The 57671-nt window shown below is 33.7% G+C and carries 41 protein-coding genes and 1 tRNA gene (2 of these 42 running past the window's edge); 19 read left to right on the top strand and 23 right to left on the bottom strand.

Annotated elements, in window-relative coordinates; all coding sequences use genetic code 11:
* Both G5V56_RS05865 and G5V56_RS05860 read left to right on the top strand, forming a co-directional pair.
* Positions 1-1741 carry the 3' portion of a glycoside hydrolase family 65 protein gene (locus G5V56_RS05865; protein ID WP_166962815.1) on the top strand. 299 nt of this gene lie to the left of the window's left edge, so the window shows 1741 of its 2040 coding nt (coding positions 300-2040); its start codon lies beyond the left edge, outside the window; it ends in the stop codon at positions 1739-1741.
* Positions 1742-1829: 88 nt separating this feature from the next.
* Complete coding sequence (locus tag G5V56_RS05860) at positions 1830-2852, top strand: LacI family DNA-binding transcriptional regulator (protein WP_166962813.1); 1023 nt, start codon at positions 1830-1832, stop codon at positions 2850-2852.
* A 16-nt stretch (positions 2853-2868) separates the two neighbouring features.
* Here the strand turns inward: G5V56_RS05860 and queG are convergent, their stop codons facing one another.
* From queG to G5V56_RS05790, 14 genes are all read right to left on the bottom strand, one after another.
* Entirely contained in the window at positions 2869-3789 is a 921-nt protein-coding gene (gene queG / locus G5V56_RS05855; RefSeq protein ID WP_166962811.1) for a tRNA epoxyqueuosine(34) reductase QueG, read from the bottom strand.
* A 13-nt stretch (positions 3790-3802) separates the two neighbouring features.
* Positions 3803-5674: a M1 family metallopeptidase gene (locus G5V56_RS05850; protein WP_206285875.1), complete on the bottom strand. Its 1872-nt coding sequence runs from the start codon at positions 5672-5674 to the stop codon at positions 3803-3805.
* A 101-nt stretch (positions 5675-5775) separates the two neighbouring features.
* Positions 5776-6798, bottom strand: coding sequence for a Holliday junction branch migration DNA helicase RuvB (ruvB, locus tag G5V56_RS05845; protein WP_166962809.1), 1023 nt, complete (start codon positions 6796-6798; stop codon positions 5776-5778).
* A gap of 90 nt (positions 6799-6888) precedes the next feature.
* Entirely contained in the window at positions 6889-8775 is a 1887-nt protein-coding gene (locus tag G5V56_RS05840) for an OmpA family protein (protein ID WP_166962807.1), read from the bottom strand.
* Positions 8776-8793: 18 nt separating this feature from the next.
* Positions 8794-9750, bottom strand: a complete 957-nt coding sequence (locus G5V56_RS05835; RefSeq protein WP_166962805.1) for a PorP/SprF family type IX secretion system membrane protein — start codon at positions 9748-9750, stop codon at positions 8794-8796.
* 26 nt (positions 9751-9776) lie between these two features.
* A complete protein-coding gene (locus tag G5V56_RS05830; RefSeq protein ID WP_166962803.1) occupies positions 9777-14504 on the bottom strand; it encodes a gliding motility-associated C-terminal domain-containing protein in 4728 nt (1575 codons plus the stop codon).
* A gap of 269 nt (positions 14505-14773) precedes the next feature.
* Positions 14774-16564: a cytochrome c oxidase subunit I gene (locus G5V56_RS05825; protein ID WP_166962802.1), complete on the bottom strand. Its 1791-nt coding sequence runs from the start codon at positions 16562-16564 to the stop codon at positions 14774-14776.
* A 30-nt stretch (positions 16565-16594) separates the two neighbouring features.
* A complete protein-coding gene (locus G5V56_RS05820) occupies positions 16595-17662 on the bottom strand; it encodes a cytochrome c oxidase subunit II (RefSeq protein WP_166962800.1) in 1068 nt (355 codons plus the stop codon).
* 30 nt (positions 17663-17692) lie between these two features.
* Entirely contained in the window at positions 17693-19063 is a 1371-nt protein-coding gene (locus G5V56_RS05815; protein WP_166962798.1) for a quinol:cytochrome C oxidoreductase, read from the bottom strand.
* Positions 19064-19119: 56 nt separating this feature from the next.
* Positions 19120-19683 (bottom strand): c-type cytochrome, encoded by a 564-nt coding sequence (locus G5V56_RS05810; protein WP_166962795.1) that lies wholly within the window; start codon positions 19681-19683, stop codon positions 19120-19122.
* A gap of 8 nt (positions 19684-19691) precedes the next feature.
* Entirely contained in the window at positions 19692-20222 is a 531-nt protein-coding gene (locus G5V56_RS05805; protein ID WP_166962793.1) for a DUF3341 domain-containing protein, read from the bottom strand.
* A gap of 3 nt (positions 20223-20225) precedes the next feature.
* The gene (nrfD, locus tag G5V56_RS05800) at positions 20226-21704 is read right to left on the bottom strand and encodes an NrfD/PsrC family molybdoenzyme membrane anchor subunit (RefSeq protein WP_166962791.1); all 1479 of its coding nucleotides are present in this window, start codon (positions 21702-21704) and stop codon (positions 20226-20228) included.
* Positions 21705-21734: 30 nt separating this feature from the next.
* Positions 21735-24824 carry a TAT-variant-translocated molybdopterin oxidoreductase gene (locus G5V56_RS05795; protein ID WP_166962789.1) on the bottom strand — a complete coding sequence of 1030 codons (3090 nt, stop codon included), beginning with the start codon at positions 24822-24824 and terminating at the stop codon, positions 21735-21737.
* Positions 24825-24854: 30 nt separating this feature from the next.
* Positions 24855-26147 carry a cytochrome c3 family protein gene (locus G5V56_RS05790; RefSeq protein ID WP_166962787.1) on the bottom strand — a complete coding sequence of 431 codons (1293 nt, stop codon included), beginning with the start codon at positions 26145-26147 and terminating at the stop codon, positions 24855-24857.
* 209 nt (positions 26148-26356) lie between these two features.
* On the opposite strand from G5V56_RS05790, the gene G5V56_RS05785 reads away from it, so the two are divergent.
* Positions 26357-26755 carry an SPOR domain-containing protein gene (locus G5V56_RS05785; protein WP_166962786.1) on the top strand — a complete coding sequence of 133 codons (399 nt, stop codon included), beginning with the start codon at positions 26357-26359 and terminating at the stop codon, positions 26753-26755.
* Between the two features lie 67 nt (positions 26756-26822).
* Here G5V56_RS05785 and infB read toward each other — a convergent pair whose 3' ends face one another.
* The 3 genes from infB to rimP are packed head-to-tail and all read right to left on the bottom strand — an operon-like array spanning position 26823 to position 31376.
* Entirely contained in the window at positions 26823-29621 is a 2799-nt protein-coding gene (gene infB / locus G5V56_RS05780) for a translation initiation factor IF-2 (RefSeq protein WP_240911229.1), read from the bottom strand.
* Positions 29622-29669: 48 nt separating this feature from the next.
* Positions 29670-30902, bottom strand: coding sequence for a transcription termination factor NusA (gene nusA / locus G5V56_RS05775; protein WP_166962784.1), 1233 nt, complete (start codon positions 30900-30902; stop codon positions 29670-29672).
* A 12-nt stretch (positions 30903-30914) separates the two neighbouring features.
* Positions 30915-31376, bottom strand: coding sequence for a ribosome assembly cofactor RimP (gene rimP / locus G5V56_RS05770; protein ID WP_166962782.1), 462 nt, complete (start codon positions 31374-31376; stop codon positions 30915-30917).
* A 134-nt stretch (positions 31377-31510) separates the two neighbouring features.
* On the opposite strand from rimP, the gene G5V56_RS05765 reads away from it, so the two are divergent.
* Positions 31511-32338, top strand: coding sequence for a universal stress protein (locus tag G5V56_RS05765; protein WP_166962780.1), 828 nt, complete (start codon positions 31511-31513; stop codon positions 32336-32338).
* 182 nt (positions 32339-32520) lie between these two features.
* Here G5V56_RS05765 and G5V56_RS05760 read toward each other — a convergent pair.
* Positions 32521-32593 (bottom strand) — tRNA-Gln (locus tag G5V56_RS05760).
* A 239-nt stretch (positions 32594-32832) separates the two neighbouring features.
* On the opposite strand from G5V56_RS05760, the gene G5V56_RS05755 reads away from it, so the two are divergent.
* Both G5V56_RS05755 and G5V56_RS05750 read left to right on the top strand, forming a co-directional pair.
* The gene (locus G5V56_RS05755) at positions 32833-36150 is read left to right on the top strand and encodes a glycosyltransferase family 117 protein (protein ID WP_166962778.1); all 3318 of its coding nucleotides are present in this window, start codon (positions 32833-32835) and stop codon (positions 36148-36150) included.
* Between the two features lie 38 nt (positions 36151-36188).
* On the top strand, positions 36189-36845 hold the full coding sequence (locus tag G5V56_RS05750; RefSeq protein WP_166962776.1) for a polysaccharide deacetylase family protein: 657 nt from the start codon (positions 36189-36191) through the stop codon (positions 36843-36845).
* Here G5V56_RS05750 and G5V56_RS05745 read toward each other — a convergent pair.
* The 5 genes from G5V56_RS05745 to G5V56_RS05725 all read right to left on the bottom strand — a co-directional run bounded on the left by G5V56_RS05745 (position 36842) and on the right by G5V56_RS05725 (position 42083).
* Positions 36842-37138, bottom strand: coding sequence for a thioredoxin family protein (locus G5V56_RS05745; RefSeq protein ID WP_166962774.1), 297 nt, complete (start codon positions 37136-37138; stop codon positions 36842-36844). The genes G5V56_RS05750 and G5V56_RS05745 overlap by 4 nt on opposite strands.
* A gap of 147 nt (positions 37139-37285) precedes the next feature.
* Positions 37286-38521, bottom strand: coding sequence for a metallophosphoesterase (locus G5V56_RS05740; protein ID WP_166962772.1), 1236 nt, complete (start codon positions 38519-38521; stop codon positions 37286-37288).
* 274 nt (positions 38522-38795) lie between these two features.
* Positions 38796-39986 (bottom strand): hypothetical protein, encoded by a 1191-nt coding sequence (locus tag G5V56_RS05735; protein ID WP_166962770.1) that lies wholly within the window; start codon positions 39984-39986, stop codon positions 38796-38798.
* Positions 39987-39993: 7 nt separating this feature from the next.
* Positions 39994-41061: a hypothetical protein gene (locus tag G5V56_RS05730; protein ID WP_166962768.1), complete on the bottom strand. Its 1068-nt coding sequence runs from the start codon at positions 41059-41061 to the stop codon at positions 39994-39996.
* A 299-nt stretch (positions 41062-41360) separates the two neighbouring features.
* Positions 41361-42083: a copper homeostasis protein CutC gene (locus G5V56_RS05725; protein ID WP_166962766.1), complete on the bottom strand. Its 723-nt coding sequence runs from the start codon at positions 42081-42083 to the stop codon at positions 41361-41363.
* A gap of 156 nt (positions 42084-42239) precedes the next feature.
* Here G5V56_RS05725 and polA point away from each other — a divergent pair, with 156 nt between their 5' ends.
* From polA to asnS, 13 genes are all read left to right on the top strand, one after another.
* Positions 42240-45095, top strand: a complete 2856-nt coding sequence (polA, locus tag G5V56_RS05720; RefSeq protein WP_166962764.1) for a DNA polymerase I — start codon at positions 42240-42242, stop codon at positions 45093-45095.
* Positions 45096-45114: 19 nt separating this feature from the next.
* Positions 45115-45927, top strand: coding sequence for a patatin-like phospholipase family protein (locus G5V56_RS05715; RefSeq protein ID WP_166962762.1), 813 nt, complete (start codon positions 45115-45117; stop codon positions 45925-45927).
* Complete coding sequence (locus G5V56_RS05710) at positions 45920-47365, top strand: glycoside hydrolase family 125 protein (RefSeq protein ID WP_166962760.1); 1446 nt, start codon at positions 45920-45922, stop codon at positions 47363-47365. The genes G5V56_RS05715 and G5V56_RS05710 overlap by 8 nt, the downstream gene beginning before the upstream one ends.
* 42 nt (positions 47366-47407) lie before the next feature.
* Positions 47408-48043, top strand: coding sequence for a class I SAM-dependent methyltransferase (locus G5V56_RS05705; RefSeq protein WP_166962757.1), 636 nt, complete (start codon positions 47408-47410; stop codon positions 48041-48043).
* Between the two features lie 176 nt (positions 48044-48219).
* A complete protein-coding gene (rplM, locus tag G5V56_RS05700; RefSeq protein ID WP_166962755.1) occupies positions 48220-48675 on the top strand; it encodes a 50S ribosomal protein L13 in 456 nt (151 codons plus the stop codon).
* Entirely contained in the window at positions 48676-49062 is a 387-nt protein-coding gene (rpsI, locus tag G5V56_RS05695; RefSeq protein ID WP_166962753.1) for a 30S ribosomal protein S9, read from the top strand.
* 224 nt (positions 49063-49286) lie between these two features.
* On the top strand, positions 49287-50132 hold the full coding sequence (gene rpsB, locus G5V56_RS05690; protein WP_166962751.1) for a 30S ribosomal protein S2: 846 nt from the start codon (positions 49287-49289) through the stop codon (positions 50130-50132).
* 83 nt (positions 50133-50215) lie between these two features.
* Positions 50216-51190: a translation elongation factor Ts gene (gene tsf / locus G5V56_RS05685; RefSeq protein ID WP_166962749.1), complete on the top strand. Its 975-nt coding sequence runs from the start codon at positions 50216-50218 to the stop codon at positions 51188-51190.
* Between the two features lie 299 nt (positions 51191-51489).
* Entirely contained in the window at positions 51490-52197 is a 708-nt protein-coding gene (pyrH, locus tag G5V56_RS05680) for a UMP kinase (RefSeq protein WP_166962747.1), read from the top strand.
* Positions 52198-52240: 43 nt separating this feature from the next.
* A complete protein-coding gene (gene frr, locus G5V56_RS05675) occupies positions 52241-52798 on the top strand; it encodes a ribosome recycling factor (protein WP_166962745.1) in 558 nt (185 codons plus the stop codon).
* Positions 52799-52851: 53 nt separating this feature from the next.
* Positions 52852-54123, top strand: a complete 1272-nt coding sequence (locus G5V56_RS05670) for a hypothetical protein (protein WP_166962743.1) — start codon at positions 52852-52854, stop codon at positions 54121-54123.
* 59 nt (positions 54124-54182) lie between these two features.
* A complete protein-coding gene (locus G5V56_RS05665) occupies positions 54183-56579 on the top strand; it encodes an efflux RND transporter permease subunit (RefSeq protein ID WP_166962741.1) in 2397 nt (798 codons plus the stop codon).
* An 81-nt stretch (positions 56580-56660) separates the two neighbouring features.
* Positions 56661-57671, top strand: partial view of an asparagine--tRNA ligase gene (gene asnS, locus G5V56_RS05660; RefSeq protein ID WP_166962739.1) — the 5' portion only. Its footprint extends 423 nt past the window's final position; only the first 1011 of its 1434 coding nucleotides appear in the window; its start codon is at positions 56661-56663; the stop codon falls past the right edge of the window.

The following is a 57671-nucleotide window of genomic DNA, read 5'->3' as shown; positions in this document are numbered from 1 at the left end:
CAATTGGTCTCAAACGCTTAACATGAAAGAAGCCTATTTTAATACTTCTTTTACTTTTAAAGATAAAGCTAAAATATCCTATAAAATTTATGCCTTAAGAAATGTCCCATATTCTGGATATGTAGATATTAAAATTGAAGCTACAAAAGATATTTCATTAAAAGTAACTGGAATCATTGAAACTCCTAAAGAATACAAAAACCCAATAAGTTCTTATAGAATTTTAAGAGATAATGAAGTTACCATGCCCATTCTTCAAACGGTTGCAAAAAGCAGGCTTGAAAGACATACTGTTGCTACAACTGCTACATTTATATGGCATGGCATTAAAAATGGTGATGAGCATCTTCGACCAGAATTGACTAATCAAAAAGTCTCAGAATATAATAATCAACTTTCTTTTAAGAAAGAAATAAAAAAAGGCAAATTTCTTGATTTTGCATGGACTGCAGCTGAATGCTCTACACAAGATTTTAATGATCCTCAATCAGAATCTGAACGTTTTGTGATTTTTAATTTATTAACCCCAAAGGCTGATTTATTAAAACAGCATACCGATTTATGGAGCAAATTATGGCAAAGTGATATTATAATTGAAGGTGATTTACAATCACAACAAGATGTTAGACTTGCCTTATACCATTTATATAGTTTCGGACGGAGTGATTCAAATTTAAGTATCGCTCCGATGGGATTATCATCTCAAAACTATAATGGTCATATTTTTTGGGATACAGAACTTTGGATGTATCCTCCGTTGCTATTATTACATCAAGATATTGCAAGATCATTGGTTAATTATAGGTCAGACCGCATTGAAAAGGCAAAACAAAAAGCCATAAATTTTGGATACAAAGGGGCCATGTTTCCCTGGGAAAGCGACGATACTGGGGAAGAAGCTACACCTGCATGGGCTTTAACAGGAACTTTTGAACATCATATTACTGCTGATATAGCCATCGCCTTTTGGAATTATTATAGGGTAACTAAAGATGAAAAGTGGCTTAAAGAACGTGGATATCCCATGATTAAAGAAGTAGCAGATTATTGGGTTAGTCGGTCTGCTAAAAACACAGATGGTTCTTACTCCATAAAAAATGTGGTTGGTGCCAATGAGTTTGCACCTAATGTGGATGATAATGCTTTTACAAATGGCTCTGCCATAACCGCATTGCAATATGCAGTCTTGTCTGCAAATGAACTTGGATTAACACCTGACCCATTGTGGAATGACGTTGCTAAACATATTAAAATCTATAAATTCCCTGATGGCACCACCATGGAACATAGCAAATATAATGGCGCTATTATTAAACAAGCAGATGTTAATTTGCTAACTTTCCCATTAGATATTGTTAATGACAAAGCTAATATTTTAAAAGATTTGAAATATTATGAGCCAAAATTAGCAAAAGAAGGTCCTGCTATGGGGAAATCCGTTTTCGCTGTTATATATGCCCGATTAGGCGATTCAGAAAATGCATTTCGCTTATTTAAAGAAAGTTATATTCCTAACAAACGCCCTCCTTTTGGCGCGCTTTCTGAAACAGCTACAGGGCATGAACCCTATTTTGCTACTGGGGCTGGTGGTATGTTGCAAACTGTTTTATTTGGCTTTGGAGGTTTACACTTAACTGAAAATGGGATAGAACAAAAAAATCCTATTTTGCCTAAAGAATGGACATCGCTAACACTTAAAGGAATTGGTATTGACAAAAAAGAATATATTATTAAGAATTGATTTTTTTAGGCATATTTTCGTAAATTAACTTTAACTAAAATACATTGTCAACATAGTTTAATTATATTCTTCCCCAACAATAAAAGCAATGAAAACAACAACATTAAAAGAAATTGCAGAACAACTGGGGTTATCTGTTACCACGGTTTCTAAAGCTCTTAAAGATTATCCTGATGTAAGTAAAAAAACAAAAGAACTTGTAAAAAATTTAGCAGACAAATTAAATTATGTTCCTAATTCTTTTGCAGTAAGCCTGAGAATGAAAGAATCGAAAACTATCGGAATTATAATCCCTACAATGGTTCACTATTTTTTTTCTAAAGTTATTGAAGGTGTTTTAAAAGAAGCTGAGAAAAAAAATTATATGATTATTTTATTACAATCCAACGAAAGTTATGAGCTTGAAAAAAAACAAGTTGATTTACTTATAAACAAAGGTGTAGATGGTATTTTAATATCCTTATCAAATAAAACTAAGGACTTAGAACATTTAAAAAAAATTATAAAACGGGGTATTCCTCTAGTTTTGTTTGATAAAATTGCAAAAACCATTAACTGCTCAAAAGTCTTGATTGATGATAGAAAAGCGGCCTATGAAGCAGTTTCTTTTCTAATTCAAAAAGGGCATAAACGAATTGCTCATTTTAGAGGCGACCTGAATCCTCAAAATTCTATTGATCGTTTTTTAGGGTATAAAAAAGCATTAATTGATCATAATATTGAATTTGATTCATCATTAGTATATATCTGTAATAATAACGATGATTTCAATGATGGATTTAATAATGCTGAAAAATTGATAAAAGATCATGGAAAGAATGTTGACGCCATTTTTGCAGTAAACGACCTTTTAGCAATAGGGGCAATAAATTATTTTAATAAAAAGAAAATAAAAGTTCCCGAAAGAATTGCATTGTTTGGCTTTAGTAATTGGTTTATGTCTTCTGTTATTACTCCTTCATTATCCTCTATTGAACAACATGGTTTTAAAATGGGTGAAAAATCAGCTCAAATTTTATTAAATGAAATATATTGTAAACAAAAAGGAATTAAAATTGAACATCAAAAAATTATTATAGACACAGAATTAGTACTTAGGAATTCTTGTTAATTCTTTGAAAATAATTTTATTTCAAAAAATTAATATTCCTTTTTAAACCTGAAAGTTTAGTTCTTTTTACAGCTGAATTTTTAAAGATTTTCTTAAAAACATCTTCGGTAATGTCTTCCCAATCTTCTCTGGTCATAGACAATAATTCTGGATTTGGATTAAATAATGGTTCATTATGTGATTTCGAAAACCGGTTCCAAGGACATACATCCTGGCACACATCGCAACCAAACATCCAGTCATCAAACTGTCCTTTAAATTCTGTAGGTATATTTTCTTTTAATTCTATAGTAAAATACGAAATACATTTACTCCCATCAACCAAGTAAGGTTCAGTAATAGCCTGTGTAGGGCAAGCATCAATACAAGCCGTACAGGAGCCACAATGATTGGTTGTTGGTAAATCATACTCCAATTCTAAGTCTACAATCAGTTCTGCAATAAAATAAAATGAACCAATCTGTTGGGTTAAAAGGTTGCTATTTTTTCCAATCCAACCTAATCCGGATTTTGCGGCCCAGGCTTTATCTAAAACAGGTGCCGAATCTACAAATGCACGACCATGAACCTCTCCAATTTCTTCTTGAATAAAATTTAGTAACGATTTAAGTTTATCTTTTATCACAAAATGATAATCGGTTCCAAAAGCATATTTGGAGAGTTTATAGCTGTTTGCTGTTTGCTTTTCGCTAGGGTAATAATTAAGTAATAACGAGATGACACTTTTAGAATCTTCAACTAATTTCGTTGGATCTAAACGCTTATCAAAATGGTTTTCCATATACTGCATTTGCCCATGCATATTATTACGTAACCACTTTTCTAGATGAGGCGCTTCTTCTTCTAAAAATTGGGCTTTGCTAACACCACAAGACAAAAAACTGAGGCGTTTGGCTTCGGTTTTAATAAGTTGTGTATGTTTTTGAATGGTATTCAAAAAAAATAATCAATTAGTTGTTCCAAATATTATTCGATGTATCTGCATCCATAAAAATACCACCATCTATTTTAATTTGACTAATATCTTTATCACTTTTTAAAGTAACGGTTACTTCTGTTGCGTTATTTTTCCAAATTTCTGGCGTTTGATGAAACTCTTTTGTAGTTCCATCTTTAAAAGTAACCATAATATTAAATGGCGCAGGCATACCTCCTATATTTTCCAGTTTAAGGATGGTTTCATTTTTATTAGTAGTCACCTCATTTATAGCTATATCAATATAATTGTTGCTAAAGTACCAGTTATCCCAAAACCAATTTAAATTTTGTCCAGAAATATCATTCATAGAATAAAAGAAATCCCATGGTATAGGGTGTTTTCCATGCCAACGCTCCATATAGCCTTGCAATGCTTTTTTAAAGATATTATCGCCCAACATATCTTTTAATGCCAAATATCCCAAGGCAGCTTTGCCGTATTCATTATTCCCTAAAGCAACACCGCTCAAGATATTTGAAGGTGTTATAATAGGAATTTCTTCTTCCATAGATGTATCATTAATCCATTGATTAACTCTAAATAATTTAAAAAAATCTGTTGCTTTCTTTTCTCCTAAATCTGAAATTCCTATAAGATATTCTAATGTAGTTGCCCATCCTTCATCCATAAATCCAAAACGGGTTTCATTAATTCCCATATAAAATGGAAAATAGGTATGGGCAATTTCATGTTCTACCACAAAACGAGTGTATGTTGGATCTGACTGTGAGTTATCATTGACCATCATAGGGTATTCCATATCGGCAAAACCGCGAACAATGGTAGATTTTGAAAACGGATAAGGCACACCTGGATAGTTATTTGAGAACCAATCTAAAGAGTGTTTCCCATAATTCACCATCTCTTTAAAATCTGTTGATTTTTCATCATAAGCCGCTTGCACGCTTGCTCTCCTATTTGTCTTACTATCAACAATAACACTACCTGCATCCCAATTATAATGATCGCTTACAGCAATAGCTATATCTGTAATATTTGATGCTTTCCACTTCCATGTATTGGTGACATTTTGTTTAGTGATTTGTTTGTTTTCTAAATCGTCTTTCGTTGCTATGTTTATAACATCATCACTAGTCATTGATTTTTTTAAACGCTCTGCATATTTTTTTTGTAAAACATCTTCTGGATTCAACAAATCTCCCGTTGCCCAAACAATATAATTTTTAGGTACGGTAACTTCAAATGTGTAATTATTAAAATCGTTATAAAATTCTTGTGATCCTGTAAATGTCATCTTATCCCAACCTTGATAATCATCATATACGGCAACGCGCGGAAAAAAATAAGCTAAGAAAAATGTATTGGAATCAATAGCACCTTCTCTTCCGCTTTCTTCAGACATGTTATAATGCCAGTCTATAGCTAAATTTACTTGCTGCTTTGGTAATAGTGGGGTTGCTAATTGAATTATTTTATTAGTTCCATCATTGATGTCATTCCATGTTTTTTCCAAACCATTTTCTGTATACCTATCAATATGAATACCCGATGTTAAAAATTTATTTGAAGCAGAAGACAATCTTGCAGCTCCTGGTTTATGATTATTAAGTATTAATTTATAGTTTAAAACTTTTAGGGTGTCTGGGCTATTGTTTGTATAGGTAATCGTTTCGCTACCCGTAATCGTTTTATTAGGTGGTGCTATTTGAAGTTTAATTTGATAGTCTGCTGTATTCTGCCAATAATCTTCACCAGGCTTACCGTTTTTACTCCTCGTTTTATTTTTATAAGCTTGTTTTACATCTCTTGGAATATATAAATCTTGGGCAAGACTTATTGTTGTTATGAATAAACAACTTGCTACTAAAATTATCCTTTTCAATATACTATTAATTTAAAATGAAATATATTGTAAACGTACAATATTCTTATTTTTTCTAATAGTTATTAACTTAACTTTAAAAAAGAGCCTTAAATTTATGGCTAAAATAATCCACCCTGTGTACTGCCTTTTATTTTTCCTAGATGCTTATAAGCTAATTCAGTTACTTCTCTGCCACGAGGTGTGCGCATTATGAATCCTTGCTGAATTAAAAACGGTTCATACACTTCTTCAATGGTTTCAGAGCTTTCACTTACAGCGGTTGCGATGGTTGTGATTCCAACAGGTCCTCCTTTAAATTTATCAATAATGGTAGCTAGAATTTTATTATCCATTTCATCCAAACCATGAGCATCGACATTGAGTGCTTCTAAAGCGTATCTGGCAATTTTAATATCAATACTACCATTGCTTTTAATTTGTGCAAAATCCCGAACGCGACGCAACAAGGCATTAGCTATTCTTGGTGTTCCTCTACTACGTCCAGCAATTTCAATAGCTGCTTCCATAGACATAGGAACGTCTAAAATAGTAGCGCTTCGTTGTAAAATGGTCGTTAATAATTCTGTATTATAATATTGCAACCTACTTTGAATACCAAAACGAGCTCGCATGGGTGATGTTAGTAATCCTGAACGAGTCGTAGCTCCAATAAGGGTGAACGGATTTAAATTAATTTGAACAGTACGTGCGTTGGGACCAGATTCAATCATGATATCAATCTTATAATCTTCCATGGCAGAATACAAGTATTCTTCAACAATAGGGCTTAATCGATGAATCTCATCAATAAACAACACATCACGTTCGTCTAGATTGGTTAACAGTCCTGCTAAATCACCTGGTTTATCTAAAACGGGTCCAGAGGTTACCTTAATGCCTACATTTAACTCATTAGCAAGAATATGTGCTAAGGTTGTTTTACCTAATCCTGGAGGGCCGTGAAATAAAGTATGATCAAGCGCTTCACTTCTTTGATTTGCGGCTTGCACAAAAATTTGAAGATTCTCCAACACTTGGTCCTGACCTGTAAAATCATCAAATGATAAGGGTCTTAACTTTCTTTCTACATCATTTTCTTCTGGAGAAAAATGTTCGTTGGACGGATCTAGGTTTTCATTCATAACAAACAAATATAAAGAAAAAGCCTTTCTAAAAATAGAAAGGCTTTTTATAAATTTATTTATAAGATTCCTACCTTTGCAGGAATGTTGTTAATTTAAAATGGTGAACTCGCATCTTCTGTTAACATCATATTCTTCTTCGCTACAAATACCTTCTTTAACACACTTATTAAGTGGTTGCATTTCGCCATAACCAATACTTTTTAATCGGCTTCTATCAATACCCTGACTCACTAAATATTCTAACGTTGATGCTGCTCTTCGTTTAGATAAGTCTAAATTATATTGATCTGATCCACGAGCATCCGTATGTGCTGATACCTCAATTTCCATCGTTGGATATTTTTTCATTAAGTCAACTAAGACATTTAATGTTTTGGCCGCATCTTCACGAATATCAGATTTATCAAAGTCAAAGTAAATTTTATCTAATTCAACTTGTACAACTCCTTTGTCATTTTCTTTTACACGCTCTTCTGCATGTTCAAAAGACTCCAATGATAAATAAATGTTATGTTGAATCTTTCCTTCTTTATCTGTTGAAAACTCAACATCCTGCGGAATGTAAGCTTTACGCGTTCCTCTTACTTTATACTTTTTGTTAGGTGAAATTTTAAATAAGTAACTAGCAGTATCACCAACAAGTGAGTCTTGTATAACATTACCACCTTCATCAAATAAGGTAACTAACGATCCTGGTAGTAATTCTTTCGTGTTTTTATCTTGAACAATACCTTCTACAAGATATTTCGATAACATGTTTTCTTCTCTTCCAAAATAAAATATTTTATCATAACCAGATCTGTTTGAAGACACAAACCCTTTATTTTCTTTTTCTTTTATAACAAAAGCAAAATCATCTAGATTACTATTAATTGAACTTCCTAAGTTAACCGGTTTATCAAAAACACCATTCACCATATTACTTCTAAACACATCTAAACCACCAAAGCCTTCAAGGCCATTAGATGAAAAATATAATACACCATAATCACTTATAAACGGAAACTGTTCTCTGTGCTTCGTATTAATAGTTGGTCCTAAATTTTCTGGTTCTCCGTATGTTCCATCATCGTTAATAGCTACTTTATAAATATCAAAGCTTCCTAAAGTTCCTGGCATATCACTCGCAAAATACAATGTTTTTTCATCTTTGCTTAAAGCTGGATGCTCTGTACTAAATGCGTTTGATGTAAACGGTAATGCCGTAACATTAGTCCAATTACCATCAACCAATTCTGCTTTGTATATTTTAATTTGTGCAACGCGCTCATTATCTGTTTTTTTACGAGTTGTATTGGTTCTATTAAAATACATGGTTTTACCATCTTTTGAGAAAATGGCGTTACTCTCATGCGTCTCTGTATTTATAGCATCCGAAAATGGAGTAACATCCTTAACGCCTCCATCTTTAGTTAATGTAGCATAATACAAATCTAAATACGGTAATTCGTTCCAGGCATATGTTGGACTTTCAATGTTTCTTGTTGAAGCGAATGCTATTTTATCATCTCCATAAAAAGACGCCCCAAAATCACTCTTAGAGTTTGGATCATTTAATTGTTTAATATTAAATGTATGAGGTGTTGTTTGTTCGATGTTTTCAATAAATGCCATGGTATTGACGTCTTTATTGTAATAAATTCTTAAATACTTATCAGCATCTTTATAATTTTTCACCCCTTTTAAAGCTTGAGCATATCTAAAATAATACTCAAGATCCAGCGAATCTTTATAGGTAATGAATAATTCACGATAGTTTTTTATTGCCTTTTGAAGATTGGCATTATAATAATAACTATCTGCCAAATTTTGAAGCATTTCTTGTGTGTGCTCTTTGGTTTCGTAAATTTCAGCCGCTTCGTTATAAGCTCTCATTTCAAAAAGCTGATTGGCTCGTTTTAGGTTTCCTTTTTGAGCTAATGCAATTCCACTAACTAGTAAAAGGCTTGCAAATATGTACGTTTTTGTTTTCATAATTGTAATCATTAATAATTAGAAGAATCTTGGTGAACGATTATAACCACCTCTAAATCCGAATAAATCGATATCAAACAAAATAAATATTTCATGTGATCCTGAATTATAACTACTCAAATTAGTTGTTGTATAGTCATACGCATATCCAATTCTTAAATCTGGTGTCACTCTAAAATTAACCAAGGCACTTACAGCATCATCTAATCTATATCCCAAGCCAACTTCAAGTTTTTCATTAATTAACATATTGGCTGTCACATCAATTGCCAGTGGGGCTCCTTTTACAGCCTTTGCCATAAAAGCTGGTTTAAATTTTAGATTATCATTGACATCAAAAACATAACCTCCCGTTAAATAATAGTGAACACTTTGAACGCCTGTTGAAGCAATACCGTTTTCACTTTCAAGGTGTTTGGTTGACAACAAATTTGGTGCCGACAAACCTAGATAATAAGTATCTGTAAAATAGAAGGCTCCAATACCCAAATTAGGAAATGTTTTATTAATATTCTCGTTAAAAGCTATATCTGTACTCACATCACCAGACTGTAAAATAAAGCCATCAAAATTAGTGTTAAACATTGTGAATCCAGCTTTTAATCCTAATGACAAATGACTTTCTAAGCCTACTGGTAGTACATAAGCAAAATCGGCATAGATATTGTTTTCATCAACAACATCTCCAATATTGTCATTAGTAAATGATATCCCTAGCTCAATTTTATCATTAATTGGCTTATGAGCAAAAAAGGTTCCTGTTTTTGGAGCGCCTTCCATACCAACCCATTGCGTTCTGTAAAGTCCACCTAAATTTAATATGTCTTGCTCTGCCGTGGCATAAGCTGGGTTTATTACACTCATATTATACATATACTGCGTAAATTGAGGGTCTTGTTGTGCAAAGCCTTGAAAGGACAAGAGTGTCAAACTTAACAAAGCAGCTACTTTATGATATATATTTAAATTTTTCATGTTTCTTAAATTTTGATTTATATACATTATCTGCTTAAGTATAAGCGACCTTGTTCTGGTTTGTTTTCTCCATCATTAAATTTGAAAATATAGAAATAAACACCTACTGGAAGATCTCCTTTTACTAGAGTCCTTGCTTGATTTGATGTTCCATCAAATCTCGGGTTTGATGCCCTTCCTTTGTAAACAATATTTCCGTATCGGTTAAAGATTTCTATTTCAAAATTAGGATATAGAATATCTAAATTATTATAATCATAAGTGTCGTTAACACCATCTCCATTAGGTGAAAATCCGTCTGGCAATGCTATTTTACCACATGATGTTACATCTGGAGTAACTGCTAAACGCACACTACTTTCGCAGCCTGTTGAGGCATCGTATAATGCGGCATAATAGGTAACTCCATAACTTAATAATGAACTACTTGATAATGGTGAACCACCTGTTGCAACATCATACCAAATGACGTTATCTGTAGTAGAATTATATTCTGAAATATTTAATGTTAACTCCATGATTGTTGGATTATCATTAATACACAATTCAAGATTCGGATCTATAAGTGTTGGTGTTGGAGCATCATTTACCGTTACATTAACTTGAACGTTTTGTGATGACTCACAACCTGAACTATTTGTTTGAGTTGCAAAATAATCTTCACCATCAATCAAAGTATCTGTTGGATCTAATGGTGTTAATAGTGTTGCATCTGTATACCATTTGATTGTTCCTGTTGCAGATAAAGACGCATCCAAATCGGCAACCGTTGGGTTATTCTCTAAACAAAACTCTGGATTTGCAGTAACCACTGTAGGTGCAGAACTATCATCAACTGTTACTGTTATTTGTGCACTTGAATCTGTTGCGCAAGGTGAAATAGCAGAAACCGTGTAAGTATAGGTACCATTTGCATCTGTTAAAGGATCAAATACACCTGTTCCACTAGGTAGCGCTGGCGACCAAGTTCCTCCTGTTTGAGCATCAGTTCCTAAAAATGTAAATAAATCAGTAGGGCCATCAATCACACAAATTAAAACCGCATTATCAGTTCCTGCGTTTGGTGCTTGGGTTACAGTTACGTCTACTTTACTACTAAATGTTCCACACGCATTAGTTAATGAATACGTATAGGTTCCTTGAGCATCAACTAAAGGATCAAAAACTCCTGTTCCACTAGCCATAGCTGGTGACCAAGTTCCTCCTGTGTCAGCACTTCCTATAAGTGTAAACAAATCGGTAGTACCATTGTTGCTACAAACATCTAACGTATTATCTGTTCCTGCGCTAAGAGGTTCTTCTATAGTTACTGTTATTATGGTGCTGTCATCTACACATGGTGAAGAAGCAGATACATAATATGTAAATTGATATGTTCCTGCGCCGTTTACAGTAGCATCAAAAATGTTTCCTGCTAAAGCACCAGTTCCATCTGTATCTTGCCAAACACCTCCTGGATCTTGTGTTCCGTCTAATCCTGAATTTAAATCAATACTATTATTACCACTACACGCTACAATTGGCGTTGTATTTGCATTTCCCGCATTTGGTGATTGATAAATGGTTGCAGTTACTGCTGTTCTAGCTGAAGATTCACAACCTATAGTTTGTGTAGCGTAATATACTTGTCCATCAGCTAAAGCTGTGGTTCCTGATAAAGCAGTTCCTCCAGAAGGAACATCATACCATTGAACGGCTGTTCCTGTGGTGACTGCTAATTCTGATACAGTTGCTGCATCACAAAACTCTTGAGTTGGTGAAGCTGTTGGTGCTGGTGTATCGTTAATTATGATACTCACTGTTACATTTACATCATCACAACTTCCAATAGCAGCAACATCATACGTAAAGCTATATGTTCCAGCTGACAGACCATCAATAGTAACTGTATTGCCACTTAATGCTCCTGAACTATCATCATCTGCCCAAGTTCCTGTCTGGTCTTCCCCATCTAATAAATCAAATAAATTAACTGTTTGACCAGTTGTTACTTCTGCCTTACAAAATTCAGGGAATGTTGCTACAGGTGTTCCCGATTCTGGAGCATTATCTATTACAATAGTTACTGTAGTGTTATTTGAACATCCATTTGAATCGGTTATGCTGTATGAGAAATTATAGGTATTTACTACTAATTGACTCAAATCTAATGTGTTTCCACTTAAAGCTCCAGATATAGGTATCGTACTATCATCGCTCCAAGTTCCTCCTGAATCAACTGTTCCTGTTAAAAGTGTAAACAAATCAAAACTTGTATTTGTTAACGCTGAATCATTTTCACAAAATGGAGGTGGATTGTTCGCTATTCCTGTATTTGGTAGCGGATTAATAATGACTTGAACTGTAACTAATACATCATCACAACTTCCAATGGCATCAACATCATAAGTGAAATCATATGTTCCTGAAAGATATCCAGATAAATCAACAAGGTTAGAAGTTGTCGCTCCTAAATTATCTGTCCCTATATACCAAGTTCCTGTTAAGTCTGCTCCAGTTAACAAATCAAATAAATTATAACTTGATGGAGCCGAAGCTTCACAAAATTCAACTGGTGTGTTTGCTGTTCCTGATTCTGGTGCAGGATCTATTTGAATGGTAACTGTAGTGCTATTTGAACATCCGTTTGAATCGGTTATGCTGTATGAGAAATTATAAGTGTTTACTACTAATTGACTCAAATCTAATGTGTTTCCACTTAAAGCTCCAGATATAGGTGTCGTACTATCATCGCTCCAAGTTCCTCCTGAATCAACTGCTCCTGTTAAAAGGGTAAACAAATCAAAACTTGTATTTGTTAACGCTGAATCATTTTCACAAAATGGAGGTGGATTGTTCGCTGTTCCTGTATTTGGTAACGGATTAATAATGACTTGAACTGTAACTAATACATCATCACAACTTCCAATAGCATCAACGTCATAAGTAAAATTATATGTTCCTGAAAGATATCCTGATAAATCAACAAGGTTAGAAGTTGTTGCTCCTAAATTATCTGTCCCTATATACCAAGTCCCTGTTAAGTCCGCTCCAGTTAACAAATCAAATAAATTATAACTTGATGGAGCCGAAGCTTCACAAAATTCAACTGGTGTGTTTGCTGTTCCTGATTCTGGAGCTGGTAAAATTGTAATTGAAATCGTTTCATCATCTGTACAAGTCCCATTATCAACAGTATATGTAAAATTATATGGACTTCCTGTAACAGTAAAACCAGTAATATCCAAATTCAAAGGATCTGAAACGGTCGTGCTACTGGCGTCTGTCCAAATTCCTCCACTATCGTAAGGGGCTGTTAGAGCATCAAATAAATTAAAGGGAGAATTTGCTACTAGATCATTTTCACAAAATGTTTGGTTATTAGCTGTTCCTGCATTAGGGTCTGGCAAAACAATTACTTGAACAGTAGTTGATTCTTCTGCACAAATACTAGGTGATACATTTTGAGTATAAGTGAAGTTGTATGGACTTCCAGAAGCTGTTAAACTAGTTAAATCAATAGATGAGGTTATAACAGTACCTGTACTTAGTGTTCCTTCTGTCCATTGACCACCTGCATCTTCACTATCTAGTAAAGAAAACAAATCAAATGATGAAGGCAATCCTGATTCACAAAACGTTGCAGGATTTGCAGACGACGCCACTCCCGATGAAAATGTTTCATAGATTGTTATTGTAACTGACGAACTACTTTCTGGACAAGCTCCATTAGCTGGTACCGTATATGTAAAGGTATAAATACCAGGAGTAGTTAAAGTTGAAATGTCTACGGTTCCCTGAAAACCATTTGATGTTGGTCTAGGTCCTGACCATGTTCCTGTGGCATCAGCTCCCGAAAGTGAATCGAATAAATCAAAAACACTCGTTGGCACATTGTTTTGACAATAATCTAAACTACCTGAGGCACCTGGATTATTAGGCGTATTAATAGTAACTGTCACAGGGACTGCGTTACTGTCGCATAGAATCTCATCAATTTGAACATAATACGTATTACCGTCAACCAAAGGTGTTGATGTTGGTAATGCTGGCAGTATTGGGTCTCCATTCACATCAACACCTGCATACCAATTCACAGTAGAAACTGTTCCTGGATCTAAATCAGCAATTGTTGGGCTATTATCAATACAAAATTCTTGTGGACTTGCAGGAGTAGGATCTATAGGTGATAAAAATACACCGACTCTACCTTTCTCAATTTGACTTCTACAACCACCCGCATCATCAAACACAATATAATAATCTGCTACACCGAGAGGAATTAAATCTACACCATTAGCTTCATTAGTTAAACCTGAATCATAATAGACCTTTACACTGCCACCTGATGGAATACCTGGTTGCAATATTAAATCGATATAATCCTGAAAAATGGCATTTTCATTACTACAATAAAAACGGTCCCTATTTATAATTCCTGAATTACCTACAGAAAAGGCAATATCAATTTGAGATCTAGAACTACATGAACCAGAGCTATCCCCTGCATAATAAGTTCCTTCAGAAACTAATTGATTAGGATAAAAAATAGTTCCACCTGTGGCTGCACTATACCAAACAATACCTCCACCTGTGTCAGTAGCATAATCTGCACTTAAATCCGCAAACGTATAACCTGCTGCATCACAAATAGCTGGTGGTGTTGGATCTGCAATTGTAGGACATTGCGCATTGGCTGAAATTAATGTCCACATAAAGACAAAAATATAGGTCGTATATTTTAATACATGCCTAAAAAATAATTTTGTTTTCATATTCATCGTTAATTAGTTAGGTCGTTTTTACTTGAAGAATTATCATATTTGCTAACAGTAATTCTTACATATTTTTCTAACGACGTGCAATTTAACTATTTTTTTTGCATTTCATCGATTTTTTACATTTTTTTTACATTTTATCGTATAAATAAGCTTTTTACCGATAATTAAATATTATTTTTGTATTCTTTTTCTTTCTTTTTTGAATAAACCACAAAAAAAAGACTCATAGAAATGAGTCTTTTTTGTATATATGATACTATTTTTTAATGTTGTAGCTCTTCCTCACCTTCCATTAATGGAACATTTTGAGGAACAAAGTCTTCTTCGTGACCTGGCTTGCTATAATCATAAGACCAACGATATACATGTGGAATTTCTCCTGGCCAGTTACCATGAATATGAGCGACAGGTGTTGTCCATTCCAATGTAGTAGACCTCCATGGATTTTGAACTGCTTTCTTTCCATAGAACATACTACTAAAGAAATTATATAAGTAAATGATTTGCACTACACCTCCTATTAATGCAAAAACTGTAATAACAACATTAACATTAGCTAAATCATCAAATAATGGAAAGTTTGTATTTTCATAATAACGTCTCGGTAATCCAGCCATTCCTATAAAATGCATTGGAAAGAAAACACCATATGCACAAATAGCAGTTATCCAAAAGTGAATATAGCCTAAGTTTTTATTCAACATTCTACCAAACATTTTTGGATACCAATGATAGATTCCAGCAAACATACCATATAAAGCAGATATACCCATTACCAAGTGAAAGTGTGCTACTACAAAATAGGTATCATGAACATTAATGTCTAAAGCACTGTCACCAAGAATAATTCCCGTTAAACCTCCCGTTATGAACGTAGATACAAATCCGATAGCAAATAACATGGCAGGATTCATTTGTAAATTCCCTTTCCATAATGTTGTTATCCAGTTGAATGCTTTTACAGCAGATGGTATTGCTATTAATAAGGTAGTAAATGTAAAAACAGATCCTAGGAATGGATTCATTCCCGATACAAACATATGGTGACCCCATACTATAGTCGATAAAAATGCGATCGCTAATATAGACGCAATCATAGCTCTGTAACCAAAAATGGGTTTACGTGAACTTGAAGCCATAATTTCAGATACTAGCCCCATAGCTGGTAAAATAACAATGTAAACTTCGGGATGTCCTAAGAACCAAAATAAATGTTCAAACAAGACAGGAGATCCTCCATGGTAATGTAACACTTCGCCTTGAATAAATATATCTGATAAGAAGAATGACGTTCCAAAACTTCTATCCATAATCAATAGTAAAGCAGCAGATAATAATACTGGAAAAGAAATTACACCAATAACAGCAGTAATAAAAAATGTCCAAATAGTTAATGGTAATCTCGTCATAGACATGCCTTTGGTACGCAAGTTTAAAACAGTTACAATATAATTAAGAGAACCCATCAATGAGGAAGCTATAAATATTGCCATCGAGACTAACCATAGTGTCATACCCAACCCAGAGCCTCCTTGCGCCATAGGCAAAGCACTTAATGGTGGATAAATAGTCCACCCAGCAGCTGCTGGCCCTGCTTCCACAAACAAGGAGAAAACCATAATAACACTAGATAGAAAAAATAACCAGTAAGAAATCATGTTTAAAAACCCTGATGCCATATCTCGTGCACCAATTTGCAACGGAATTAATAAGTTACTAAAGGTACCACTAAGCCCTGCTGTTAGTACAAAGAAAACCATAATAGTTCCATGTATGGTAACTAAGGCTAAGTAAATATCAGAACTCATGACACCATCTGGTGCCCATTTGCCTAATACTGCTTCAAACAATACATTTGGTTGTTCTGGCCATGCTAATTGCATTCTAAACATCATGGACATAAATACACCAATAACTCCCATAATAGTACCTGTAATAAGGTACTGCTTAGCAATCATCTTATGATCCTGACTAAAAATATATTTAGTTACAAAGGTTTCTTTATGATGATGTCCATGGTCTTCGTGAGCGTGAGTATCTTCGTGTGCTGACATAATCTTATTTCGTATTTATCTTTTTTAAAATTACTTAATTAGAGAGTTTTTGAAAACTTTTTGTTCTTTCATCCAAGCATCAAAATCTTCTTGGCTTTCAACTATTATTTTCATCTGCATATTGTAGTGAGACTTACCACAAATTTTATTACATAATAATAAGTAGTCAAATTCATAACGATCCAAAGCTGTCTCACCCTTGGCAACCAAATCTTTACTTTTTTCTACTCTAATTTCATTAATGTGCGCCACTTTATCTTGTATTTCAGGTCTTTGACGCATTTCAGCTGTTGTAACAGTAGGTGTAAAACCAAACTGTGTTATCATACCTGGCACACAATTCATTTGGGCTCTAAAGTGAGGCATATATGCTGAGTGCAGTACATCTTGTGAACGCATTTTAAAAAGTACTGGTCTTCCTACCGGTAAATGTAATTCTTTAGTAATCACATCATCTTGACCATAAGGGTCTGCCTCATCAACACCTAATACATTTGCATGATCTATATCAATCAAACGCACATTTGCTTTACCTAAAGTATTATCTTCTCCTGCATAACGAGCCGTCCAATTAAACTGTTGCGCATATAATTCTATAACCATAGGATCATCATCTTGATTGATACCCATAATTGTAATCCATGTATTCAAACCATAGATAATAAGACCTGCCAATACAATAACAGGGATAATTGTCCAAATTGCCTCCAATTTGTTGTTGTCTGCAAAGAATAATGCTTTTTTACCCTTTTCACCTTTATATTTATAAGCAAAATAATACAGTAGAAATTGTGTAATAGTTTGTACAATAAAAATTAAGGTTAAAGAGATAATCATTAAATTATCAATTTTCGGACCATGTGCTGATGCTGAATTAGATAATAATGGTAAATCTCCCCATTTTATAAAAGAATAAATTGTAATACCATAAATGAAGGCTAAAAAGCCCATCATTAAATATCCATTCATTCTATTATCCTTATCGCTGGCAACTTCAGTATTTTCGTTTTTAGCTTGAGCTAAATCAAAAATTTTAACCATTTGCCAAATGGCTACTAAAATAAATACTAAAACTATTATTGTTAATAAAGCAGTCATTGTTATCGTTCGTCTTTATTTAAATCTTAATTAATAATGGTAATGTTCACTTTCCTCTATAAAAGGATTTCCTTCTGGATGTAATTTTACTTTTGATAACCCGGTACCAACAACTAATATAAACAAACCTAAGAAGAAACTAATACTAGCTATTTCAGTAATTCCAAATGACCAGTTAAGTCCAACTGTAGATGGCATTACTAACAAGAATATATCAATATAATGGCCAACTAAAATTGCTATTCCGGCAATAACAATAAACCATGGGACTCTTTTAAAATCACTATTCATCAATATTAGAATAGGAAATACAAAATTTAAAACTAACATACCAAAAAATAATAAGTTATATTCTTGAATACGTAACACAAAATAAACTACTTCTTCCGGCATATTAGCATACCATATAAGCATAAATTGGTCAAACCACAAATACGTCCAGAAAATACTAAACGCAAACATGAATTTTGCCAAATCATGTAAGTGGCTGTTGTTTATAAAATCCGCTAGTCCTTTACTTTTTAAATATATGGTTACTAATGCAATTACTGTAATCGCTGATACAAACATACTAGCAAACACATACCAAGCAAATAATGTACTGTACCAATGCGGTGTCATAGACATAAACCAATCCCAAGACATTAATGATTCAGTAACAATAAAAAACAATAAGAAAAATACTGATATTTTAAAATTCTTGCGATAAGGCTTTAAATCTGTTGCCGATTCTTGAGCTGAATTTTTACGAGAAAAATAACGATATAAATTCCATCCTAGTAAATAAATTATAGCTCTAATTACAAAAAATGGAAAATTGAGAAATCCTGATTTTCCTTGTAATATTTTATCACCTGCAACCAATTCTTCATTTTGCCAAGGATAAAAATGTGTTCCTGCTAAAAGTACAATTAACACAACAATAATAGAACCCGGTAATAAATATGAGGTAATACCTTCTATAACTCTAAACAATACTGGAGACCATCCTGCCTGAGCGACATATTGGATAGCATAAAAGACTAACGCTCCCAAAGCAATCATAAAAAAGAAAAATGCTGAGACCAAAGTTGCTGACCATGGTTTTGTTTGCAACTGGTGCAGAACATGTTCAAGGTGATTACCATGATGTTGTTCGTCCATTTGCTGTTCATGATGTTCCATGGTGGCATCTGCAAAACCTTCTTCACCACGAGCTTGATCTACAAAGCTTTCTTTATTTGTGTCTTCATGTTCAGACATGGCAGCTTCTCCTCCATGATGGCTTTCTTGTGCAGCCAATATTTCCTTTACATCTTCAACCGTTGATGGCGTATTTAAAAACCCATAAGTTAAGCCCACAAGTCCTAATACCATAAGAACGATAGAAAATAATTTTAATTTACCAGATAGCTTGTACATACTAAAAATATATAATGCAGGTTATTTTTTATTACTATTAATTTTGCTTTTAAAACTTATTTTGTTCCTTCAAGCTTTTGTTTTAAATCTAACACATAGGCCACAACTTCCCAGCGTTCTTTTTCACTTAGCTGATTTTTGTATGATCCCATAGCATTTTTACCATAATAAATTACATGATAGATACTACCTTCATCAATAGCTCTTGCTGGATCATCATATCTAGGAACTCCTAAGATTTTTTCACGTTTAACTAAATTTCCTTGTCCATCACCTTTTGTTCCATGGCAAATAGCACAATAAATATCAAACAGAACTTTAGCATTGTCTAAATCAACTTGTGTTGAATCCAACGGACTTTTTAAGGTTTCCTTTGCTAAATTATAGCCTTCTGTTGAGTTTTCATATTCAAAAAGGCTGTGTCCTCTGGCAATAGTCCCTTCAGGAGACACTTGTGCTTCAACTCCATTGGCGAAGGCTTTAGATTCGCTGTATGTTTCGTATCCTACGGACTGATACATATTAGGCATGTATTGATAATTGGGCACCGAATCTTTTTTACAAGATGTAAACGATACTAAAACGACTAATATTACTAATATTTTAATTAAGCTTTTCATAGTATTCATTAATGGGCTTTATCAACTAAATTTATTTCAACAGCACCTGTCTCTAAAAGTAACTTTTTTAGATCTTCTTCATTTCCATCCACAGGAATTTCCATTAAAAAGTGATCATCTGTTGTTCTTGGATCAGGATTCTCTGGTTTTTTAAATGGCCATATTTTACTTCTTAAATAAAAGGTAATCACCATTAAATGCGCAGCAAAAAATACAGTAAGTTCAAACATGATAGGGATAAAAGCTGGCATATTGTGAAAATATGTAAAACTTGGTTTACCACCAATATTTTGTGGCCAGTCCTCAATCATCATATAATTCATCATTACAATTGCAACAGTCAAACCTGTTAATCCGTATAAGAATGATGCAATAGCTATACGTGTTGGGGCTAACCCCATTGCTTTATCTAATCCATGTACAGGAAAAGGTGTAAATATTTCCTCAATATGATATCGTTCGGCCTTCACTTTTTTAACGGCTGCCATTAAAATATCATCATCGTTATAAATAGCGTGAATTACTTTTGAAGCTTCCATATGCTACTCGTTGTTTTTTGTTTGGTTAGCGTCTTCTCCTGAAACATATTTTCCAGATGTTCTTTCATCTATAGCTGCTCCAGCCAAACTCTCACCTGATTCTCTTATTCTTTTATATCGTTGTCCAGAAGATTTTAATATTGTTTTTACCTCTGCTTGTGCAATTACAGGAAATGTTCTTGCATACAGTAAAAATAATACAAAGAAAAAACCTATTGTTCCTATAAATATTCCTATATCGACAAATGTAGGTTGAAACATGGTCCATCCAGATGGAGTTCTTCCTTTACTTAAATCAACCACAATAATATTAAAACGCTCAAACCACATACCAATGTTTATGACTAATGCCACAACAAAAGTCCACATAATATTACGTCTTAATTTTTTAACCCATAAGGTTAAAGGCACAATAAAGTTACAGGTTATCAATGCCCAAAACGCCCACCAATATGGTCCAGTAGCGGCTCCATACGATAAGTATGTATAGTTTTCGTATGAACTTCCAGAGTACCATCCAATAAAATATTCAGTAATATAAGCGATACTAACAATACCGCCAGTTAACAGAATTACTTTATTCATATATTCAATATGCAACAATGTAATATAATCTTCAAGATTAGATACTTTACGCATCACAATTAATAATGTTTGCACCATTGCAAATCCAGAAAAAATAGCACCAGCCACAAAGTAAGGTGGAAAAATAGTACTATGCCAACCTGGAACCACCGATGTAGCAAAGTCAAATGATACAATAGTATGCACAGAAAGTACTAATGGTGTTGCTAAACCAGCCAATACCAAAGATACTTCTTCAAAACGTTGCCAGTCTTTAGTACGACCAGACCAACCAAAACTTAATAACGTATATATTTTCTTTTGAAATGGTTTCACTGAACGATCACGAATCATTGCGAAATCTGGAAGTAATCCTGTCCACCAAAACACTAATGATACTGATAAGTATGTTGAAATTGCAAACACATCCCAAAGCAACGGTGAGTTGAAGTTTACCCATAGGGATCCAAATTGGTTTGGTATAGGTAAAACCCAATAAGCTAACCAAGGGCGTCCCATATGTATGATTGGGAATAATCCAGCTTGAACAACTGCAAATATAGTCATGGCTTCAGCAGAACGGTTTACAGCCATTCTCCATTTTTGGCGGAATAATAATAGTACCGCAGAAATAAGTGTTCCTGCGTGACCGATACCTACCCACCATACAAAGTTGGTAATATCCCAAGCCCAACCGATAGTTTTATTTAATCCCCAAACTCCAATACCTGTAGAAACAGTATAAATAATACAACCTAATCCCCAAAGAAAGGCAACTAGTGCTATAGTAAATACTATCCACCAAGATTTATTTGCTTTTCCTAAAACAGGCGCTCCAACATCAACACTAATGTCATGATAGGATTTTTCCCCAATAACTAAAGGTTCTCTTATAGGTGCTTCGTAATGTGACGACATATTTTTAAATAATTATCTTAATTCAAATTTTTATGATTCTGTTGTATTTTTCACTTTAACCTGATACATGACATTAGGCTTGGTTCCAACGCTTTCCAGTAGGTGATACATTCTATCGTCTTGAACCTTTTCTACAATTTTAGAATCTTTATTATTAACATCTCCAAATACCATGGCTCCATTATTACATGCAGCAGAACAAGCCGTTTGGAATTCCCCATCTTTTACTTCACGTCCATCTCTTTTAGCGTCTAAAATAGTTTTTTGAGTTTTTTGAATACACATAGAACATTTTTCCATCACCCCTCTTGAACGTACAACAACATCTGGGTTTAAAACCATACGTCCTAAATCATCATTCATATAGTAATCAAACTCATCATTCTCGTTATATAAGAACCAATTGAAACGACGTACTTTGTACGGACAGTTATTTGCACAATAACGTGTACCAACACAACGGTTATATGCCATGTGGTTTTGACCTTGCCTACTATGAGACGTGGCTGCTACTGGGCATACCGTTTCACAAGGCGCATGGTTACAGTGTTGACACATTACTGGTTGAAACGCAACTTCTGGATTGTCGTAAGACTGGGTTTCAATTCTTGTATATGGTTCAAAAGCAGGTAGGTTTTCTAAATCTTCCTGTTCTTGCTTAAATGTATCATTTGATGAGTAGTAACGGTCTATACGCAACCAGTGCATATCTCTAAATTTACGCACTTCTTCTTTTCCTACAACAGGCACGTTATTTTCGGAGTGACAAGCTATCACGCAAGCACCACATCCTGTACAGGCATTTAAATCTATTGATAAGTTAAAATGGTGTCCAATAGAGGTATCATACCCTAACCAGATATCTGCATTCTTATCCGTTGTTGCAATTTCATTATGATCATAACTTACACCTTCCTTTTCATTCCAGTGTTCTTTATGTTCAGTATTAAAAATTTCTAGGGTTGTTTCTTTTATGATATCACCCCTACCAACCATTGTGTTTTGTAGTTGCACACAAGCAAACTCATGCTCACCAAAAGTTAACTCAACAGTTACGTCTTGTATATTATCAAAATTTTGGTATAATTTATATGCATTAACACCCGTTTTCATTTCATCCTTTAAACCAGATGTTCTTCCGTATCCCAAAGCTAAACCAACAGATCCTTTTGCTTGACCCGGTTGAATAATAACAGGCACTTTAAGCGTTACTCCATTTACAGTAACATTTGCGTAACTACCATTTAATGCTCCATTTGAAACATGCTTGTTTTCTAAATTTAAGGCATCGGCGTCAAATTTTGAAATTGTTAAGTAGTTATCCCAAGATGTTCTTGTAATAGGATCTGGAAACTCTTGTAACCAAGGATTATTGGCTTGTTGACCATCTCCCATTCCTATTTTAGTATACAAAGTCAACTCTAAAGGAGCAGATTTTGCTGATGCAGCTAACGCTCTTGCTGCATCTCCTGATGGTGTTTCAGCTTCGCCTTCGTTAGATGCTGTTGTTGTATCTTCTGTTTCGGTAGCAATTGCTCCAACAAAGACACCATCATGTAATGCTTGATTGAATGGATTTCCATTTAAAATACTGGTTCCCCAAGTATCCTTAATGTAGTCATGATAAGATATGTCTTTCCCTATCCATTTCAATAACGTTTCTTGAAACTGTCTTGTATTAAATAATGGACGAATAGTAGGCTGAGTTAAGCCGAAGTGTCCTTTTTTAATTTCAGCATCACCCCATGACTCTAAGTAGTGAGGAGTAGCTGCTATATATTGAGCTTCAGCAGACGTTTCATCTTCTTTCATTGAAAACGCAACTGATAATTCTGTATTTTTTAGTCCTTCAGCAAAATCTGAAGCATTAGGTAATGTATATAATGGATTAACCCCATTCATGATAATAGCTCCAACTTTTCCCGCTTTCATATCTGCAACTAAAGTCATCACAGCTTTATCACTACCTTGTCTAGATTTTATTGGTGTAGCTTTATCAAAAACTTTACTATTTAAGTACTCGTTAATTTCAAGCACAACAGTTTGTGCATTAAAGTCTTGAATTCCTGTAACTACAACCCCTTTACTGCCAGCTCTTTTTAATTGAGACGCTGCCTTTTTAACGGCTTCTTCAACAGCTTCTGGTAAGTTTCCTGTAACAGAGCCACCAACTACGTAACTATATAATTTAGCTAAAGCTATCTTTTGCTCACTAGGCGTTAAAGGCACACGCTTATCTGCATTAGCACCTGTTAAAGACATATTTGACTCAAACTGGATATGACGCGACATTTTACCGTTTTGTGGTATTCTGCTTTTAGAATATCCAGAATCAAATCCGCCTCCTTGCCAATCTCCTAAGAAATCAGCTCCAATAGATACAATAGTTTCTGCTTTAGAAAAATCGTAATTAGGTAAAGCACGTTCACCATACTTTGCTTGATAAGCATCTAAAGTAGATGATTCTGAAACAGCATCATAAACGACATGACGTACATTGCCATATTGCTCCTTGAATTCTGCAATTAATCTACTTGTTGATGGACTAGCAAACGTCTGAGTTAATAAAACAATCTCTTTACCTGACTCTTTTAAACTATTCAGTTTATTAATAACATCTGTGTCTAATTCATCCCAAGAAATAACACTTCCTTCTTTTTTAGGATTTTGAACTCTTAGGCTATCATACAACCCTAAAATTGACGCATTAACTCTTGCATTGGCTCCACCGTTTGCAAGAGCTAAGGTGTTTCTTTCAATTTTAATTGGACGACCCTCTCGAGTTTTTACTAAAACACTTGCGAAATCATAACCGTCTGCAATAGTAGTCGCATAATAATTTGCTACACCTGGAATAATTTCCTCTGGTTGCACTACATAAGGTATTGATTTAATAACAGGACCTTCACAAGCTGCCAATGAAACAGCAGCTGTACTGAAACCTACATATTTTAAGAAATCGCGACGTGTTGTTGAAGAAGCTCTTAAAGAATCTTTATTACCTAAAAATTCATCAGTAGGAATTTCTTCGACAAACTCGTTTTGTTTTAGCGCCTCAACAATAGAGCTGTTTTCGTTAAGCTCTTCAACACTTTTCCAGTATTTCTTGTTTGATGACATATTATATAATTGAATTACTTCTTAAATAAATTAATAATGACATTTTCCACACTCTAAACCACCCATTTGTGCTTCAGTTAACTCATCTACACCATATTTTTTAGACAACTCTTCATGTATCTTTTTGTAATACCCATTGTCTTTCATTTTAACATTAGTAGTTCTGTGACAATCAATACACCATCCCATAGTTAATGGCGCGAATTGTTGTACAATTTCCATTTCTTGAACTGGCCCATGACAGGTTTGACATTCCACTCCCGCAACTGTAACGTGTTGTGAATGATTAAAATAAACAAAATCAGGTAAATTATGAATTCGAACCCATTTTACTGGTGTAGACTCTCCCGTATATTGTTGATTGGCATCATCCCAACCTGCTGCGGCATATAGTTTTTTAATTTCTCCATCGTAAAATTCTTTACTATACTCTAAAGAAGTTTCTCCTTTATATTCATAAATTGATTTATGACAATTCATACATACATTCAACGAAGGAATTCCTGAAGTTTTACTAACTCTTGCTGAAGAGTGACAATATTTACAATCAATTGCATTGTCACCAGCATGAATTTTATGTGAGAAATGAATAGGTTGAACTGGCTGATAACCTTGATCTACCCCAATCTGCATCAAATAGCCATACACAAAATAAGCACTCGACAACAATAAGAAAATTACGGTAACTAATACCAAAAATTGATTTTGAGCAAAAGCCTTCCAAAGCGGAGTTCTTTGAGTTTCTGGTAAGTCGATTCCTTTAACGGCAGCAAAACGACGAAGTGTTTTGTTTACCATATACAGGCCTATAGCCAATAATAAAAATAGAATTCCTAAAGCACCTAAAATAAGATCATTTGAAATAGCAAAACCATCTTGATTTTGATTGCCTGTTGTAGCTGGTTGAGCTGCTGCTGGCGCAGGCTCTTCTTTTTTCTGAGCCGTATACGCTAAAATATCATCAATATCTTTGTTAGATAATTGAGGAAAGGCTGTCATTGCGGTTTGGCCATACTCATTATAGATCTTGTTTGCGTATGCATCTCCTGATTTAATAACTCCAGCACTGTTATGAATCCAAGCATAAATCCACTCTCTGTCCAATCCTGCGTCGTTAGCTATACGCTCTTCAATATTACGTAAAGCAGGTCCTGTCATCTTTTTATCAAGTTGATGGCATGCTGCACAATTGGCATTAAATAATGATTTCCCTTTTGCTGGATCTCCTTCCTGAGCTGAAAGTGAGGTTGAGAACGCTAATAAAATAATTAAACTTAAACGTAAAAAGCCCATGTTTAATCTACAGTGAGTCACCTGTCTCATATTATTGGTTGAATTAACTTCTAAACTTTGGTATGATTTTTTCTTGTTAAAGAGAAAAACCTAGTTATAAAACGTAGGCAAAAATAATATTTAAAGTCGATTACCGAAACGCAGTTAAGCGATATTTATTAATTTAGAAGGATTCTAAATAATAAAAGCTACTACAATTAAGTTATTAACTTATACATTTGCATAAAATATAATTAAAAATGAAAATATTGAATTTAAAACTTACACTAATAGCTATCTTTTGTTATGCATCACTAACATCCCACAGCTATGCACAACAAGGAACTGTGACAATAAATCAAGATAAAAATATAGACGTTTTATTGAATCTAAAGAAAGAAATTAACAAAACAGATACTGATTATTATAAAATTCAAATATATTCTGGTAGTCATAGATCTGAAGCTGAAGATACTCAATCTAAATTTAATTCAACATTTTCTCAGTGGGACTCTAAAATATTGTACGAATATCCTAATTTTAAAATTTGGACTGGTAGTTTTATCACACGTTTAGAGGCTGACAGGGCTTTTAGAGACATTAAAACAAAATTTCCAAACGCATTGATTCTTAAGCCTAAGAAATCAAATAAAAAATAGTTTTAGTAAAGTATAGCCATAAAAAAACCTTCAATATTGAAGGTTTTTTTATTTGTCTATTTAAATATTACTTAAGTTTCTTTTTAACTTCAACTTCGTGGAAAGCTTCAATAATATCGCCTTCTTTAATATCATTATAGTTTTTTATTTGCATACCACAATCATATCCTTTAGTAACCTCTTTAACATCGTCTTTAAAACGTTTTAAAGACGCTAATTCTCCAGTAAATACAACAACGCCATCTCTAATTAAACGAACACCAGAATTTCTCATTATTTTTCCATTGGTTACCATACATCCGGCAATACTTCCAATTTTTGTTACCTTAAATATTTCTCTAATTTCTGCTGTCCCTGTAATTTCTTCTTTAAGCTCCGGAGATAACATACCTTCCATCGCATCTTTAAGATCATTAATGGCATCATAAATAATAGAGTAGGTTCTAATATCAATTTCTTCCCTATCAGCAAGCATTCTTGCATTTCCAACTGGACGAACATTAAATCCTACAATAATGGCATCTGAAGCTGATGCTAGCAACACGTCACTTTCTGTAATAGCCCCAACACCTTTATGTAAAATATTTACCTGTATTTCTTCTGTTGATAATTTTTGGAAAGAATCTGTCAATGCCTCAACAGATCCGTCAACATCACCTTTAAGAATAATATTTAATTCTTGGAAATCTCCTAAAGCAATACGTCTACCAATTTCGTCAAGCGTAATATGTCGTTGTGTTCGAACCGATTGTTCTCGTTGTAATTGAGCTCTTTTCGTAGCAATTTGTTTTGCTTCACGTTCATCTTGGAACACATTAAATTTATCACCCGCTTGAGGCGCCCCGTCTAAACCTAAAATAGATACTGGTGTTGATGGACCAGCCTCTATAACATTATTACCACGTTCGTCATGCATTGCTTTTACCTTACCACTGTGCTGGCCAGCTAATACATAATCTCCAATTTTTAACGTTCCAGCTTGTACCAATATGGTTGATATATACCCTCTACCTTTATCTAAAAAGGCTTCTACAACGGTTCCATTGGCAGCTTTATCTGGGTTAGCCTTAAGCTCAAGTAATTCGGCTTCAAGCAATACTTTTTCTAATAACTCTTTAACACCTGTTCCTTGTTTTGCTGAAATATCGTGTGATTGAATTTTTCCGCCCCAATCTTCAACTAACAAATTCATATTAGCCAGTCCTTCTTTAATCTTTTCAGGATTTGCATCTGGTTTATCAATTTTATTGATGGCAAATACAATAGGAACTCCAGCAGCTTGGGCATGAGAAATAGCCTCTTTAGTTTGAGGCATAATATCATCATCTGCAGCTACAACAATAATTGCTAAATCTGTTACTTGAGCACCACGAGCACGCATCGCTGTAAAGGCTTCGTGACCAGGTGTATCTAAAAATGCAATTTTTTGACCGTTATCAAGTTCTACTCCATATGCGCCGATATGCTGAGTAATACCTCCCGATTCGCCGGCAATCACATTTTCTTTACGAATATAATCCAGAAGCGATGTTTTACCATGATCTACGTGTCCCATTACAGTTACAATAGGAGCTCGTGGTTTTAAATCTTCTTCTGCATCTTTAATTTCTTCTCTGGATTCTTCTATATCTGCGGTTACAAACTCTACTTGATATCCAAACTCATCAGCAACAATACTAAGTGTTTCAGCATCTAAACGCTGATTCATAGTAACCATCATTCCCAAAGACATACACGCAGAAATAATTTGTGTAACAGATACATCCATCATCGTTGCAACTTCACTTGCAGTAACAAATTCTGTTACTTTAAGGACTTTGCTCTCTGCTGCTTCTAACTGTTGATCAATTTCTGTTTGTTCTCTGTGATGATCTCTCTTATCTCTTCTATATTTCGCTCCTTTTCCTTTGCTAGATTTACCTTGAAGTTTTTCAAGTGTTTCTCTAACTTGTTTTTTAACATCTTCTTCGCTAGGTTCTTCTTTTACAATAGAACGTCTTCCTCCTGCACTATTTCCCTTAAATCTGTCATTACCTCTTCCTCCTGGTTTATTAGGAGTTCCTGGCTTGTTAGGGCCTCCAGGTCTGCTTTGATTATTACCTGATTGAGGCCCCCCCACTTTACTTATACGACGACGTTTCTTTTTATTGGTTCCGTCAGTAGTGGATTTAGCGTCTGTTTTTTTCTCTTCTTTCTTTTTCTTAGGTTTATTAAACTGAGACAGATCAATTTTATCACCAGAAATTTTTGGCCCTGAAAGTTTTTGATATTTAGTTTCTACACGCTCATCTGGAACAAGCTCTCCTTCACTATTTAAAATTTCTTTTTTAGGCTCTTCTGGCTTTTTACTTTCTACAACTTTTTCTTCTTTTGCAGGTTTTGGCTCTTCTTTCTTTTCCTTCTTAATTTCTTCTTTTGCCTCAACTATCTCTTCAACTTTTGCCTTAACCTCTTCTTTTGGTTTAGGCTCAACCTTTTCTTCTGGTATGGCAGTGCTTGCATGTTCTTTCTTCTTAGGCTCTAAATCAATCTTACCAACTTGTTTTGGTTTTGATATTGTTTTAGAAGCTCTTATGATTTCCTCTCTCCTGGCACTTTCCTTTTGCTTTTCCTCAAGTTCCTTCTCACGTTGTTCACGTAAAATTTCTTTCTCTTTTTGCTTTGCTTCCCCTACCTCTTTAGATGCTACTTTTTTGTTAGCATCTGTTTCAAATTCATTGGAAAGTATGTTGTATACTTCCTCAGAAATTTTTGTAGTAGGTCGCTTCTCTATTTCAACGCCTTTAGAATCTAAAAATTCTACGGCGCGATCTAAAGAGATATTTAATTCACGTAATACTTTATTTAATCTAACTGTTTCAGCCATAAATTGCCTTTAATATACCAAATATATGTGTTATTCCAAATATATATGTTATTCTTCAAATTCTTCTCTTAGAATTCTAATAACGTCTTTAATTGTTTCTTCTTCTAAATCTGTTCTTTTAACCAAATCTTCGACATCTTGCTCTAAAATACTTTTTGCCGTATCTAAACCTGCTTTACTAAACTCTTCAATAACCCAGCTTTCTATTTCATCTGTGAATTCTGAAAGCTCAACATCTTCTTCTGCACCTTCTCTAAACACATCAATTTCATAACCTGTAAGGTGACCTGCTAAACGAATATTATGTCCGCCTCTACCAATCGCTTTACTTACTTCTTCTGGTTTTAAAATAACCTCAGCACGTTTGGTTTCTTCATTGATTTTTATGGAAGTTACTCTTGCTGGACTCAATGCTCTTGTAATGTATAATTGTAAATTATTAGTGTAATTAATTACATCTATATTTTCATTACCTAATTCGCGAACAATTCCGTGAATTCTAGACCCTTTCATACCTACACAAGCGCCAACAGGATCAATTCTATCATCATAAGAATCTACCGCTACTTTAGCTTTTTCTCCAGGAATTCTTACTACATTTTTAATAGTAATTAAACCATCAAAAACTTCTGGGATTTCTTGTTCAAATAACTTTTCTAAAAATGCAGGGGAACTTCTTGACATAATAATAGTTGGTTTTGCTCCTTTAAGCTCAACACTATCAATAACACCTCTTACATTATCGCCTTTTCTAAAAAAGTCTGAAGGTATTTGTTTGTCTTTTGGTAAAATAATCTCATTACCTTCATCATCTAACAAAATAACAGCTCTATGACGAATGTGATGAACCTCTGCGGTGTAAATTTCTCCAACTAAATCTTTAAACTGTTTGTAGATGATTGTGTTGTCGTGCTCATGAATTTTAGAAATTAAATTTTGACGTAACGCTAAAATTGCTCTACGTCCTAAATCTACTAATTTCACTTCTTCAGACACATCTTCACCTACTTCAAAATCTGGTTCTATTTTACGCGCTTCTGATAACGAAATTTCCTGATTAGGCTCTTCAACTTCTCCATCTGCAACAACTACACGGTTTCTCCAGATTTCTAAATCTCCTTTATCTGGATTTACAATAATATCAAAATTATCATCATCGCCATATTTCTTTTTTAATGCACTTCTAAATACATCTTCTAAAATAGCCATTAATGTAACACGATCAATTAATTTATCGTCCTTAAACTCTGAAAACGACTCAATTAACGCAATATTCTCCATTCTTTTTTTGAATTAAAATTTAATCAACACTTTTGCCGCTACAATATCATCGTAAGCTATAGTAGCTTGTTTTTTTACAGTTACTTTGCCTTTTCCTACTGGTTTTGGCTCTCTAACTTTCCATTCTAATGAAACACCTTCTTCTGATATTTCTTTAAGCACGCCCTCTATAGTTTCTGAAACTGTTTTAACTTCAAGATTTCTCCCAATGTTCTTATTATACTGTCTTTTGTTAACTATAGGAGCTGTTGCTCCTGCCGAGGCTACTTCTAATGCAAAATCAACATCTTCTCTGTCAAGGTTATGTTCAATAGCTCTACTTACAAAGATACAATCATCGACATTAACGCCTTTATCTCCATCAATAATGATTTTAATTTTATTGTCTTCAGATATAGACATTTCGATAAGAAACAAATCTGTTCTCTCATCTAGAGCCTTATTAAGTAAATCTTTTACGGTAGTTTTAAACATTTTTATTATAAAAAGAGGGGACTTTCCGTCCCCTCATTTCCTTAGTTTTGCCTTACAACGGCGCAAATATATAATATTTTAATTGATTTCTAAAGTAAATTTCATAAATTTATGAATGAAATATAACATGAAATATGAAAAAAATACTAGTCCCAACAGATTTTTCCGAACAAGCTGAAAATGCATTAAAGGTAGCTGCCCAATTAGCTAAGAAACAAAAATGTGAGCTTTTTTTAATTCATACTTTAGAAATGCCTCTGAATAAAGTTGATCCCTTAAGCTCTCAACAAAACCTACCAGAAGCCATGTATTTTATGAAACTGGCTCACAAACATTTTGAAACATTACTTGCAAAAGAATATTTAAAAGGCATCAACGTTCATGAGGTTGTTGAATTTGACGAAACTTTCAAAGCTGTTTATCAACTTTGCAAAAAGGAAAATATTGATTTAATAATCATGGGGTCGCATGGCGTTAATGGGTTTAAAGAAATGCTTATAGGCTCTAATACTGAAAAAGTAGTACGCACCTCTGATGTACCTGTTTTAGTTATTAAAAAAGAACATCCTGTTTTTAATATTGACCAGTTTGTATTTGCTTCAGACTTTAAAGATGAGTGTAAACCACCTTTTGAACAAGCAATACGCTTTGCTAAGTTATTAGATGCTAAAATTCATCTTCTTATGGTTAATACTGCTAATAATTTTATAACAACTAATAACGCGACAACCCGTATGCAAGAGTTTGCAAAATCTTTAGGTTTTGAAAACTTTACCAGTAATATTTATAATGATATCTCTATTGAAAAAGGAATTATTAATTATTGTCATTCAACGTCAGCAGATTTAATTGGTATGTGTACTCATGGAAGACAAGGTTTATCACACTTTTTTAATGGTAGCATTAGTGAAGATTTAGTAAACCATGCAAAGCGCCCTGTAATCACCTTTAAAATTAAATAATACATATTCGTATTACTTTTTATAAAATAAAACCCCTAACCAATTATTGGCTAGGGGTTTTGTACCTATTGACTCACTAGGATTTCTTTTAACTGCCATCGGCATAAAATTATCAACCTAATTCTATTTTAATACAAAAGAAAAAATCCCAACCAAATTAATGATTAGGATTTGCAATTATGTTGGCCTACTAGGGCTCGAACCTAGACTCTTCTGGACCAAAACCAGACGTGTTGCCAGTTACACCATAGGCCAATGTGTAATTGAGGGTGCAAATTTAGCACAAAGTTTTATTTGCACAAGTATTTTTTTAAAAATAATATAAGATACTTTCCGTTTTCTTTTAATATTCTTAGGTTAATTGTTACTCAAAATGAGTTGTTTTTAGCCTATAAGCCATTATTATGAACCAATTATGTTAACACAAACTAAATACTAACAACTCATTTCATATTTATTATTAAATTCGCCATTGTAAATAAACCTGACAACAAATGACAAATTTCAACTTTAAAAAATGGAACACCTTAATTGGGTGGTTTACTTTTTTAATAGCTTTTATTGTATATGGTTCAACTGTTGAACCTACTGTAAGTTTCTGGGACTGCGGAGAATTTATTGCAACCTCTTCAAAACTTCAGGTTGGCCACCCTCCTGGAGCACCGTTATTTCAAATGTTCGGAGCTTTTTTCTCTATGTTTGCGTTTAAACCCTCAAATATAGCGTATATGATGAATTTGGGGAGTGCTCTGGCTAGTGCTTTTACAATCATGTTTATGTTTTGGACTATTACCTTACTATTAAAGAAACTCCTTCTTCATAAAAAAGATATCAATACACGAAAAGCCATCGCTATTCTTGGTAGTGGTTTGGTTGGTAGTTTAGCTTTTACGTTTACCGATTCCTTTTGGTTTAACGCTGCTGAAGCCGAAGTATATGCTATGGCCACCTTAATTATGGCTATACTCTTTTGGTCTGCTTTACGCTGGGAACAAGACATGGATAAGCCACGAGGAAACCGTTGGCTTATTTTAATTTCTTTTATCATTGGGTTATCCTTTGGGGTTCATTTTATGGGATTATTAACCATTCCATCCATTGGGCTTATTTACTTTTTTAAAAATTATAAAACTGTTACGGTTAAAAATTTTATTATAGCTAATTTGGTATCTGTAGCTGTTCTATTGTTTGTTTTTAAACTATTAGCTCCTAATATACTTAGATTTTTTAGTGACTTTGAAATCTTTTTTGTCAACTCCATAGGACTTCCTTTTAACTCTGGATCCATCATAGCTGGATTCCTTTTAGTAGCAGTTATTTATTATGGATTACGCTATACTCGCAAAAAAAATTATATACACCTCAACACAGGGATTCTTTGTATAACTTTTATCATTATAGGGTTTTCATCCTGGTTACTTTTACCAATTCGTTCTAATGCTAACGTGGTTATTAATGAAAACAACCCATCTAGTGCCAGAGAATTATTGGCTTACTATAATTTAGAACAGTACCCTGAAACCCATTTGTTTTATGGCCCCTTATTTACAGACCAATACGCTTATCTTGACGATGAGAACCCATATGTTGATGATAAACCAAAATATGAAAAAGACGAACAGAAAGGTAAATATGTTATTGTAAACGATTATAAAGATGCCAAACAAAATTACAACCATAAGCATGCAGCTATTCTTCCGAGAATGTGGAGCGCAGAGCATGCGGCAAATTATATGATGTTTTCAGGATTTTTAGATTTTAAACTAAAGCCTGATTATCAAATGGATAACGACCTTCGTAATTCCGTTTCAAAATTTAAAAATGAAGTCGCCAAAGGCAATGTAGATTATGACGATTATAACAATTTCTTAAAACGCTACAAAAGCTTTATTGACGTTGAAAAACCTTCGCTAGCAAGTAATATTGCCTATATGCTAGAGTTTCAGTTAGGTTATATGTATTGGCGTTATTTTATGTGGAATTTTGTAGGAAAACAAGATGATATTCAAGGTAGATATGACAATCATGGTAATTGGATTAGTGGTATAAAACCTATTGACGAATGGCATTTAGGGCTATCTCAAGACAATTTGCCGAGTGATGTAAAAAATAATAAAGGGAGAAACACCTACTACTTTTTACCTCTTATTCTTGGTTTAATTGGATTATTCTTCCTCTTTAACAAAGACAAAAAATTATTTTGGACGATGCTGGTATTTTTCCTGTTTACAGGAGTTGCCATACAATTTTACACCAATGTACGCCCTTTTGAACCTAGGGAAAGAGATTACTCTGTTGTAGGATCATTTTATGTATTTGCACTTTGGATAGGCTTTGGTGTATATGCTATTTTTGATGGTTTAAAAAAATACACATCCTCAAAATTTTTAGCGCCTGGAATAACTGTTATTTGCTTAGCTCTAGTTCCTGGAATTTTAGCTGCCAATAACTGGGATGATCATGATAGATCTGATAAATACACTACCAAATCAATGGCTAAAATGTACTTAGATTCTTGTGGTAAAGATGCTATTTTGTTTTCTATTGGAGATAATGATACGTTTGCGCTTTGGTATGAACAAGAAATTGAACATTACAGAACCGATGTAAGAGTGGTTAATACGAGTTTATTTCAAACAGATTGGTATATCGATCAAATGAAACGAAAAGCTTATGATAGTGATCCTATTCCATCACAATTAACACATGACAAATATAAATACGGAACTAATGATTATGTCATGAAAGAAAAAGTTATCAATGACACATTAGATATTAAGCAAGTATTAGATTTTATCGCAAGTGATAACCCTAGAACAAAATATAAATATGTGCTACAGCAACAAGGTGTTGATATTAGTGGCATAAGAAGTCAAGATTTAAATGCCAACTATTTGCCTACCGAGTATTTACGACTACCTGTAAATAAGGAAAATGCCTTAAAATATGGGATTGTAAAACCCAAGGATGCCGACAAAATTGTTCCTGATATCATTATAAAGATTAAAGATGGTGCCCTTTATAAAAACAGATTACTTATGCTCGATCTTGTTGCCAATAACGACTGGAAACGACCTATATATTTTACGGGTGGTAGCTTTGGAGATGATGATTATCTTTGGATGAAAGACTACTTGCAGTTAGATGGTATGTGCTATAAATTAGTCCCTATAAAAACTCCTGTTGACAAAGCCAATCCTTTTGATATGGGACGTGTAGACTCCGACTTAATGTATGACAAAGTGATTCATTGGGATTGGGGAAATAGTGGAAAAGATATTTATCACGATACAGAAACACGTAAAAACTCTATTTCTTACAGAGGAAATTTAGCACGCTTGATGGAACAATTAATCAATGAAAAGAAGTTTGATAAAGCTGAAAATGTTGCTGACATCGCCATGAAAAACATGCCTGTTGATTATTTTGGATATTATACACTATTAGAACCTTTTATAAGCGGCTATTATGAGGTTGGTGCCAAAGAAAAAGCTGAGAACTTGTACAAAGAGGTTGCTAAAAAATATCAAGAAAATTTAACCTATTATAGTGGCTTGACAAAAGAAAATCAAGAGCGTTTGTTTGAAGATATTTATACTGACATACAACGTTATAAAAGCTTGGTTGATGTTTTGATTCAATACGATACAGATTTTGCCAGATCAGAAAGTGAGGTATTTAATAATTATTTAAGACTGTTTAAACACTTTTATGATAGTGGAGAAGATGAAGTAAAACCTGATAGTGACATCCCAACAGATACCAATAGCATTATGCCCGATACCAGTATAATGCCTGATAACGGGCAATAACATATTTGCTTAAAAAAAGCATATCGAATAAAACACATATGACGTTAGTGCCTGTAAAAACCCCATGGGTGGTTAAAAAAACGTTCCCAAACTATATTTGGGATGTGGCTACTAATGAAAAAGTGATTTATTTAACATTTGATGATGGCCCAACTCCGGACATTACAGAATGGACCTTAAATATTTTAAAAACATATAAAGCAAAAGCTACCTTTTTTTGTATTGGCAATAATATTGAAAAACATCCCGACATCTTTCAGCAGATACTTAAACAAGGCCATGCTATAGGAAATCACACCTACAACCATGCGAAAGGTTGGAAAACAAATACGGCAAATTATTGTAAAGAGGTTGATAGGACTCAGGTATTAATCAACTCTTATACCTCAACACAAACTCAGCAACAGGGTCATTTATTCCGTCCACCTTACGGGCAAATAAAATCTAAACAAGCAAAAGAATTAATAGCTTCAGGTTATAAAATAATTATGTGGGATGTTATTTCGTTTGATTGGGACAAAGATATTCCTGAAGAGACCTGCTTTGAAAACGTCAAAAACAATGCGGTTAATGGAAGTATAGTCGTGTTTCACGATAGCATCAAAGCTTCAAAAAATATGATGTTTGCACTACCTAAAGTATTAGAGTACTACAGTAATTTAGGTTATTCTTTTAAATCTCTTAAATACAATTAAAGATATTGTTTAATAATACCTATCAGGGTATTAGCATCTTGCTCTCCACTTTGTCGCCATTTCATTTCACCATTTTTGTAAATAATTAATGTTGGCAAGCCTTTTACTCGTAGTGCTTCAGCTAATTCTTGGTTCTTTTCTACATCAATCTTTATCACTTTAGCCTTGTCGCCAAGTGCTGCCGCCACATCTCTTAAAACCGGATGCATTGCCGTAGATTGCTCATTCCATTCGGTAAAAAAATCTAACAACACTGGAATGTCTATATCTATTAGTTCCCCAAATTTTGACATATGTAATTGTTTATTAGTCAAATGTACTTATACAAACCTACGTATTTTTTTAATATTATGAATAATCACACTATTTTATAATGCATTTATCAAATCTATAACTATAAAAATACATAATTTCTATATATTTCCAACACATACTCACAATTAAGCAGTACTTGTTCCTTTTTTAAGTTCTATAACTGTTATCTCTGGCCATATACCCACACGTCCCGGAAATGCATGATATCCAAAGCCTCTGTTAACATTTATAAATCTACCAAATTCAGTATACAAACCTGCCCACTGCTTATATACATATTGAGAGGGGCTCCATCTAAAAAACCCTGGAATCTCTATTCCCATTTGCAATCCGTGCGTATGACCACTTAGAGTTAAGTGATAATTAAAATCATCATGCTTTACTTTATATTCCCAATGCGACGGATCGTGAGACATTAAAATTTTAAAATCATCCTTATTGAGTCCTTCAGATGCTTTTTGTAAATCTCCAGCTTGATTAAAGCCTTTCCCCCAATTTTCAACGCCTATTAGTGCAATTCGTTGTCCGTCTTTTTCAATATATCTATTTTCATTCAGTAATAAATCAAATCCTATTTTAGGGTGAATATCTTTAACGGCTTGAAAGTTTTTTGCTTTATCTTCATCTGAGTTCCATTGAACATAATCACCATAATCATGGTTTCCTAATGTAGAAAACTTGCCGTAAGGTGCTTCAAAATCATTAAAAACGTCTATCCAATTATCCATTTCATCAGCTTTATTATTAACGATATCACCTGTAAATAATAATAAATCTGATTGTTGTTCTTTAATTAAATCTATGCCATATTGAATTTTTTCCTTGTTGGTGAAACTGCCTGAATGAATATCGGAGATTTGCGTTATCGTAAACCCATCAAAAGCATCGGGTAAATCTTCAAAAGACAATTGATATTTTAAAACTTTATAATTGTAGCGCCCTTGAATAATGCCATAAATAAAGGATGCAAGCGGAATCGCAGCAAGACCTAAAGCCAATTTAGAAACAAATAGACGTCTGCTAGGTATAGCTTGAGTTTTTCCAGGAGACACATACGATATGAGTTTGTAAACACCTCTTACCACATCTTCTCCAAACATAACTAATACAATAAATAGTTTAGGAATGAGCAGGGTTAATAACAAACCTGTTGCCATTTGAAACCGTAATGTTTGCCCTGCACTTCGAGGCGTAGAATAAAGGGTATAAAATAAATTGAGATAAATAGCTACGGCAACAAGAATCCATACTAGCTTTATATACCTGTTTTTAGTAATGGTTCTTAATGCTTGAAACGCATAAAACTCTACTAAACAGAACAATAATGAAGCTATAATAAGCGCCACAAAAAAACGAGACATAGGCAATTTTTACCAAAGTTAAAAAGTTAACAATATAAATACCTATTTTTTAATGTAAGATTAACAATTTATTTAGGAAGGCACTCATAAAAAAAAAGGCTATCTACTTTACAGATAGCCTCTTTATAAATTCCACACACAATTTAATTTGCTATTTAAGAAAAAGTGACTTTGGGGGCTTGGAATTATCTAACTGTAAACCTCAAAAAAAACAAATTAGATAAGGTATCACTTGTTTTAGGATATGTGTGGAATTAGTACTATTTTTAATGTATTAAGGAGTATCAAGGGTTTTTTCAAATTCTTGGTTACTGCCATCACTATCTATTTGATAGTGAAAATCTATTTCAAACACTTGAACCTCTCCCGACATAGTATCCCCTCCGTCATTTCCTTTTCTGAAAAACCTACATACAAGAATACTTGATAAAGTTTTGTCGAAGGCAGAAATAACCGGTAAACTTGTAAGGTTGTGATTATATGGAACCGTTGCATTTCCTTTAGTAATTGTACTTGAAGAAATAATTACAGGTGCTGTAAAAGGAACCCCTACATTTGACCATGTATATTCTAATGCCCACGTGACATTACCAGCTTTACCTGATTGTGTAGTCCAATGCACATGAGGATATATATCGGATCCTTGTTTCCAACCATGTGGCATTTGCACTACAAAATATAATTCTTCTTCAATACCGTCTGAAAAAGACCATAACCAAACGCCTTGCGAACCATTATTGTTTCTCCACATTAACCATTCTGGCTGATTACTACTCCCTCTGTTTGTTGCATTCATAGGAATTTTTAAATCATCCCATCGCGTTGCATTTCCTACATAACTTAAAGAACCATCTGCTGTTATCTTAGTATAATTTTGAGCTGTAGTAACATCCGATTCTGGGCCTAGATCATTTCCTCCTGTGAGGGTTGAAGACCCTTTATTTCCTAATTTTATAGTACCATCTGCACCAATTTCAAAAAAGGTTGTGGCTTGAGCGGAAAGGTCAGTTCCCATAAGAATTTTACCAGTATTATCTATATTCATTCGTTCTATCGAGGCATCTCCAGCGGCATTTGCGGTTGAAAAATGTATTTTATCTTCATTTGAAGTTTTTTCTACTTCAATCTTGGTGTCACCATTGGCATCAACAATTGAACTACCAGAGACCAACTCTTTCCAAACTGGTGTCGTTGCATCTCCATTATTGAACCAATAACTATTGCTAGTGGTATCAAACACTAACAAACTACTTGCTGGTGATACAATTGCGTTTCTTTCTGTTGTCGTCATTCTTGGGATTAAAACCCCTTTTTTAGTGCCTGTTAAAGCGGACACGTCAATATCTAACATTGATGAATCATCTGGATTGGTAGTACCAATCCCTACTTGGGCATTTACTTGCAAAGAAAACAAGGTGCTGAGTAACATGAGTAAACTAATTACTCGAAAATTTGAGGTTTTCATAATAATATTATTTCGTATATTCTGTTCTACTACCATCACTATCTATTTGGTAATGGAAATCTATTTCAAATAAACCGGCATCATGTGCAAAATCATCAGCACTACCAGCATCGGCATCTCTGTACAATCTACAAATAATCATGCTAGATAAAGTTTTTCCTGAACCATCCATGGTAGGTAAAGGCGTTAGTAAATGCTTAAAGGCAGTTGCCGGCATACAATCAGTAATGGGTGTATTACCAGTTATCATTCGAGTTATGCCGACGTCATCGCCTACATTTGCCCATGTGTACTCTAAACCCCATTGCACTTTTGTAGAGCCCATATCGTATTTTGTTGACCAATGAACATGCGGATAAATATCGCTTCCTTCTTTCCAACCATGTGGCATTTGCACCATAAAATAAACTTCCTCTTCAGTACTTTGATCAAACCAAGCTGCAAAAACACCTTGACTTCCCCAACCACCGCCACTTGTATCTTGATACCAATAATATGCTGGTGGCTTTGAACCATCTTTATTTGTTGAGGTAATTGGCACTTTCAAATCATCATATCGTGTAGCTGTACCCTCATAACTTAGGGAGCCATCGCTTTCTATTTTTGTATAATTAGAACCTGGAGTTCCAATTTCTGTAACTCCATCATTACCAATTTTCATCCGTTCAGCATTACGAGTTGTAAAATTTATTTCATCGCCATTTGGGTCGGTATCTGTAACTTTTTCTACTTCAATTTTGGTGTCACCATCTGTATCTGAAATTGAACTGGCAGATAACTCCTGCCATGCAGGTGTTGTAGCAGTTCCATTATAAAACCAAAGACTTTCGGTAGTGGTATCATATACCAAAAGACCATTTGCAGGACTTGAGATTGCAGTTCTGTCAGTTGTATTCATTCTTGGAATTAAAATCCCTTTTTTTGCATTTGCATCTAATGTAGATACATCAATATCTAACATAGATGAATCATCTGGATTGGTAGTACCAATCCCTACTTGTGCATTTATAGGTAACGTAAAAAATGCACATAGCAATATTAGTAAGCTAATTACTGGAAATTTTGAGGTTTTCATAATAATTACTTTTAAATTAATAATAAGTATATCCCATAACACATGTACAATGAATATTAAATCTTAAAATTTATGGAATACAGTGAATGTATTACCACATAAAAATCGTGGTAATGTGTTTGTAAGAACGTATTAATTTATTGGTTGAGTTGATTATTAAATACGCTCTAGAAGTTGTTTTCACTTCGAAAGTAATAACAAAATTAAAGAAAAAATTCGTTAAAAAGAAACTTTTTTTCGATGAAATACGGTTTTAGGTTCTAAAATGTCTTAAAATATCCGTTAAAAAGCAAAAAAACTTAATTTAGCAACCGTAAAAGTGCTTTTATTTTATCAGTGTCAGACATGGCAATTTTTGTTTCATCGAAATGCGCTTTACTATTCATTGGTATGTTTGGAGAACTGATTGTTCGATTAAATTTGGAAAGAGAACAATGTATTTCTTTAAAACCAGCGTCTTTAAAGGTCAAGGCATTTTCAAGCGTAATACCGCCACCTGGCAATATGGTAATACCTCCGTTCGACTGCTCTTGTAATTTTTTTAAATTTATTAATCCTTTTAAGGCTGTGGCTTCCTGACCAGAAGTTAATACACGATGCACACCCATATCTATTAAAGAATTTAGTGCTTTATGTGTATCTGGAACCCAGTCAAAAGCACGGTGAAACACAAAAGGTAAGGGTTTTGAAAGTTCTAAAAGCTCTTGTGTTCGTACAACGTCTATTGAAAAATCTGAATTTAAAATACCCGAAACAATGCCTGCACAACCTAATTCTTTAGACAGTTTAATATCTTTTTTCATGATTTCAAACTCTTCATTTGAATAGGTAAAATCACCACTTCTTGGTCTAATTAAAACAAAAAATGGAATAGACAAGACTTCTGAAACTTGTTTAATCAATCCATAAGAAGGCGTTATACCGCCAACAGCTAATTCGCTGCATAATTCAATACGATGCGCTCCAGCTTGTTCTGCATTATAAGCAGACGTAAATGAGCTTGCACAAATTTCAACAATCATAAATATAATTTATAAAGAGGTTATCGCATAAAACTATAGAAACATTTACTACCATTTCATATAAAACTACTAATATTCGTAAAAATTTACTAGTTAATTATTCTTATCTTACTATTTTAGTTTTCTCTTTGTAAAAACAAACTTAAATAGTTAATAATGTCTGAACAAAAACGTCTTTTTTTAGTAGATGCTTACGCCTTAATTTTTAGAGGGTATTATGCCTTTATAAAAAACCCCAGAATTAATTCTAAAGGAACCGATACCTCAGCTATTATGGGGTTTATGAACTCCTTATTAGATGTTATAAAACGTGAGCGTCCAGACCATTTAGCTGTTTGTTTTGATAAAGGTGGAAGTGCCGATCGTGTTGAAATATTTGAAGCCTACAAAGCCAATAGAGACGAAACACCAGAAGCCATTAAAATAGCCATTCCTTATATTCACGATATTTTAAAAGCGATGCATATTCCCATTATGGTTAAAGAAGGTTTTGAAGCCGATGATGTGATAGGAACACTCTCCAAACAAGCTGAAAAAGAAGGCTATAAAACTTTTATGGTAACACCCGATAAGGATTTTGCTCAATTAGTTTCTGAAAATATTTTTATGTATCGCCCTGTATTTGGCGGTGGTTACGAAACGTGGGGAATCCCTGAAGTTCAGAAAAAATTTGAAGTCACAGACCCGTTACAAGTCATTGACTTTCTTGGTATGATGGGCGACTCCAGTGATAATATTCCAGGATTGCCTGGTGTAGGTGAAAAAACAGCTAAGAAATTTTTAGCACAATACGGAAGTATGGAAAACCTTTTAGCCAACACCCATGAGCTTAAAGGTAAAATGAAAGAGAAAATTGAAGGTGCTAAAGAACTAGGCATGCTTTCAAAAAAGCTAGCAACCATTATGCTAGACGTTCCAGTGACATTTGATGCTAAAGATTTTGAATTAGACCAACCAGATATTCCAAAAGTGACTGATATTTTTGAAGAGCTAGAGTTTAGACAACTGCTAACCAATTTTCAAAAAACTTTTGCAGTTGCTCCTGAAACAAACACGGTTGAATCTTCCGAAGGAACAGCGAGTACCAAAGAGTCTTTAGCTAAAGACATTAAAAAAACGTCCCCCAATGCAGGAGCCGGCCAATTTTCGTTATTTGGAAGTCCTGATGACACACAAGAAACTGAGGAGTACAGCTCAAGAAAAACGGCTGAAACAACCTCTCATTTTTACCAAAGCGTGGCTTCTGGTATGGCAACCAAACTATTCATTAAAAATTTAATGAATCAGACGAGTGTGTGTTTTGATACCGAAACTACAGGCTTAAATCCTTTGACAGCCCAATTAGTTGGCATGTCTTTTTCGTGGGAAGTTGGTAAAGGCTTTTATCTACCATTCCCAGAAGACAAAGACGAAGCGCAAGCTCTTATAGAACAATTACGTCCGTTTTTTGAGAGTGATACCATTCAGAAAATAGGTCAGAATTTAAAATACGATATTAAAGTTCTCGCCAAATACAACATCACCGTCAAAGGAAAATTATTCGATACCATGTTAGCGCATTACCTTATCAATCCAGATATGCGTCATAATATGGATGTGTTAGCTGAAACCTATTTAAACTATTCTCCAATTTCTATTGAAACACTTATTGGAAAAAAAGGTAAAAACCAGCTCTCCATGCGAGACGTTTCATTAGAAAAACTAACCGAATACGCTGTTGAAGATGCCGATATCACTCTTCAACTTAAAGAACATTTTGAAAAAGAATTAGGAGAAGCCAATACACAAAAGTTATTTGATGATATTGAAATTCCATTACTGCGTGTGCTGGCTGCGATGGAATTAGAAGGCATTAATTTAGATGAAAAATTCTTAAATTCTTTATCTGAACAACTTAATGCAGACATACAATCTTTAGAATCTCAAATTTTCACTCAAGCTGGTGAAGAATTCAATATTGCATCACCTAAACAATTGGGCGATATTTTATTTGACAAACTTAAATTGGTTGATAAACCCAAAAAAACCAAAACAGGACAGTATGCTACGTCCGAAGATATTTTAAGCTATTTAGCTAAAGACCATGACATTATTAAACATATATTAGAATATCGCGGGTTGGCTAAATTAAAAAGTACCTATGTAGATGCATTACCAAATCAGGTAGAACCTACAACAGGACGTGTCCATACTGATTATATGCAAACCGTCGCTGCTACTGGACGTTTGAGTAGTAATAACCCTAATTTGCAAAATATTCCAATTCGTACTGAACGTGGAAGACAAGTTAGAAAAGCCTTCGTTCCTAGAGATGAGAATTACACCTTGTTGGCTGCCGATTATTCTCAAATAGAATTACGAATTATAGCTGCTTTAAGTGAGGAAGAAACGATGATTAAAGCGTTTAAAAATGGCGAAGATATTCATGCTTCAACCGCTTCAAAAGTTTTTAATGTACCGCTAGAAGAGGTGACTCGCGAACAACGTAGCAACGCTAAAACCGTCAACTTTGGTATTATTTATGGCGTGTCGGCTTTTGGACTTAGCAATCAAACCGATTTAACTCGCAGTGAATCTAAGGACCTTATAGATACCTATTATGCTACGTATCCAAAACTGCGCGCTTATATAAGTACACAAATAGATTTTGCTCGCGATCATGGGTATGTACAAACCGTTTTAGGCAGACGTCGTTATTTAAAAGATATTAATTCAAGAAATGCAGTGGTTAGAGGAGCTGCCGAACGTAACGCCGTTAATGCGCCTATTCAAGGAAGTGCCGCAGATATTATTAAAATTGCCATGATTAACATTTATAACAAACTTCAGGAAGGTAATTATAAAACAAAAATGTTATTACAAGTTCATGATGAGTTGGTGTTTGATGTTTATAAACCTGAATTAGAAACTATAAAAACATTGGTTAAGACAGAAATGGAAAATGCCTATAAACTAGATGTTCCATTAGATGTTGATTTAGGTACTGGTAACAATTGGTTGGAAGCACATTAAAAAAACTATTCAATAAAAAATGAAATCCAAAAACATAGGATTAGCACTTGGTGGAGGCGCTGTATTAGGTGCAGCCCATATTGGGGTGTTAAAAGTTATAGATGAAATTGACCTTAAAATTGATTACATTTCAGGAACTAGCATAGGAGCTTTTGTTGCTACTTTTTACGCATTTGGAAAAAACTGTAAAGAAATAGAAGACATCGCTTCTGAATTATCGTGGATAGATATTTCAAACATATCACTATCGCGATACGGCTTACTTTCAAATAAAAAATTAGGCAAGCTCATCATAAAACATATTGGAGATAAGAATATTGAAGACGCCAACATCCCTCTGGCCATCGTTGCAACGGATGCCGCAACTGGAGAGAAAGTAGTTTTTAAAAATGGTCCTGTTGCCAAAGCGGTTATGGCAAGTACCAGCATTCCTGGAATATTTGCCCCCGTTAAAATTGACAACAAAATGCTTATTGATGGGGGTATTGTTGAAAACGTACCGATTGCTACCGTGAAAAATATGGGCGCTAAATTCATTATTGGTGTTGATTTAAATGCCAATCACAACTGTAAAAAACCAAATAACATTCTTGATGTTATTTTAAATAGCTTTCATTTTATCATGATGCAATCTGATAAAATTCAAACAAAAAATGCAGATTTACTTATTCAGCCCGATTTATCATCATTTAACAGATCTGATACGGATCAAGTTGAAAATCTAATGAAAAAAGGATATGAAGACTCCTTAAAATCATTAAAAACAGCAACTTTTAGTAAAAAACAACCTTGGTTTCAACGAGTTCTAAATTTCATCAACAAACATGAATAGAAGAAAATTTATTTTAAATAACAGCCTTGTGCTTGGAGGATTAGCAATTAACCCTGTTAATCTATTTGCTTCAAATCTTTCTAACTCAGAAAAGGATTATATCTCAAAAAGACCTCCTTTCAGCAAAAGAACCTTTACAAGTGACGAAGTTGAAAAAACAATTTCAACCATTAAACCTTTAATCATCGACAAGGAACTTGCATGGATGTTTGAGAACTGCTACCCAAATACTTTGGATACCACAGTTGATTATGAAATTATAGATGGCAAACCTGATACCTTTATTATTACCGGCGATATTGACGCCATGTGGTTAAGAGATTCTACGGCACAAGTATGGCCTTATATGCCCCTACTTAAAAAAGATGAAAAACTGAGAAATCTCATTCATGGATTAATTAACAGACAGGTTAAATGTGTGCTTACAGATCCTTATGCGAATGCTTTTTATAAGGATTTAACAAAAGTATCTGAATGGAATGATGATAGCCCTAAACCAGTTCCTGGAGTTCATGAGCGTAAATGGGAAATTGACTCGCTATGTTATGTTATCAGGCTATCTTATAGATATTTTGAACTGTCTGGTGACAATACTGTTTTTGATGAAAATTGGGATAAAGCAATGAGGTTAATTGTAAAAACACTCAGGACAGAGCAACGTAAAAATGGCACCTCTCCATATCGGTTTGTTAGAAAAACAAATGCAATGATTGATGCGCCAGTTTTTGAGGGCACAGGAAGACCTATAAAACCAACAGGACTAATTTGTTCGATGTTCAGACCCTCAGATGATGCAACACTATATCCTTATTTAATACCCTCAAATATTTTTGCGATACGTTCACTTAATCATTTATCAGATCTTTATAAAACGGTTTTAAAAGACAACTCGTTTGCTCAAGAGTGCAGTGCTTTTGTAACAGAAGTTGACGATGCTATTAAAAAATACGCCACTTCTGAACATAAAACATTTGGAACCATATACGCCTATGAGGTCGATGGCTTTGGCAACAAAGTGTTTATGGATGATGCTAATGTGCCCTCGCTTATGTCTTTAGCTTATTTAGGAGCTCACAAACCTACAGACGTTATTTATAAAAACACCAGAGCCTTTTTGGTGAGTGATTCCAACCCTTATTATATTAAAGGAAGCAGCGCTGAAGGACAAGCAAGTCCGCATACTGGAAAAGAAAAAATATGGCCTATGGGAATTATTCTTAGAGCGATGACATCTATTGACAAAAATGAAATAATACAGTGTTTAAAATTTCTAAAAACTACACATGCAGACACCGGTTTTATGCATGAAGCATTTCATAAAGATAATCCTTATGATTTTAACAGGACTTGGTTTGCCTGGGCTAACACCTTATTTGGAGAATTAATTTTAAAAATTCATGATGAGAATCCAGACCTTTTAGCCATGAATTATGACTGATAAATTATTGGTTAATTAATGATTTAAATCATTAAAAAAGAATTGGAAACATACAAAGAGACATTTCGGACTTGGAATAAAGTGGCATCAATTTATGAAGATAAATTTATGGACTTAGACTTGTATAATGATACTTATGACTTTTTTACTGAGCAAATACCAACTAACAACCCTGAAATTTTAGAGATTGGATGTGGTCCTGGCAACATTACAAAATACGTATTAGGGAAACGTCCTGATTTTAAGCTTACCGCAATAGACATTGCTCCTAATATGATTAAGCTAGCCAAGAAAAATAACCCGAATGGTATATTTAAAGTTTTAGATATCAGAAACATAACTACCATTAGACAAAATTTTAACGGAATTCTAGCAGGATTTTGTGTGTCTTATTTGTCTCAAATAGATGGTTCAAAACTAATACAAGATTGCCATAAATTACTATCTTCTTCGGGCATACTATACATAAGCTTTGTTGAAGGAATTTATGAAGATTCAGCGTATCAAATTGGCAGTTCTGGAGACCGAGTCTTCTTTTATTACCATGGTTTAGACTTTTTTAAGAACATACTTGAAACAAACCATTTTACTATCATAAAGTTATATCATAAAAACTTTCACAAAACAGATAAAACGACGGAAACTCATACCATAATGATAGCAAGAAAACATCAATAAGTGATAATATTTTAAATGTTTAATCCCTACTCTTTTCTTAAACTTTAAATCCTACCTTTTTACCTCTGGCAATTACAAATAAAAATTACAGCATACTATTTGGTAATCAAATAGATTATCGTAAATTTGCAAACTCTTTTTGAGAGAGGAATGTTTAATTAGAAAAAATAATAAGTGTGGACACATTAAGCTACAAAACGATTTCAGCAAATAAAGCTACTGTAAATAAACAGTGGGTTTTAGTTGATGCTGAAGGTCAAGCGCTTGGTCGTTTAGCTTCTAAAGTTGCAAAACTATTAAGAGGTAAACACAAGCCAAACTTCACACCTCATGTTGATTGTGGTGATAACGTTATTGTTATCAACTCAGAAAAAATCAGTTTATCTGGTAACAAATGGAACGACAAAACGTACATTCGTCACACAGGTTATCCTGGAGGTCAGAGAAGTTTAACTGCTACAGAATTGTTTGGAAAAGATCCTGCAAGAGTAGTGGAAAAATCAGTTAAAGGAATGTTACCTAAAAACAAATTAGGTGCAGATTTATTCCGTAACCTAACAGTTGTTGTTGGTTCAGAGCATGCTCATGCGGCGCAAAAACCAGAAACAATTAACTTAAACGAATTCAAATAAATGGATGTAATTCACAAAATTGGCCGTAGAAAGACGGCTGTTGCTCGTGCTTATGTTGCTCCAGGAAAAGGCAACATTACAATTAATAAAAAAGACTTAGCTAATTACTTTACTACAGCTACCTTACAGTACAAAGTAAAGCAACCTTTAGTTTTGACTAACAATGACGACAACTTTGATATTACAGTAAATGTATATGGAGGTGGTATTACTGGACAAGCAGAAGCTGTTCGTTTAGCCCTTTCTCGCGCAATGTGTGAGGTTGATGCTGAAAACAGATTAACACTTAAACCAGAAGGTTTATTAACAAGAGATCCAAGAATGGTTGAGCGTAAAAAATTCGGACAGAAAAAAGCGCGTAAGAAATTCCAATTCTCTAAACGTTAATGCTGAACTTGTTTCAGTATCTGTTTATCAGTTACCTCAAACATATTCAATCATAAAATCAAAAGAAGCTGAAAAAATTTCAGCTTAAAATTATAAACAAGTTATTGTTGTCCTAGTGTAAAAACAGGATTTAGTTTAGCATCTAAATGAAGCCAACAGCCAAAGCACAACGCTAAAAGCCCAATGGAACATTGCTAATTCAACAGAACGTAAACTATTACAAAATGGCAGTAGAAGTAAAAGAATTACTTGAAGCAGGTGTACACTTCGGTCACCTAACACGTAAGTGGGATCCAAACATGGCTCCTTACGTATATATGGAGCGCAACGGTATCCATATTATTAACCTTTACAAAACAGCAGCTAAAATAGAAGAAGCAGGAGCAGCACTTAGCAAAATTGCTAACTCTGGTCGTAAAATCTTATTTGTTGCTACAAAAAAACAAGCAAAAGATATTGTTGCTGAAAAAGCGGGAGCTATCAACATGCCTTACATCACAGAAAGATGGCCAGGTGGTATGTTAACTAACTTTGTAACTATTAGAAAAGCCGTTAAAAAAATGGCTTCTATTGATAGAATGAAGAAAGACGGAACGTTTATGACGCTTTCTAAAAAAGAACGTTTACAAGTTGACCGTTTAAGAGCTAAGTTAGAGAAAAACTTAGGATCTATTAGTGACATGACTCGTTTACCAGGTGCTTTGTTTGTTGTTGATATTAAACGTGAGCACATCGCGATTAAAGAAGCTCAAAAATTAAACATTCCAATTTTTGCAATGGTAGATACCAACTCAGATCCACGTCAAGTTGATTATGTAATCCCTGCAAATGATGACGCTTCTAAATCTATCGATAAAATTTTAACTTACGTTACAACATCTATTAGTGAAGGCTTGTTAGAGCGTAAAGCAGAAAAAGATGCTTCTGCCGAAGGTTCAGATGAAAACGAAGAAGTTGCAACTAAAAAAACTGCTAAAAAAGAAACTACTGAAAAAGTAGCCGATGAAACAGTTGAAAAAGCAACTCCAAAAGCTAAAGCTAAAAAAGTTGTAGCTGACGAAGAAGAATAATTAAAAACTAATAAAGCATACATAAGTCGTTTAATTATTTTCTTAACAGAAATCAATTGAGCGACTTTTTAAATTTAAAATATATGGAATCTACAGTAAAAGTTACAGCAGCAGAAGTAAATAAACTAAGACAAGCAACTGGTGCAGGAATGATGGATTGTAAAAAAGCTTTAGTTGAAGCTGGTGGAGATTTTGATAAAGCTATTGCGGTTTTACGTAAAAAAGGACAAAAAGTAGCTGAAAAAAGAGCCGACAGAGATTCTTCTGAAGGAGCTGCTATTGCTAAAATCAATGCAGACGAAACAGCAGGTGTTGCTATAGTTTTAGGTTGCGAAACTGATTTTGTTGGTAAAAATGAAAACTTTGTTACCTTAGCTAACCAACTAGGTGAAGTTGCTTTAAACTGTGCTACTAAAGAAGAATTTTTAGCAGCAGATTTTGGTGGCATGACAGTTGCCGAAAAATTAACTGAACAAACTGGTGTTATCGGTGAAAAATTAGACATTACAGCATTTGAGAAGTTAGAAGCTCCTTACGTTGGACAATATGTTCATATTAACAAAATTGCTGCATTAGTTGGTTTATCTGCTAAAGTAGATAAGGCAGAAATCTTAGTTAAAGATGTTGCAATGCAAGTAGCTTCTATGGGGGCTACCACATTATCTTATAAAGATTTTGACCCCGCATTTGTTGCTTCAGAAACTGAAGCTAGAATTGCGGTGATTGAAAAAGACAATATTGAACTAGGACGTTTAGGCAAAACACTTAAAAATGTGCCTAAATATATTTCTATGGCACAAATAACTCCAGAAGTTTTGGCTCAAGCTGAAGAAGATGCTAAAGCTGAATTAAAAGCTGAAGGAAAACCAGAACAAATTTGGGATAGAATTTTACCAGGAAAAATGGAACGTTTTATTTCTGATAATACAACGCTAGACCAAGAACAATGTTTATTAGATCAAAACTTTATTAAAGATGAGAAAATAAGCGTTGCTAAATACGTAGCATCATACGGAGACGTTGAAGTTATAGGCTTTAAAAGAGCTACTGTAGGATAAACTTATTTTTAACTTACACCATAAAAAAGCCATTATATTTTTAAAAATATAATGGCTTTTTTAGTTTTATTTTCTCCAGAACTTGATTAATATTTGTACTATTTGAAAGTCATTAATTCGATATCAAATTTAAGTCCAAGAATTAAACACCAAAAAAAAGAAGATTCATTTTTTATAAATACTAAAAAAATAAATTAGTTATTAAAAAATCCAAAAAATGAATTCGATCAAAATTAGGTCTTTTATATACACTCAAAAAACCAAAAAAAAATGTAGTTTTGTTAAACTTTAAGCATATTATGAAGTACAAAAGAATCCTACTTAAATTATCAGGTGAGGCCCTAATGGGAAATCGCCAATATGGTATAGATCCAGAGCGTTTAGCCGAATACGCGCACGACATTAAAACAATAACAGACAAAGGTGTTCAAGTTGCTATCGTAATAGGTGGTGGAAATATTTTTAGAGGCGTAGCAGGTGCAACTAATGGCATGGATCGAGTACAAGGCGATCATATGGGAATGCTTGCAACAGTTATAAATGGCTTAGCGCTGCAGAGTGCTTTAGAAGATGCTGGTATTCCAACACGCTTGCAATCTGCTATAAAAATTAACGAAGTTGCCGAACCTTTTATTAGAAGACGAGCCATGCGCCATTTAGAAAAAGGGCGTGTTGTTATTTTTGGTGGAGGAACAGGAAATCCTTATTTTACAACTGATTCTGCAGCTGTTTTAAGAGCTATAGAAATTGAAGCAGATGTTATTTTAAAAGGAACTCGAGTAGATGGTATTTACAATGTAGATCCAGAAAAAGACTCCAAAGCCGTTAAATTTGATAATATCTCTTTTGATGATGTGATAAGAAAAGGGCTCAAAGTTATGGATACAACAGCCTTTACCTTGAGTCAAGAAAATGATTTGCCAATCATTGTGTTTGATATGAATAAAAAAGGTAATTTATTAAAAGTAGTTTCAGGAGAAAATATTGGTACAGAGGTGAATTTCTAAAACCCTTATTTTTGAATTAATTTAAAATAAAAGTTTTATAATCATGAATGAAGACGTGCAATTCATATTAGACACAGCCAAAGAGGCCATGGATAATGCTCTTAAGCATTTAGAAAAACAATTTGTTAACATCAGAGCTGGTAAAGCTAGTCCTGCAATGCTTGGTAGCGTTATGGTAGACTATTATGGTTCTCAAACACCTTTGAGTCAAGTAGCAAATGTTAATACTCCTGATGGTAGAACCATTACAGTACAACCATGGGAAAAAAATATGCTTCAAGAAATTGAACGAGGTATTGCCTATGCAAATATTGGTTTTAACCCAATGAATAACGGTGAGACTATTATTATTAATGTGCCACCATTAACCGAAGAACGTCGTAAAACTTTAGCTAAACAAGCTAAAGCAGAAGCTGAAGATGCAAAAATTGGTGTTAGAAGTGCTCGTAAGGAGGCTAACAATGAGATTAAAAAATCTGAGGATATTTCTGAGGATCTTAAAAAAAATGCAGAAATTGACATACAGAATATGACCGATAAGTATGTTAAAAAAATTGATGATTTCCTTGAAGTTAAGGAGAGAGAAATCATGACCGTATAATTTGAGAAGCGACTTAAATGTCGCTTTTTTTTAACACTAACTTTCTTGTATTGATGTCTAAACTAAGCACCTTTCTTATTATTGTGTTATTTACCTGTGTGCTAAAGGCTCAATCTAATTCAGAAAACACACATAATACTGAGCAAGACACAATCAATAAAAGTGCGTTTTTAAAACAATTAGGTAATGGATATTTCCCTACCAAATATTTCAATTTCGATTTAAGATACCTTATAAAATACAATCAGTATGAAGCACTAAGGACGGGGCTAGGCGGTATTACCAATGATAACTTTTCAGAAAAATTGCGATTAAACACGTATGTAGTTTATGGTTTTAGAGACCATAGGTTTAAATATAGTTTTGGTACTGGTTTAAGACTAAATGAAAAAACAAATACGTGGCTAAATGCATCGTATACTGATGATTTACAAGAATCTGGTAGTTCAACCTTTTTAACAGATAAACGCTTTTTTCAATTTTTTGAACCCCGTTTATTAAACATTAGTTTATTCCACAAACATACCACAAGAGCAATTTCTATAGAACATCAACTTAGTCCGGAATTACAAACTGAAACTCAACTTGCATGGAGTTATATAGTTCCAACGTATGATTACACCTTTTTACTAGATGGCAATAGCTATACCACCTTTCATATAAGTACGTTCAAAACATCGTTACAATGGAGTCCCTTTAGTCATTATCAATTAATAGATAATAAGTATGTAGAAACTAAAAGCGGTTACCCAAAATTCACCTTACAATACACCAAAAGTTTTAAGAACTTTGAAAAAAGTGATTTTAACTTTTCAAAACTTGATTTTAGAATTATTCATGAAATAGATTATCATAATGACTCTAAAACTGAAATCACCGTCGTTTCTGGAGTCACTAATGGTGAAACCCCACTCACTCATCTGTACCACGCCTATCCAAATAACATAAATAAAGCGACCATTATGCAGCGGTTTTCAGTTGCTGGTCTTAATAGCTTTGAAACGATGTACTTTAATGAATTTTTTTCAGATAAGTTTACAACTTTTCAATTTAAGCATTATTTTAAACCGTTTATTATTTCAAAGCGTTTTAAACCACAATTTGTTTTAATTTCTAGATATGCCATTGGAGACATAGCGCATATAGAAAGACATCAAAATGTAAGTTTCAAGTCTTTAAAACATGGGTATACGGAATCTGGATTTGAAATTAATAAATTGTTATTTGGTTTTGGATTAAGTTTTACATACCGATATGGTGCATATCATCTTCCTAATATTGATGATAATATTGCTGTTAAATTTACATTTAACGTAACATTATAATCTTATAAACACATCTAATTCATTGTTTTTTCTACCTTTGCCCAACTTTTAATAAAAACATGTTTAAACTTTTTACAAAAGATTTTTGGGACATCATCGCGAGGCTTATTTTACGGAATAAAATCGTAATACTTTTAGCTATTATCAGTGTAACTGTAATCTTAAGTTTTCAGTGGAAAAACATGCGGTTTACCTATACAGAAGCTAACTTGTTGCCTGATGATCATGAAGCTAATATTGTTTATAATAACTTTTTAGACAAGTTTGGAGAAGAGGGCAATTTGATTGTGCTTGGGGTAAAAGATTCTACACTTTTTACTGTTGATAAGTTAAATGCTTGGAATGACTTATCAGATAGTTTTAAAAAATATAAAGAAGTAGAAACGGTTTTATCTATTAAAGATCTTCAAAAGCTTGTAAAAAATACGACTCTTCAAAAGTTCGATTTAGAGCCTTTTATAAAAGATTCTGTTACTTCATTAAAACAAATTGATAAGCTTGAAGTTGACCTTTTTCATAAGTATCCGTTTTATGATAATTTTTTATTTAATAAGAATACTAAAACAATTCGTACTGCTATTTATCTTAAAAAAGATATTGTTAACACAGCGGCGAGAAAGGATTTTGTTCTTGATGTGTTACAACCAAAAATTGATGCCTTTGAAAAAGCAACCAATTTAAATGTCAGGGTTTCTGGCATGCCCTATATACGTACGTTAAATGCTCAAAATATTGTTGATGAAATAGGTTTGTTTATTGGAGCCGCTTTGCTTGTTACGTCGCTTATTTTCTTTTTCTTTTTTAGATCGTTTAGAGCTACCATAATTTCGCTTATCGTTGTGTGTACTGGGGTTATGTGGACCTTTGGAATACTAGGCTTATTAAATTATGAAATTACCGTTTTAACAGCTCTTATTCCTCCACTAATTATTGTTATAGGAATTCCAAACTGCATCTTTTTAATTAACAAGTATCAAAACGAAGTTAAACTTCATGGTAATAAAGTAAAATCGTTACAGCGCGTTATTACAAAAATTGGAAATGCCACATTAATGACCAATGTTACAACGGCTTCTGGTTTTGCAACATTTATTTTTACTCAAAGTCAACTTTTAAGGCAGTTTGGTATAGTTGCTTCATTAAGTATTTTGTCCATTTTTATTCTGTGCATCCTTATAATTCCTATTTTATATTCGTTTCTACCCTACCCTAAAGAACGTCACTTAGAACACTTAAACAGACGTTGGGTTACCTATTTTGTTAGTTGGATAGAACGTATGGTAAAACAAAAGCGTATTACTATTTATGCAACAGCAGTAGGTTTACTTATCATAAGTTTTATTGGAATTTATCAAATTAAAATTTCTGGTAGCCTCATTGAAGACATGCCCAAGAATACTGATTTTTATAAAGATATCAAGTTTTTTGAAAAAGAGTTTAATGGTATCATGCCGTTAGAAATTATGGTAGATACCAAGCGTAAAAAAGGTGTGATGAAACTATCTACCTTAAAGCGGATGGATGAACTTGAGAAAGTAATTGAAGAAACACCTGAATTATCCAGACCTATTTCTATTGTTAGTTTAGTGAAGTATTCCAAACAAGCTTACTATAACGGAAATCCTAAGCATTATCAATTACCAACGTCTCAAGAAAATAGTTTTATTTTATCCTACGCTAAAAATTCCACCTCTAATGTTGATTTGTTTAAAAACTTTGTTGACAGTACCGGACAATATGCCCGTATCACGACTTTTATGAAAGATATTGGTACTGATAAAATGGAACATATTGAAGATAATTTAGAGAATAAAATAAAAAATGTGTTTCCTAAAGATCAATATAATGTCACTATAACAGGAAAAGCATTAGTATTTCAAAAAGGAACAACATATTTAGTAAAAAACTTAGCCATATCCTTAACACTAGCCATATTTTTAATATCGCTATTTATGGCCTATATGTTTAGATCCTTTAAAATGATTGTTGTATCTCTTATTCCAAACTTACTGCCTCTTTTAATTACAGCTGGATTAATGGGGTATTTTGGAGTTCCTATAAAACCATCAACCATTTTAGTATTTAGTATTGCATTTGGAATTTCGGTGGATGACACCATTCACTTTTTAGCTAAATACAGGCAAGAGTTACAAGCCAATCACTGGAGAATTAAAAAATCTGTATATGCCGCATTACGCGAAACTGGGGTTAGTATGTTTTACACCTCCATTGTTCTGTTTTTCGGGTTTTCAGTATTCACCATATCAAGCTTTGGAGGCACGGTAGCGTTAGGCGCTTTGGTGTCTATAACCTTGCTATTTGCAATGCTTTCAAACTTAATTTTACTGCCGTCATTATTACTCTCTTTAGAGCGCAGTATTGCTAATAAAAAAGTTTTAAGAGAACCTTCCATCAATATTATTCCTGATGAAGACACAGAGGATGAAGATTTTTAATTTTTAAAAATGATTTTGGAATTTGGAATTTGATATTTGCTAACTGAAAACTTTATATTTGCACTTTAAAATATAACATCAATGATATCACATAGCATTTCAGAATTATTATCAAACAACGCGATCCTTCCTGAAGTAGAAATTAAAGGTTGGGTAAGAACCTTTAGAGCAAATCGATTTATTGCATTAAATGATGGTTCAACAATAAATAACATACAATGTGTTGTTGATTTTGAGAATACTGATGAAGCTACATTAAAACGTATTACTACAGGTGCATCAGTTCACATTAAAGGTGAATTAGTTGAAAGCCAAGGTAAAGGTCAAAATGTTGAAATAGTTGTTAGCTCTATTAAAATTTTAGGCGATTCTGATCCTGAAACCTTTCCCATTCAACCTAAAAAACACTCGTTTGAGTTTTTAAGAGAAAATGCGCATTTGCGGACAAGAACGAACACCTTTAGTGCTGTAATGAGGTTACGTTCTGCATTGTCTTTTGCTATTCATAAATATTTTAACGAAAATGGTTTTTATTATATGCATACTCCTGTTATCACTGGCAATGATGCAGAAGGTGCGGGCGAAATGTTTAGAGTAAGTAGTTTAGATGCAAAAAATCCGCCACTGAAAGAAGATGGTAACGTTGATTTTTCAAAAGATTTCTTTGGAAAAGAAACCAACTTAACGGTTTCAGGTCAATTAGAAGCAGAAACCTATGCCATGTCGCTTGGTAAAGTTTATACCTTTGGCCCTACATTTAGAGCTGAAAACTCAAACACTTCAAGACATTTAGCTGAGTTTTGGATGATTGAACCTGAAGTTGCTTTTATGGACTTAGCGGGTAATATGGATTTGGCCGAAGACTTTATGAAGTTCATATTAAAATACATTTTAGATAACAATCGAGAAGATTTAGAATTTTTAGAAAAAAGATTGTTAGATGAAGAAAAAACAAAACCACAGGCTGAACGTAGTGGCATGAGTTTAATTGAAAAACTAAACTTTGTTATTGATAATAACTTTAAACGTGTAAGTTACACTGAGGCCATTGACATTTTAAGAAATAGTACCCCAAACAAGAAAAAGAAATTC

The sequence above is a fragment of the Yeosuana marina genome (assembly GCF_011762485.1).
Classification (GTDB): Bacteria; Bacteroidota; Bacteroidia; order Flavobacteriales; family Flavobacteriaceae; genus Yeosuana; species Yeosuana marina.
The sequence above is the reverse complement of the archived record's forward strand: the minus strand, read 5'-3'. Positions and strand labels throughout refer to the sequence as shown.

What these genes read in the sequence shown, in the direction of transcription:
- G5V56_RS05725 (WP_166962766.1), bottom strand. Translation starts at nt 42,083, where the DNA reads ATGATTGTTGAAATTTGTGCAAGCTCATTTACGTCTGCTTATAATGCA.
- G5V56_RS05765 (WP_166962780.1), top strand. Translation starts at nt 31,511, where the DNA reads ATGAAAAAAATACTAGTCCCAACAGATTTTTCCGAACAAGCTGAAAAT.
- G5V56_RS05815 (WP_166962798.1), bottom strand. Translation starts at nt 19,063, where the DNA reads ATGTACAAGCTATCTGGTAAATTAAAATTATTTTCTATCGTTCTTATG.
- G5V56_RS05755 (WP_166962778.1), top strand. Translation starts at nt 32,833, where the DNA reads ATGACAAATTTCAACTTTAAAAAATGGAACACCTTAATTGGGTGGTTT.
- nrfD (WP_166962791.1), bottom strand. Translation starts at nt 21,704, where the DNA reads ATGTCGTCACATTACGAAGCACCTATAAGAGAACCTTTAGTTATTGGG.
- G5V56_RS05840 (WP_166962807.1), bottom strand. Translation starts at nt 8,775, where the DNA reads ATGAAAACAAAAACGTACATATTTGCAAGCCTTTTACTAGTTAGTGGA.
- G5V56_RS05835 (WP_166962805.1), bottom strand. Translation starts at nt 9,750, where the DNA reads ATGAAAAATTTAAATATATATCATAAAGTAGCTGCTTTGTTAAGTTTG.
- G5V56_RS05745 (WP_166962774.1), bottom strand. Translation starts at nt 37,138, where the DNA reads ATGTCAAAATTTGGGGAACTAATAGATATAGACATTCCAGTGTTGTTA.
- rpsB (WP_166962751.1), top strand. Translation starts at nt 49,287, where the DNA reads ATGGCAGTAGAAGTAAAAGAATTACTTGAAGCAGGTGTACACTTCGGT.
- frr (WP_166962745.1), top strand. Translation starts at nt 52,241, where the DNA reads ATGAATGAAGACGTGCAATTCATATTAGACACAGCCAAAGAGGCCATG.
- G5V56_RS05830 (WP_166962803.1), bottom strand. Translation starts at nt 14,504, where the DNA reads ATGAAAACAAAATTATTTTTTAGGCATGTATTAAAATATACGACCTAT.
- G5V56_RS05730 (WP_166962768.1), bottom strand. Translation starts at nt 41,061, where the DNA reads ATGAAAACCTCAAAATTTCCAGTAATTAGCTTACTAATATTGCTATGT.
- G5V56_RS05670 (WP_166962743.1), top strand. Translation starts at nt 52,852, where the DNA reads ATGTCTAAACTAAGCACCTTTCTTATTATTGTGTTATTTACCTGTGTG.
- G5V56_RS05805 (WP_166962793.1), bottom strand. Translation starts at nt 20,222, where the DNA reads ATGGAAGCTTCAAAAGTAATTCACGCTATTTATAACGATGATGATATT.
- G5V56_RS05860 (WP_166962813.1), top strand. Translation starts at nt 1,830, where the DNA reads ATGAAAACAACAACATTAAAAGAAATTGCAGAACAACTGGGGTTATCT.
- rimP (WP_166962782.1), bottom strand. Translation starts at nt 31,376, where the DNA reads ATGTTTAAAACTACCGTAAAAGATTTACTTAATAAGGCTCTAGATGAG.
- tsf (WP_166962749.1), top strand. Translation starts at nt 50,216, where the DNA reads ATGGAATCTACAGTAAAAGTTACAGCAGCAGAAGTAAATAAACTAAGA.
- G5V56_RS05790 (WP_166962787.1), bottom strand. Translation starts at nt 26,147, where the DNA reads ATGAGACAGGTGACTCACTGTAGATTAAACATGGGCTTTTTACGTTTA.
- G5V56_RS05820 (WP_166962800.1), bottom strand. Translation starts at nt 17,662, where the DNA reads ATGACTGCTTTATTAACAATAATAGTTTTAGTATTTATTTTAGTAGCC.
- polA (WP_166962764.1), top strand. Translation starts at nt 42,240, where the DNA reads ATGTCTGAACAAAAACGTCTTTTTTTAGTAGATGCTTACGCCTTAATT.
- pyrH (WP_166962747.1), top strand. Translation starts at nt 51,490, where the DNA reads ATGAAGTACAAAAGAATCCTACTTAAATTATCAGGTGAGGCCCTAATG.
- rpsI (WP_166962753.1), top strand. Translation starts at nt 48,676, where the DNA reads ATGGATGTAATTCACAAAATTGGCCGTAGAAAGACGGCTGTTGCTCGT.
- G5V56_RS05750 (WP_166962776.1), top strand. Translation starts at nt 36,189, where the DNA reads ATGACGTTAGTGCCTGTAAAAACCCCATGGGTGGTTAAAAAAACGTTC.
- G5V56_RS05735 (WP_166962770.1), bottom strand. Translation starts at nt 39,986, where the DNA reads ATGAAAACCTCAAATTTTCGAGTAATTAGTTTACTCATGTTACTCAGC.
- G5V56_RS05795 (WP_166962789.1), bottom strand. Translation starts at nt 24,824, where the DNA reads ATGTCATCAAACAAGAAATACTGGAAAAGTGTTGAAGAGCTTAACGAA.
- G5V56_RS05710 (WP_166962760.1), top strand. Translation starts at nt 45,920, where the DNA reads ATGAATAGAAGAAAATTTATTTTAAATAACAGCCTTGTGCTTGGAGGA.
- G5V56_RS05715 (WP_166962762.1), top strand. Translation starts at nt 45,115, where the DNA reads ATGAAATCCAAAAACATAGGATTAGCACTTGGTGGAGGCGCTGTATTA.
- G5V56_RS05825 (WP_166962802.1), bottom strand. Translation starts at nt 16,564, where the DNA reads ATGTCAGCACACGAAGATACTCACGCTCACGAAGACCATGGACATCAT.
- G5V56_RS05785 (WP_166962786.1), top strand. Translation starts at nt 26,357, where the DNA reads ATGAAAATATTGAATTTAAAACTTACACTAATAGCTATCTTTTGTTAT.
- G5V56_RS05665 (WP_166962741.1), top strand. Translation starts at nt 54,183, where the DNA reads ATGTTTAAACTTTTTACAAAAGATTTTTGGGACATCATCGCGAGGCTT.
- ruvB (WP_166962809.1), bottom strand. Translation starts at nt 6,798, where the DNA reads ATGAATGAAAACCTAGATCCGTCCAACGAACATTTTTCTCCAGAAGAA.
- G5V56_RS05740 (WP_166962772.1), bottom strand. Translation starts at nt 38,521, where the DNA reads ATGTCTCGTTTTTTTGTGGCGCTTATTATAGCTTCATTATTGTTCTGT.
- G5V56_RS05810 (WP_166962795.1), bottom strand. Translation starts at nt 19,683, where the DNA reads ATGAAAAGCTTAATTAAAATATTAGTAATATTAGTCGTTTTAGTATCG.
- nusA (WP_166962784.1), bottom strand. Translation starts at nt 30,902, where the DNA reads ATGGAGAATATTGCGTTAATTGAGTCGTTTTCAGAGTTTAAGGACGAT.
- infB (WP_240911229.1), bottom strand. Translation starts at nt 29,621, where the DNA reads ATGGCTGAAACAGTTAGATTAAATAAAGTATTACGTGAATTAAATATC.